This is a genomic window from Corynebacterium sp. MSK047 (genome assembly GCF_030232285.1).
GTDB classification, from domain to species: Bacteria; Actinomycetota; Actinomycetes; order Mycobacteriales; family Mycobacteriaceae; genus Corynebacterium; species Corynebacterium jeikeium_D.
In genome coordinates, this window is sequence record NZ_JASPJI010000010.1 from 1 (window position 1) to 57671 (window position 57671).

Annotated in this window: 47 protein-coding genes (1 of these 47 running past the window's edge); 17 read left to right on the forward strand and 30 right to left on the reverse strand. The window is 59.4% G+C overall.

Features of this window, described 5'->3' with window-relative positions; all coding sequences use genetic code 11:
- Nucleotides 1-142 precede the first annotated feature (142 nt).
- Nucleotides 143-1384 carry a SatS C-terminal domain-containing protein gene (locus QP981_RS05345; RefSeq protein ID WP_016422149.1) on the forward strand — a complete coding sequence of 414 codons (1242 nt, stop codon included), beginning with the start codon at nt 143-145 and terminating at the stop codon, nt 1382-1384.
- A 29-nt stretch (nt 1385-1413) separates the two neighbouring features.
- Here QP981_RS05345 and QP981_RS05350 read toward each other — a convergent pair whose 3' ends face one another.
- Entirely contained in the window at nt 1414-2643 is a 1230-nt protein-coding gene (locus tag QP981_RS05350; RefSeq protein ID WP_016422148.1) for an adenosine deaminase, read from the reverse strand.
- 156 nt (nt 2644-2799) lie between these two features.
- Here QP981_RS05350 and QP981_RS05355 point away from each other — a divergent pair, with 156 nt between their 5' ends.
- Entirely contained in the window at nt 2800-4050 is a 1251-nt protein-coding gene (locus QP981_RS05355) for a D-alanyl-D-alanine carboxypeptidase family protein (protein WP_180950687.1), read from the forward strand.
- Here QP981_RS05355 and QP981_RS05360 read toward each other — a convergent pair whose 3' ends face one another.
- From QP981_RS05360 to QP981_RS05370, 3 genes are all read right to left on the reverse strand, one after another.
- Nucleotides 4051-5076, reverse strand: a complete 1026-nt coding sequence (locus QP981_RS05360; RefSeq protein WP_016422146.1) for a YhjD/YihY/BrkB family envelope integrity protein — start codon at nt 5074-5076, stop codon at nt 4051-4053.
- A gap of 62 nt (nt 5077-5138) precedes the next feature.
- Nucleotides 5139-6194: a tryptophan--tRNA ligase gene (trpS, locus tag QP981_RS05365; protein WP_049171954.1), complete on the reverse strand. Its 1056-nt coding sequence runs from the start codon at nt 6192-6194 to the stop codon at nt 5139-5141.
- A 95-nt stretch (nt 6195-6289) separates the two neighbouring features.
- Nucleotides 6290-6721 (reverse strand): hypothetical protein, encoded by a 432-nt coding sequence (locus QP981_RS05370; protein WP_016422144.1) that lies wholly within the window; start codon nt 6719-6721, stop codon nt 6290-6292.
- Between the two features lie 190 nt (nt 6722-6911).
- Between QP981_RS05370 and QP981_RS05375 the strand changes: the two genes are divergently transcribed.
- Entirely contained in the window at nt 6912-9599 is a 2688-nt protein-coding gene (locus QP981_RS05375) for a DUF6541 family protein (RefSeq protein WP_049171952.1), read from the forward strand.
- 28 nt (nt 9600-9627) lie between these two features.
- Here QP981_RS05375 and QP981_RS05380 read toward each other — a convergent pair whose 3' ends face one another.
- Nucleotides 9628-10584, reverse strand: coding sequence for an exodeoxyribonuclease III (locus QP981_RS05380; RefSeq protein ID WP_070642907.1), 957 nt, complete (start codon nt 10582-10584; stop codon nt 9628-9630).
- Between the two features lie 43 nt (nt 10585-10627).
- The gene (locus tag QP981_RS05385) at nt 10628-11938 is read right to left on the reverse strand and encodes an MFS transporter (protein WP_284857618.1); all 1311 of its coding nucleotides are present in this window, start codon (nt 11936-11938) and stop codon (nt 10628-10630) included.
- A gap of 394 nt (nt 11939-12332) precedes the next feature.
- Between QP981_RS05385 and QP981_RS05390 the strand changes: the two genes are divergently transcribed.
- From QP981_RS05390 to metX, 4 genes are all read left to right on the forward strand, one after another.
- Nucleotides 12333-13322 (forward strand): molecular chaperone DnaJ, encoded by a 990-nt coding sequence (locus QP981_RS05390; RefSeq protein ID WP_070429822.1) that lies wholly within the window; start codon nt 12333-12335, stop codon nt 13320-13322.
- A gap of 265 nt (nt 13323-13587) precedes the next feature.
- The gene (locus QP981_RS05395) at nt 13588-15810 is read left to right on the forward strand and encodes an NADP-dependent isocitrate dehydrogenase (RefSeq protein WP_284857617.1); all 2223 of its coding nucleotides are present in this window, start codon (nt 13588-13590) and stop codon (nt 15808-15810) included.
- Nucleotides 15811-16218: 408 nt separating this feature from the next.
- Nucleotides 16219-17541, forward strand: coding sequence for an O-acetylhomoserine/O-acetylserine sulfhydrylase (locus tag QP981_RS05400; RefSeq protein ID WP_048731554.1), 1323 nt, complete (start codon nt 16219-16221; stop codon nt 17539-17541).
- Nucleotides 17542-17586: 45 nt separating this feature from the next.
- The gene (gene metX / locus QP981_RS05405) at nt 17587-18723 is read left to right on the forward strand and encodes a homoserine O-acetyltransferase MetX (RefSeq protein WP_070604443.1); all 1137 of its coding nucleotides are present in this window, start codon (nt 17587-17589) and stop codon (nt 18721-18723) included.
- A gap of 6 nt (nt 18724-18729) precedes the next feature.
- On the opposite strand, the gene QP981_RS05410 is transcribed toward metX, so the two are convergent.
- The 5 genes from QP981_RS05410 to QP981_RS05430 form a co-directional block, all read right to left on the reverse strand.
- Nucleotides 18730-19098, reverse strand: a complete 369-nt coding sequence (locus tag QP981_RS05410; protein WP_005510063.1) for a DUF3017 domain-containing protein — start codon at nt 19096-19098, stop codon at nt 18730-18732.
- 20 nt (nt 19099-19118) lie between these two features.
- Nucleotides 19119-19976: a bifunctional methylenetetrahydrofolate dehydrogenase/methenyltetrahydrofolate cyclohydrolase gene (locus QP981_RS05415; RefSeq protein ID WP_005510041.1), complete on the reverse strand. Its 858-nt coding sequence runs from the start codon at nt 19974-19976 to the stop codon at nt 19119-19121.
- 68 nt (nt 19977-20044) lie between these two features.
- Nucleotides 20045-20584: a tRNA (cytidine(34)-2'-O)-methyltransferase gene (locus QP981_RS05420; RefSeq protein WP_284857616.1), complete on the reverse strand. Its 540-nt coding sequence runs from the start codon at nt 20582-20584 to the stop codon at nt 20045-20047.
- Nucleotides 20585-20615: 31 nt separating this feature from the next.
- Nucleotides 20616-22580, reverse strand: a complete 1965-nt coding sequence (locus tag QP981_RS05425) for an alpha/beta hydrolase family protein (RefSeq protein ID WP_070549722.1) — start codon at nt 22578-22580, stop codon at nt 20616-20618.
- Between the two features lie 18 nt (nt 22581-22598).
- Nucleotides 22599-25838, reverse strand: coding sequence for an error-prone DNA polymerase (locus tag QP981_RS05430; protein WP_284857615.1), 3240 nt, complete (start codon nt 25836-25838; stop codon nt 22599-22601).
- Between the two features lie 247 nt (nt 25839-26085).
- Here QP981_RS05430 and QP981_RS05435 point away from each other — a divergent pair, with 247 nt between their 5' ends.
- The 3 genes from QP981_RS05435 (at nt 26086) to QP981_RS05445 (ending at nt 28764) form a co-directional block, all read left to right on the forward strand.
- A complete protein-coding gene (locus QP981_RS05435; RefSeq protein ID WP_284857614.1) occupies nt 26086-26952 on the forward strand; it encodes a MetQ/NlpA family ABC transporter substrate-binding protein in 867 nt (288 codons plus the stop codon).
- Nucleotides 26953-27016: 64 nt separating this feature from the next.
- On the forward strand, nt 27017-28066 hold the full coding sequence (locus QP981_RS05440) for a methionine ABC transporter ATP-binding protein (protein WP_049190340.1): 1050 nt from the start codon (nt 27017-27019) through the stop codon (nt 28064-28066).
- A gap of 65 nt (nt 28067-28131) precedes the next feature.
- Nucleotides 28132-28764 carry a methionine ABC transporter permease gene (locus QP981_RS05445; RefSeq protein ID WP_224433327.1) on the forward strand — a complete coding sequence of 211 codons (633 nt, stop codon included), beginning with the start codon at nt 28132-28134 and terminating at the stop codon, nt 28762-28764.
- Nucleotides 28765-28788: 24 nt separating this feature from the next.
- Here QP981_RS05445 and QP981_RS05450 read toward each other — a convergent pair whose 3' ends face one another.
- Nucleotides 28789-29700, reverse strand: coding sequence for a sucrase ferredoxin (locus QP981_RS05450; RefSeq protein ID WP_187401330.1), 912 nt, complete (start codon nt 29698-29700; stop codon nt 28789-28791).
- Nucleotides 29701-29864: 164 nt separating this feature from the next.
- On the opposite strand from QP981_RS05450, the gene QP981_RS05455 reads away from it, so the two are divergent.
- On the forward strand, nt 29865-30545 hold the full coding sequence (locus QP981_RS05455) for an AMIN-like domain-containing (lipo)protein (protein ID WP_070642893.1): 681 nt from the start codon (nt 29865-29867) through the stop codon (nt 30543-30545).
- A gap of 23 nt (nt 30546-30568) precedes the next feature.
- Here the strand turns inward: QP981_RS05455 and QP981_RS05460 are convergent, their stop codons facing one another.
- The 3 genes from QP981_RS05460 to QP981_RS05470 form a co-directional block, all read right to left on the reverse strand.
- Nucleotides 30569-32233, reverse strand: a complete 1665-nt coding sequence (locus QP981_RS05460) for a Y-family DNA polymerase (protein ID WP_048731534.1) — start codon at nt 32231-32233, stop codon at nt 30569-30571.
- On the reverse strand, nt 32233-32961 hold the full coding sequence (gene imuA', locus QP981_RS05465; RefSeq protein ID WP_224433302.1) for a DnaE2-dependent mutagenesis accessory factor ImuA': 729 nt from the start codon (nt 32959-32961) through the stop codon (nt 32233-32235). Before imuA' ends, QP981_RS05460 begins: the two co-directional genes overlap by 1 nt.
- 165 nt (nt 32962-33126) lie before the next feature.
- Nucleotides 33127-33432: an antibiotic biosynthesis monooxygenase family protein gene (locus QP981_RS05470; protein WP_038629377.1), complete on the reverse strand. Its 306-nt coding sequence runs from the start codon at nt 33430-33432 to the stop codon at nt 33127-33129.
- Nucleotides 33433-33497: 65 nt separating this feature from the next.
- Between QP981_RS05470 and QP981_RS05475 the strand changes: the two genes are divergently transcribed.
- Nucleotides 33498-34259 carry a hypothetical protein gene (locus QP981_RS05475; RefSeq protein WP_016422123.1) on the forward strand — a complete coding sequence of 254 codons (762 nt, stop codon included), beginning with the start codon at nt 33498-33500 and terminating at the stop codon, nt 34257-34259.
- Nucleotides 34260-34263: 4 nt separating this feature from the next.
- On the opposite strand, the gene guaA is transcribed toward QP981_RS05475, so the two are convergent.
- The 4 genes from guaA to guaB all read right to left on the reverse strand — a co-directional run bounded on the left by guaA (nt 34264) and on the right by guaB (nt 40448).
- Nucleotides 34264-35838 (reverse strand): glutamine-hydrolyzing GMP synthase, encoded by a 1575-nt coding sequence (guaA, locus tag QP981_RS05480; protein ID WP_070642892.1) that lies wholly within the window; start codon nt 35836-35838, stop codon nt 34264-34266.
- A 13-nt stretch (nt 35839-35851) separates the two neighbouring features.
- Complete coding sequence (locus QP981_RS05485; protein WP_284857613.1) at nt 35852-37600, reverse strand: FAD-dependent oxidoreductase; 1749 nt, start codon at nt 37598-37600, stop codon at nt 35852-35854.
- A 119-nt stretch (nt 37601-37719) separates the two neighbouring features.
- Nucleotides 37720-38868 (reverse strand): GuaB3 family IMP dehydrogenase-related protein, encoded by a 1149-nt coding sequence (locus QP981_RS05490; protein ID WP_048731529.1) that lies wholly within the window; start codon nt 38866-38868, stop codon nt 37720-37722.
- A 50-nt stretch (nt 38869-38918) separates the two neighbouring features.
- The gene (guaB, locus tag QP981_RS05495) at nt 38919-40448 is read right to left on the reverse strand and encodes an IMP dehydrogenase (RefSeq protein ID WP_016422119.1); all 1530 of its coding nucleotides are present in this window, start codon (nt 40446-40448) and stop codon (nt 38919-38921) included.
- 263 nt (nt 40449-40711) lie between these two features.
- Here guaB and QP981_RS05500 point away from each other — a divergent pair, with 263 nt between their 5' ends.
- Nucleotides 40712-41080, forward strand: coding sequence for a DUF5319 domain-containing protein (locus QP981_RS05500; RefSeq protein WP_038629374.1), 369 nt, complete (start codon nt 40712-40714; stop codon nt 41078-41080).
- A 137-nt stretch (nt 41081-41217) separates the two neighbouring features.
- Nucleotides 41218-41541 (forward strand): WhiB family transcriptional regulator, encoded by a 324-nt coding sequence (locus tag QP981_RS05505; protein WP_016422117.1) that lies wholly within the window; start codon nt 41218-41220, stop codon nt 41539-41541.
- A 119-nt stretch (nt 41542-41660) separates the two neighbouring features.
- On the opposite strand, the gene groL is transcribed toward QP981_RS05505, so the two are convergent.
- The 10 genes from groL to QP981_RS05555 form a co-directional block, all read right to left on the reverse strand.
- Entirely contained in the window at nt 41661-43265 is a 1605-nt protein-coding gene (groL, locus tag QP981_RS05510; RefSeq protein ID WP_070566161.1) for a chaperonin GroEL, read from the reverse strand.
- 19 nt (nt 43266-43284) lie between these two features.
- Nucleotides 43285-43584, reverse strand: coding sequence for a co-chaperone GroES (groES, locus tag QP981_RS05515; protein ID WP_005510054.1), 300 nt, complete (start codon nt 43582-43584; stop codon nt 43285-43287).
- Nucleotides 43585-43740: 156 nt separating this feature from the next.
- Nucleotides 43741-44385 (reverse strand): hypothetical protein, encoded by a 645-nt coding sequence (locus QP981_RS05520; RefSeq protein ID WP_284857612.1) that lies wholly within the window; start codon nt 44383-44385, stop codon nt 43741-43743.
- A gap of 103 nt (nt 44386-44488) precedes the next feature.
- Nucleotides 44489-45568, reverse strand: a complete 1080-nt coding sequence (tsaD, locus tag QP981_RS05525; protein ID WP_070438201.1) for a tRNA (adenosine(37)-N6)-threonylcarbamoyltransferase complex transferase subunit TsaD — start codon at nt 45566-45568, stop codon at nt 44489-44491.
- A gap of 58 nt (nt 45569-45626) precedes the next feature.
- Nucleotides 45627-46055, reverse strand: coding sequence for a hypothetical protein (locus tag QP981_RS05530; RefSeq protein WP_042388422.1), 429 nt, complete (start codon nt 46053-46055; stop codon nt 45627-45629).
- 55 nt (nt 46056-46110) lie between these two features.
- Nucleotides 46111-47847 (reverse strand): pyruvate dehydrogenase, encoded by a 1737-nt coding sequence (locus tag QP981_RS05535; protein ID WP_069359418.1) that lies wholly within the window; start codon nt 47845-47847, stop codon nt 46111-46113.
- 38 nt (nt 47848-47885) lie between these two features.
- Nucleotides 47886-48365, reverse strand: coding sequence for a ribosomal protein S18-alanine N-acetyltransferase (gene rimI / locus QP981_RS05540; RefSeq protein ID WP_016422111.1), 480 nt, complete (start codon nt 48363-48365; stop codon nt 47886-47888).
- Complete coding sequence (tsaB, locus tag QP981_RS05545) at nt 48362-49012, reverse strand: tRNA (adenosine(37)-N6)-threonylcarbamoyltransferase complex dimerization subunit type 1 TsaB (RefSeq protein ID WP_284857611.1); 651 nt, start codon at nt 49010-49012, stop codon at nt 48362-48364. Before tsaB ends, rimI begins: the two co-directional genes overlap by 4 nt.
- A 30-nt stretch (nt 49013-49042) precedes the next feature.
- Nucleotides 49043-50656: an alanine racemase gene (alr, locus tag QP981_RS05550; protein WP_284857610.1), complete on the reverse strand. Its 1614-nt coding sequence runs from the start codon at nt 50654-50656 to the stop codon at nt 49043-49045.
- Nucleotides 50653-52323 (reverse strand): NAD(P)H-hydrate dehydratase, encoded by a 1671-nt coding sequence (locus tag QP981_RS05555; RefSeq protein WP_284857609.1) that lies wholly within the window; start codon nt 52321-52323, stop codon nt 50653-50655. Before QP981_RS05555 ends, alr begins: the two co-directional genes overlap by 4 nt.
- Before the next feature lie 24 nt (nt 52324-52347).
- Here QP981_RS05555 and QP981_RS05560 point away from each other — a divergent pair, with 24 nt between their 5' ends.
- Nucleotides 52348-53424 carry an esterase/lipase family protein gene (locus tag QP981_RS05560; RefSeq protein WP_284857608.1) on the forward strand — a complete coding sequence of 359 codons (1077 nt, stop codon included), beginning with the start codon at nt 52348-52350 and terminating at the stop codon, nt 53422-53424.
- A 219-nt stretch (nt 53425-53643) separates the two neighbouring features.
- A complete protein-coding gene (locus QP981_RS05565; protein WP_101687750.1) occupies nt 53644-54996 on the forward strand; it encodes an HNH endonuclease signature motif containing protein in 1353 nt (450 codons plus the stop codon).
- Here the strand turns inward: QP981_RS05565 and glmS are convergent.
- The gene (gene glmS, locus QP981_RS05570) at nt 54979-56853 is read right to left on the reverse strand and encodes a glutamine--fructose-6-phosphate transaminase (isomerizing) (RefSeq protein ID WP_049190374.1); all 1875 of its coding nucleotides are present in this window, start codon (nt 56851-56853) and stop codon (nt 54979-54981) included. The two genes, QP981_RS05565 and glmS, sit on opposite strands and share 18 nt — an antisense overlap.
- Before the next feature lie 111 nt (nt 56854-56964).
- Here glmS and QP981_RS05575 point away from each other — a divergent pair, with 111 nt between their 5' ends.
- Nucleotides 56965-57671, forward strand: partial view of a dienelactone hydrolase family protein gene (locus QP981_RS05575; protein ID WP_049169967.1) — the 5' portion only. Its footprint extends 145 nt past the window's final position; the window shows 707 of its 852 coding nt (coding positions 1-707); it begins with the start codon at nt 56965-56967; its stop codon lies off the right edge, out of view.

The window sequence follows — 57671 nt, forward strand, 5'->3', positions numbered from 1 at the left end:
TTCACATCTTTCGGAGTCCAACGACCAGCCACAACAACCTCCAAGTCGAGGTGGCGCATTCACCCACTGACAACTCCCTGCAGGTATGACAATTTTTGAGTTTTAATAATCACCAACAAGCAGAAGGGCTGCGACGAAAACTATGGCCAGGAAAGGCATCGTTCCTATCGAACTCGAGCTGACCTCGGGCACCTTTTACACGTTGTGGGCTCCAAGCTGGCGTGAGGGTGGCTCCGAGTGGCAGGCTCTGCTCGGCCGCGGTGATGACATCTATTTGTTCTCATCGGCGGCAAAGCTCCTGGCTTTCCTACAGTCGGATGCCCCTCACGACTTCACGCAGCACCCCAGCTGGCGAAACTTCAACCAGCAGCTACCGGGAGCGGCCATCGCGGCGCCACGCCACCGCTATGACCTGATTGGGCTGCCAGAGATTCTGGCCGGCCGGGCCGACTACGACCATGTTTCGCGCGCAGATCGCATTCTTGCCATCACTCGCTCGATTGGTGCAATCGCGGATCTCACTCCGATCAACCAGATGTTCGCCTCTCACTCTGTCCTGGCTGCCACACAAAATGGTGCTGATCACTTCCAGGGCAGTGGCGCCGCTCAGTGGTCGGCTATCGGCAATGTCATCTTGACCAACTGGGACAATTGCATTGACGCTATCGACGCCATCGGCGCAAATACTCCGAGCATCGATGAAGAGTCTGAAACCGCTGCTGCAGCCGCATTAAAGGAAGCGGAGGCCGCGGAGCGTGAGCGTCGTGAAGCAGCGGAGAAGAAGCGCGAAGAGGAAAAGAAGTCCGCAGAGGAGACCGCCGGCGATCCGTACGACCAGACGGTGTGGGCCAACGCTGGCATCGACCCGATCAAGATCTCCATCGCTGGCCGAACGCTCTACACCTTGCGTTGTTACATGGGGCGTCGCCCGCTATTCCTGGGCAGCGCCGGTGAGATTCACACGTTCTCACAACCCCGCACGATGGTGCGTTGGCTGCTGGAGCACAAGCATCACGACATGTCGGCGCTGACGACGTGGGATGAGATCATCACCGCCGCCAACGCAGGTGAGCTAGAGGCCGTGGTGCACGAGGACAATGAGTACTCGTTTACCGGTCTGGCCGAGGACATTGAAAAGGGCCCGAACGCCGTGGACACCGCCCAGCTCGCCCGCGCGTACGAGCTACTCGCAGACGCCGCTGACTGGGCTGGCGATGATGCCGTGAACGAAGTGCTGGCGGGCAACCAGCAGCTGCAGTGGCTGCTGAACTTCCTGCTGGACACCGGAGAAATGTCCGAGCCAGTTCCGCCTTACGACGATGAGGCCGAGGGCTGGAGGCAGCTGGAGAAGGATTTGGCCGCTCGGTTCACGACCAAAATCTAGCTCCTCCCAGCAAAGCTGGCCGGCGCTGGCTAGTCCAGCGTCAGGTTCAGCTCATCTTCGGCACCGAAACCCGCACCGTTGACATCAGTTTCGATGTCCTCGTCGCTGTTGTCGATAAGCTGCAGGTAAGCGGGGTAAATAATGGTGTCCATGATGTGCTCGCGGGTCGGCAGATCCACGAATGCATTGTTTAGCGCATTCGAGGTCAGTTCGAACAGCTCGCTGTAGCCGTAACCGAAGTTCTCCACCAACTCCATGCACTCCCGGGTCATGGAAGTCGCACCAATCAGACGGTTATCCGTGTTGACCGTGCAGGCGAAACTCATATCGTCGAGAAGCGAGAACGGGTGATCCGCAACGCTGTCACAAACACCAGTCTGAACGTTGGACGTCGGGCAGATTTCCAGCGGAATCTGGCGGTCACGAATAGCGGAGGCAACCTCCTGGCATTCGATGCCCTCGAGGGAAGCACCGAAGTCCTCGTAGATGCGCACGCCGTGACCCAGGCGGCGAGCACCTTGCACGACAGCATCCTGCAACGAATCGACACCGGCGTCTTCACCTGCGTGAATGGTGACCGGAATGAGGTTTTCCCGCAGCATGGTGAATGCTTCGGCATGGTTAGCCGGCGGGAAGCCATTCTCCGGCCCAGCGATGTCAAAACCGACAACGTACCCGTCGGAGTTCTTCCCGTAGTTGTCGATCACCAGCTGTGCGACTTCCTTGGAATTGTCATTCTGGCGCATCGCACAGACCAGCAGACGTGCGGTGATGTGCTTTCCCTCAGCGGCGGCATGGGCTTCACCCTGCGCCAGGCCTTCGACCAGTGCGTCGATGACAGCCTGCATATCCAGGCCCTTTTCCAAATGGTTTTCCGGAGCCAGGCGCAGCTCAGCGTAGACGACGTTGTCGGCGGCCAGATCCTCGACGGCCTCACGCGCCACGCGCGTCAGCGACTCAGCGGTCTGCATGACGGCGCAGGTGTGCGCGAAGGCGGTTAGGTAGCTCGGCAACGAGCCAGAGTTGCCGGTGTCAATGAACCACTTCTCCAGTTCATCCACGTCGGTGGTGGGCAACTGATCGGTGTAACCGCAGTCCGCGGCCAGGTCGATAACGGTCTGCGGGCGCAGGCCGCCGTCGAGGTGATCGTGAAGCAGTACCTTGGGCAGGCTGGCGACAACCTTGCGCATCTCATCGAGATTCGATGCCGAAGACTGTGTGTCCAGAGACTGAGCATCACTGTGCAAAGAATTAGTCATAATGGCCAGACTATCGGTACTGTGCCCTCCGCTTCTACTTCACTGCCGGTGAATCGTAATTCTGCTTTGTACAAAGGCTTCCGCTCCCCCGTTTTCCCCCATCCACACACGACGAATACGTCATTTCGGGTGACGTTTTACTACCCTTATTTCATCATGTTTCCCTCTCGCCGCTTCTCATCTGCCGTTACGCTGCTAGCTACCAGCGCTCTGCTTCTGCCGAGCACCGCCCCTGCAGCCATGGCGCAGAGCACCTCGCTTACCGACGACGCCCCGATTGTCGGTCCCGCACCTGATATCCGTGACACGGAGGGCTGCCCCTACAAGACCCTTCCACCAGCACCAGTGGATTCCTCTGAGGTTCCGGCTCCCGGCGAAACATCTCCCGCTCCACTTCCGGTTCCTCAAAAGCTGGCTGGAGGTAGCAAGATGTCCGCCTGCGGCATTGTCAGCGGTGAGGGGTTTGACGTTCCGAAGGACCTCTCCGCCTCTGCATGGACGGTGTTCGATTTGAAATCCGGCGATGTCCTTGCGGCGAAGGACCCGCACGGCCGCTACCGTCCGGCATCGATTATTAAGGTGCTGCTGGCGATGGAGGCAATCGAGAATTTGAAGCTCGACACCCCAGTCAAGGCGACCTTCGAGGACGCGAACATGGAGGGCTCTCGTGTCGGCATCGTCGAGGACGTGAACTACTCGGTAGAAACGCTCCTGACTGGTCTGTTGCTTAACTCCGGCAACGACACCGGCCACGCCTTGGCTCGCGAACTTGGTGGCATGGATAAGACCACAGAGAAGGTCAATGCCCTGGCAAAGAAGTTGGGTGCGACGGATACGCGAGTGGTCAACCCGACTGGTCTCGATGCTCCGGGACAGATGACGTCGGCATACGACATGTCACTGTTCTTCCAGCACGCATTCAACAATGAGATTTATCGCAAGCTCTCGGCCACCCGCCTGGCCACCATCCCCGGAGACAAGGCTCTCGAGGTCGATGACTTCGAAATCGCCAACGACAATCAGCTGATTGCCCAGGACTACCCCGGCGCCCTTGGAGGCAAGACCGGTTTTACCGACGATGCCCGTCATACCTTCGCTGGGGTGGCTGAGCGCGATGGCCGTCGTCTCGGCGTCATCGTTCTCGACGTCACTGTGGAGGATTCACCGCGCCCCTGGGAGCAGGCGGCATCGCTTCTCGACGCCGGCTTCGCGGCACCGCAGGACAGCTCTGTCGGTGTCCTCGAAGCGGAAGCGACTGAGGATAAGTTGGTAGAAAAATTGCCCGATATCCTGGACAACGAGTCAACAGGAACCGGGCTAAAAATTACTGTCAGCGCTGCCATCGTAGGTGTCATCGCATTGATTGCGATGGTCACCTACCGCTTCGGCAGACGCGATCGCGGCTAATTATTTCGAACCGAGCAGGCGGTTCAATCCGGACGGGTTGGCCGCTTCCGCACGGACGTTAATGACAGCAGGAGCAGGTGCATCCAGCTCCTCGTCGGCAAGCGCTTCTTCGGTCGTCGCGGTCCAGGCAGTGGCATACATAGTTATGCGCCAGATGAGGTAGAAAACGACCATCAAACCGATGACCGGACCGAAAACTGCACCGGCCGGGTTCGACAGGGCGTTGGAGAAGAAAACGCTACCGAGCTGCTTGACAACCTCAAGGCCAATCGCACCGATAATCGCACCCTTTGCCGCAGAGCGGAACGGGGCGCCCCCGCGCGGCAGGAAAGCGAGCATCCAGAAGAACAGCAGCCAGTTGGCAACGAGACCAATGGCGATGGCAATCAATCCCGCAATAATTGTGATTCCCGGGACATGAGCCAGACCAATCTTGTCCAGCAGGGACTGGGTCAGTCCGGAAGAGCCGGCTGCGGTGACAGCGAAGGTCAGCAGGATCATAACCAGCATGCCCAGCAGACGCAGCAGGTCGCGAACCTTTCCCACCACGAAGTTGCTAGCGCCCAGCGGGCGCTTCCACAGCTGTGTCACTGCGTTGGAGAGGTTGCCCATCCAACCAAGACCCGACCACAGGGTGGCAATGAAACCGACGGTGAAGACGCCACCTGCCTGATCGATCGCACCTTCGATAATTGCGTTGATGGTGTCGCCCATCGACCCATCGATGGAGTCGGTGATAGCGGACTGGATTTGCTCAAGCAGCTGCTCATTGCCACGCAACACAAGCGCGAGGATGGCAAATGCCGTCATGATTAGGGGGAAAATCGACAGCACGGAGAAGTACGTGACAGCGGCGGCAAAAAAGTTACCGCCCTGCTCGGAGTAGCGCTCCTGCATCCGCATAACGTGATCGAACCACGCCCACTTTTCGCGGAGGCGGTCGATTGCGCTCGGTTCATCGGCGTGTACACGCTCGATGCCATAGCGGTCCGTTCTCTTCGGATCTTTTTGAGTAGAGGTTGCCATGTCCCCTACCTTAACGTGCCAGCTTTCGGTACGGAGACTGAAGCGCAGAGTCTACAGCTGAATTACCGGTTGGCGGCCTTCAGGAACCCGACTCGCTCGTACACATCTGCAAGTGTCTTGGCGGCAACTTCACGAGCGCGGTCAGCGCCTTCGGCCAGAATCCGCTCCAACTCACCGCGATCAGCCATGAGCTCCTCATAGCGTGCACGCAGTGGCGTGGTGAATGCCTCCAGCGCATCTGCGGTATCGGCCTTCAGCTGGCCGTAGCCAGCGCCTTCGTAGCCGGCAACGAGCTCGTCGACAGGCTTGTCGGTCAACGCCGACTGAATGACCAGCAGGTTGGAAACACCCGGCTTGTTCTCACGGTCGAAGCGAATCTCTCCGTCATTGTCGGTAACGGCTGAGCGAATGCGCTTGGCGGAGACCTTTGGGTCGTCCAAGAGGTTAATAATGCCCTTCGGATTTGCACCCGACTTGCTCATCTTCGATGTCGGATCCTGCAAGTCGTAAATCTTCGCGGAGCCTTCCATGATGTGTGGATCCGGCACCACGAAGGTCTTCTTGTAGCGGGAGTTGAAACGCTGCGCCAGGTTACGCGTCAGTTCGAGGTGCTGGCGCTGATCCTCCCCCACCGGCACCAGCTGTGGGCGGTAGAGCAAGATGTCGGCAGCCATCAGCATGGGGTACGCGAACAAACCAGCGGAGGTATGTTCCGCGCCCTGACGAGAGGACTTGTCCTTGAACTGCGTCATACGGCTGGCTTCACCAAAGCCAGTCAAGCAGGTCAACACCCATCCGAGCTCCGCGTGCTCGGGCACATGCGACTGCACGAAGAGCACCGACTTCTCCGGATCAATACCGAGTGCAATCAGCTGTGCGGCACCTGCGATAGTGCGCTGACGCAGCTCCTTCGGATTCTGCTCGACAGTGATGGCGTGCAGGTCTGGAATGAAGTAGTAAGCGTCGAAGTCATCCTGCAGATTAATCCAGTTCTTCAATGCACCCAGGTAGTTGCCCAGGTGGTAGGAATCTGCGGTCGGCTGAATGCCGGACAGAACGCGCTGCTTACGAGCACTCGGTGCAGGATTAGTTGCCTCAGGACCCTTGCTTTCACTCATAGCCAATAAGTCTAGCGCGAGGCCCGCAGTTGAGAGTCGACGACGTACCCGTTTCGACAACACCACGGGCTTTGCAGGAAACCGACTGCCAAAAGCTAGCCCCGACGCCCCTCGTCCCCCTGCTCCACAAGCATTCGATCGGATAGCAATTTGACGGTGCGCGCCGCAGCGGCTGGCGATTCCTCGGGGTACAGTGCGCGCACCAACGTGATCGCTGGGCGAATGCCGTGCTCAGAGAGAACACGGCGAACACGCTCACGCTCCCCCTGGGTCAACTCGAGCGGGGCTACGGGTGGCCTGCGGGTGTAGGACACGACCATCACGGCTCCCAGCAGAACAATGAGTCCTAGGGAAATCCACAGTGGCCACGCGTAGGCAAAAGACAGCACGATAAACGCAACAATGACACCGGAAGTCACGACCACTGGGACATTGACAGCAGTGCCAGGGTCGTTCTGCAGACTCCGTGCGATGGCTTCCAAATCGGCCATCTGGTGCCGCTTGTTATCGCTCTCGCCGTTTTTCACTGGGGATGTCCTCTCCTTTCCTGGTCCGCACCGAGCTCGCTTCAAGTCCCGCGCAGATTCGCGCTTGGGTTTTACAGCGGCTGAAGTCCCATCAGTCCTTCTTCAAATCTTAGGCGCTCGCGTCCCAAGTGCCGAACTAACCCACAGGTATTATTGGACTAATTCAATTCTCTTATCCGTCAGGAGTCCCATGCTCGCTGCCATTGCGGTTGCCGTCTTCATCCTGCTGGTCCCAGGCGCAGTTCTCGGTTGGGCCAGTGGGCTACGTCCCACGCTCGCGTTGGCATCTGCCGGCCCATTAATGCTGGGTGTGACCGGTTTTTCCGCATGGTTGTCTCACGCGCTCGGGCTGGATTACACCTGGCTCTTCGTGGCCGGCATGTGGGCATGGTTCTGTGCTATTGGCTATCTGGTGCGCAGATTCGTCCCCCGAGCAACGCCCGAAGACGGCTTCGATTCCGGCGTTGTCACCGCGATGATTGTCGTCGGAGTTACGGTAGTCGGCTCGATGCGCGCCATGCTCGTGCTTAACGACGTCCCTGGCGGCCCCGGCGCTATCCGCGAAGCCTGGGACATGCTCTGGCATACCAACTTCCTCCGGTTCATTGACGAGCATGCAATAGCCTCGCCCACCGCGGCCGGTGACCTGATGAATCAGGAGACCGGGGCCGAAATGTTCTACCCCACCGGCTGGCATGCCATGGCGGGGCTGCTGCCCGGCTCGGTCTTCCTCGATTCCAACGTGTTTGCGTTCTTGGCCCCGGCGCTGCTTCTTCCCGCAGCAACTGCGGTGCTAGCCCGCACCGCAGTTGGTCCTAAGTGGGCGGCCTATGCCGGTCCCGCAGCTGCCGTCGCGACGCTGATGCTTCCGGAGATTTGGGTGGCTCTTTGGCGCACATCCTCCATGCCGTATCTGCTCGCGGTGGCTGCTTTGCCGATTGCTGCGGCTTTGACCATGCGGGGCTATATTGTCCCCGCTGCGCTTGCCCTGGTCGGCACGTTTATCACCCACCCGGCCGGCGCAATTGCTGCCGTGCTCTTTGTTGGCTTGTGGTTGATTACCCAACCGAGTGTCAGTGGCCTAGTTCGCACGCTAATTATCGGAGCGCTCGCCCTGGTGATGACTCTCCCGGCGGCTTTGTCCGCGAGTGGGCAAGGCGAATCCGTTGCGGGCTTTACCGGCCAAATTGAGATTTCCCGCTCCGAATCACTGTGGCGAACTCTGATTGGGTTTTCCCGCTATGCTGACGAGCCCATCTTTTCCCGGACTGTTCTGGTTCTTGTGCTCATCGGCCTGGTGGTGGCGCTTGTCTCTCGCCTGCCAGACAGCCCATGGGCTCCGTGGCCGGCACTGGTTTTCGGGCTGCTCTTTGTGGTGTCCGATAGTGCGCAGTCCCGTTGGTCTGAGCCGTTCGGCACCTATCTGAAGTTTATTGGCACTTTCTTCTACGACATGCCGTACCGCATGCAGGCGGTTATGGGAATTCTGCGCGCAGTGCTGGTCGGCTACGCAGTCGCGGCTGCCGTTGTCGGGATTGTGGCTGCGGCGCAGTGGATCGTCGCAAAGCGAGATCAGCCGACCAAGTCGTGGAATCCTGCGCTGGCGATGGGGCTCGTAGCGGCACTGGCGATTGTGCCTGCGACCTGGGCGAGTGGGCCTGCTCAGCGCGAGGCAATTCGCCAGAGTTTCGGAAGCACGTTTGTGACCGCTGCGGACATGGAAGCTATTGATTGGCTGTCCGCACAGCCGCATGCGTTTGAGGGGCATATTCTCAATGACCGTCGTGACGGTTCTGCGTGGATGTATGCCATCGCCGGACTGCCGACCCTGTTCCGCCATTTCTCCTTCTCCGACAAAACTGCCGAGGCGAGCAACAAGCTGCCGATAAACGTTGACCTGCTGGGCTCACATCCAGAGTTCGATGCCATGGCGAAGAAATTGGGAGTGCACTACATCATTAGTTCCCCGCCGGGTGTGAACACGGATGGCACGGAGGCGCTGTCGATGCGTTCCTGGGCATGGCACGCGCCGGGGCTCACGCCTGTGTATCACGACAGTTCGGTGATGATTTTCGCGGTCAACAAGATGTTTTCACCTGAAGAGTTGCACGCTGTTGTCAACAGTTCCCCACACCGCCCGGCGCGCCCCAATCCGCTGTGGATGCCTCCGCGCCAGCCGATCGTCCCCTCCCCTGACGAGGCTGTCGATCCGCTCGCCGGCGCGCGCATCACCGTCGACTCTCGCCGCGAGGCCATCGAGGCTATCAACGCCGACCTGCCTCGCGCGCTGCGTTTGAGTGGGGATACTTCCGCTCACATCGACAGCATCGTGCAACGCGCCAGCGACAAGCTCCGTCAGCGCGGCGCAATCGTTGGCGCGCATTCGCTTGCCGACGACACGGCGAGCGCAGCCACCGTAATCGTCGGTCGCTCATCAGAGGGCCAAACTCTTTCTGGGGATAACATCGGCGATCGTGGCTTTTCGGTATCCGCTGTGGTGAAGTCTCTCGAACCTGAGGACGATGCTCCTGCCGATTGGCAGTTGGCGGCGGGTGTGCGCGACGGAATGGTGTACCGAGGTTTCAATCCGCACAGCAGTTACAGCACAAACGGGGTGCCAACCGAGTTTCGCACCGGCCTGGCGCCGGCAGTGGCGGTGAACCAGAGTTCGCGGCCACATGCGCCGACAATTGCGCTATCGCTGGGAGCGGTGGGCGCTGAAAAACTCACCCGCGATTTGGCCGACCCCGCTATGCAGGACAAATGGGCCGACGCCATCGTTGACGGCATCGCCTCGATGTTGCGGCAGAACCGGCATCTCGTAACTGCTCCCGAGCCTGAGATAATCCCAGAGTTCGCTGACGTCGGAGCACACTAGTCCGCTCGGGGTTAGGCGTATGCCGGGTTTAGGCGTACTCCACGATCACCGGCGCGTGGTCCGTCCAGCGAAGGTCGTAGGCGGCAGGCTTATCCACTACCGAGCTGACAGCACGCTTGAGCATTGGTTCGGTTACCGCCTGGTAGTCGATGCGCCAGCCGGCATCGGTATCGAACGCCTTACCGCGGTAGGTCCACCAGGACCAGGGGCCGTCGGCCTCTGGGTGCAGACGGCGAGTGACATCAAACCACACCGGATCTGCATTGAGCTCCGGGGCCTCCCACACAGAACCATCGGAGAAGGCACCGGATTCCAGCTCCTTTTCGCTGGCCTGAACCTGCGAATCCTGGGGAACCTCATCGGGCCAGCAGCCGAAGACCGAGTCCATCCAGGCACGCTCCTGCGGTAGGAAACCGCTCTTGCGGCGGTTGGTCTTCCAGTTCTTCAAATCCTGTTCGCGGTGGCAGATGTTCCAATCGCCGCCGATGACTGCGTGGTGACCATCGCGCCCCTTGGCCCCCAGTTCCGCCAGGTAATCGGAGAAGGCATCGAGGAAGCGATACTTCTCATCCTGCTTCTCGCTCAGGGCAGCACCAGAGGGCAGGTAGAGGCTGGCAATCTGGACATCCACATCCAGGCCGGTGTCCGCTGCCGGGGCAACACCACTGATAAACCGACCGGATTCTTCGAACTCCTCGGAGCCGATGCCCACCTGGACGTCGTTAAGCGGAAAGCGCGAGAGAATGCCCACGCCGGCGCGCCCCTTGGCACCCAGGTTTTCAGCGCCGACCCAATGCCATCCGGCATCGAAAGCGGGCGCGAGGGCCTTGCGTGCCTGGTCGTCGGTGGCGCGGACTTCCTGCAGCAAAACGACATCGGAACTGGTGTGCTTCAGCCACTCCAGCAATCCCAGATTGGTTTCGCTGCGCTCCTTGACGGCGGCGCGGATGCCGTTGACATTGATTGTCGCGATTGTAAGGCTCATGCCCTCATACGTTACCTATGCGTGCACTACGCCTTGAAGACCCCTAGCGCAGTTCGATGCGCTCAGCCTTCTTCGCCTGTGAGCGGCGGTAAAGAACAATGGTCGGCAGAGCGATGAAGATAGCCAACATCGCCAACGTCGCGCCGCCCAAAGCCGGTGCGCGGTAGCCATAACCGGAAGCGATGACCCAACCACCGAGCGCCGCCCCGAATGCGTTGGCCATGTTCAATGCGGCCTGGTTGAGTGCTGCCGCCAGCGTCTGTGCGCGACCGGCGACATCCATCAGACGGGTCTGCAGATTAGGCACCAATACCGATCCCAGCAGACCGATAAGGAGGAAGTTGATCGTGCCCAGCACAGCATTCTGTGAGGTGAAGTAAAAGGCGCTGAGCATGATTACCATCAGCACCAGCGCAACCATGATGCCCCACTCCCCGATGCGGTCGGAAAGCCAGCCGCCGATGTAAGTACCGACAACCATGCCGATGCCGTAGGCCATCAGCACAATCCAGATGTGGTTTTCGCTCATGCCCGCTTCGCGAGTCATAGTCCAGGTGATGTAGGTGTAAACCGCGAACATGCCGCCGAAACCAACGGTGCCGATTGCGACGGTCAGCAGCACCTGCGGTGTCACCAGAGCCGAGAGCTCATCCATCGGACGTGTCTTCGGCATGCGGTTCATATGCGGCACGGCGAACCACAGCGAAACAAATGCAATCAGCCCGATGACCGCGACAAACGCGAAGGCGCTGCGCCAACCGTAGATCTGTCCCAGCACCTGCGCGGCCGGCACACCAATCACAGTCGCCACCGACAACCCCACGCCCGACAGAGCCACCATCTTGCCGCGCTGTCCCGGCTTAGCCAGGGAGGCCGCCACCAGCGCCGCCACCGAGAAATACGCGCCGTGCGGCAGACCGGCAATGAAGCGCGAGACCATGACCGCTTCGAAAGAGCCCAGTGTGCCTGCCCAAACCGTGGCACCATTGCCGATGGTAAATGCCGCCATCAGCAGCAGGAGCATGCGCCTGCGCGGAATCGAGCCGGTCAGCACGGTAATTAGGGGTGCGCCCACGACAACACCGAGTGCGTACATCGAAATCATGCGCCCTGCGGCATCCTCATCACGTCCGAAGGCATCAGCGATGTAAGGCAGCAGGCCCATGGCCACAAACTCGGTAACGCCGATGCCGAATGCACCGACCGACAGAGCCACAATCACCAAGATTCGGCGTAGATCAGAGATGTCGTCCTGCACCGGAACAGGACGGCGATGCGAGCTAAACGCTCCCGCACGACGCGCACGCGGTTTGTGGTCGTCGTTGTGGGTTGTTACTTCGCTTGACGACGTCATTGCGACCGTCTCCTTTTCTCTTCTTACGCCAGTTGGTGGACTCTCAGTTCCCCTCGACTTTCGACCCAAGACGGGTTCGCAAAACCGTGAGGGGAGCCGCAAGGGAAAAATGAGACTCTACTCCGCAACACAAAAATTTCGCTATTTAATCCGCCTGTTCCCCGGGTATTTGTGCGCGGAATAACATCTACGGCCATTAGTGGAAGTCGCTCACTCAAGTTCTTCTAAACCATTTTGCAATCGGCATTGTTTGCCGAGGACTACCATTCCCTCCGAGCGCCACGGACTTCCTACCATCGAGCGCTCCGGGTCTTCGATGCTGCCGTACTAGCTACCGGGTAAATTGTTTTAAAAGATATTTCGAACTGCAATACCGATAGGATCTTGATTCACTATGGGCGACCGCTACAACCTCTATGAGTCTCTGAAGCTGGATAGCGCAGCCAGCACCGAAGAGCTCCATGCAAATCTTTCTAATCAACTCTCCGAACTGCGAGATGCTGGAGTCTCGGAGTACTCCGGCGAGTTCCAGGAGAAGCTCACTGCGCTGCAAGTGCTTGGCGATGAGGGACGTCGTCGCGAATACGACGCTTTGCTGGCCGATGAGAACGCCACCATCACCATTGCGACGCTGCGCGGGCTGGCAAATCGCCCGGTACCCACTGCGCAGGAATCCTCGTTCCAGACGCAAACCCAGCAAGCACAGTGGTCCGCCCCAACTCAAACCAGTCCTGCGACAGTAACCACCACGGTGACCACGGATGTACCACCGCTGCCTGCAAACGCCACACTGCAGAACATGTGGCAGCGCATGCCACTCATCCCCCGAATCACTACCGGCTTGGTCAGTTTTTCAACTCTGATTGGCATCATCGCAGTTCTGTACGCAATCACGCTCGGCATCCAGGGCGCCAACGATCTCGGCAGCCTAGAGTCATCGTTGGGTGATTCTTGGGATGACATCGGCTACATTATGGGCGCTGCAGCCGCCCTCGTTCTTGTTCCAGTCCTCCTACTGATGGGAATGATGCTTGTCACCTTGACCGCATACTGGATTCACTCCATCCTCCGCGGTGAAGACTCGACGGCACCAATCTTTTTCTGCGTCACCGTGGCACCACTGGCGTTGGCTATGACCATCATCCCCCTCCTGTTCTTGAGCTCCTGGGTGGATGTAGTCCTCTTCCTCGCAGGTGCCATGCTGATCGCGGCTTGTGTTCTTATGTTCCTCAAGGACATGCGCGCATGGTTCCGCGGCCAGAAACTGGTCAGGACTACCCAGTCGGCGCCGGGGCAGGGCTATGCTCCGCAGTACCCCCAGTCTCAGAACACTCAGGGCTACCAGTTCGGCCAGAACAATCCTCCGAACAATACACAGAACTAAATAGGCTGCCCTGAACAACCGCGCCGGCGTGCACGACACCCCAGCGCGGTTTTTCGTATTTGAAGGGTTTGAGCGCGGGGGCCGTCGTAAAGCGAAAAATGGAATGAAAAGCGGCGAATAAGCGACAAATAATTGCACATTTCGTGACTTGCCTCACATAATTGCGTTATTCATATCACTATCACTGTTTTTGCGCTATGCCCCGACACAACCCAAGATTCAAAACTGGGTTATCGTGGAACAAAACAGATAGGAGACATGAATTATGGCGACAATTATTTGGACCCGTACTGACGAAGCCCCCCTGCTGGCGAGCTACTCGCTGAAGCCAATCGTGGAGGCATTTGCAAGCCAGGCTGGTGTCAATGTTGAAACCCGCGACATCTCCCTCGCAGGCCGCATTCTGGCTCAGTTCCCGGAGCGTCTTTCGGACGAACAGAAGGTAGAGGATGCGCTGGCAGCCCTGGGCAAGCTGGTCAAGGAGCCGGACGCCAACATCATCAAGCTGCCGAATATCTCTGCATCCGTCCCGCAGATTAAGCGCGCTGTCGCAGAGCTGCAGGAAAAGGGCTATGACATTCCGAAGTACAAGTCGCAGCCGGAAGGCGAGGAAGAGACCGCCGACCGCACCAAGTTCGACAAGGTCAAGGGCTCTGCCGTTAACCCGGTACTGCGTGAGGGCAACTCCGACCGCCGCGCTCCGGAGCCGGTGAAGAACTACGCCCGCAAGCACCCGCACCGCATGGGCTCTTGGTCCGCAGACTCCAAGACCAACGTCGCCACCATGGCCTCCAACGACTTCCGCCACAATGAGAAGTCGGTTGTCATGCCGGCCGACGACAAGCTGACTTACCAGCTCGAGGCTAACGACGGCCAGATCATCACCCTGAAGAAGGACATGCCGGTCCTCAAGGGCGAGATTATTGACGGCACGGGCATGAACGTCCACATCCTGGACAACTTCCTGCGCGCTCAGATTCGCCGCGCACAGCGCGAGAACATCCTGTTCTCCGTGCACCTGAAGGCCACCATGATGAAGGTCTCCGACCCGCTGATCTTCGGCGAGGTTGTCAAGGCCTTCCTGCCATCTGTTTTCCCGAAGTTCGAGTCCAAGCTGGCTGCCGCCAACCTGACTCCGGACAACGGCCTGGGCGCCATGCTCGATGGTCTACACAAGCTTGACGACGCTACTGCGGCGGCCGTCAAGTCCGCTATCGAGAAGGACCTGAAGGAAGGTCCGGCCCTTTACATGGTCAACTCCGATAAGGGCATCACCAACCTCCACGTTCCGTCTGACGTCATCGTTGACGCTTCCATGCCGGCCCTGATCCGCAACGGCGGCAAGGGCTGGGGCCCGGACGGTGAGGAGCGCGACACCCTCGCAGTCATCCCGGACTCTTCCTACGCAGGCGTCTACCAGGCTGTTATCGAGGACTGCCGCGCCAATGGCGCTTTCGACCCGGCCACCATGGGCTCTGTCCCGAACGTCGGCCTGATGGCTCAGAAGGCTGAGGAGTACGGCTCCCACGACAAGACTTTCCAGATTCCGGTTGACGGTGTCCTGCAGGTCATCAACTCCGCTGGCGAGGTTCTGATTGAGCACCACGTCGCCGAGGGTGACATCTGGCGCTCCTGCCAGACCAAGGACGCCCCAATCCGCGACTGGGTGAAGCTGGCCGTCAACCGCGCTCGTATCACTGGCGACCCTGCAGTGTTCTGGCTGGACCCGCAGCGTGCGCACGACAACAACCTGATCAGCAAGGTCAACGAGTACCTGGCAGACCACGACACCGAGGGTCTGGATATCCGCATCATGGATCCGGTGTCCGCTACCAAGTTCTCCCTCGAGCGCATCCGCCGCGGCGAGAACACCATTTCCGTAACCGGTAACGTTCTGCGTGACTACCTCACCGACCTGTTCCCGATCATGGAGCTGGGCACCTCCGCCAAGATGCTGTCGGTCGTGCCGCTGATGGCCGGGGGCGGCCTGTTCGAGACCGGTGCAGGCGGTTCCGCACCGAAGCACGTCCAGCAGGTTCAGGAAGAAAACCACCTGCGCTGGGACTCCCTGGGTGAGTTCCTGGCACTGGCCGAGTCCCTGCGCTACGCCGCTGAGCATGACGACGACCCACGTCCACGCGTCCTGGCTGAGGCCCTGGATAAGGCAACCGCTACCCTGCTCGACGAGGGCAAGTCGCCGTCCCGCAAGGCTGGCGAGATCGACAACCGCGGCTCCCACTTCTACCTTGCTCTCTACTGGGCACAGGAGCTGGCCAAGCAGGACGAGAACTCCGAGCTGAAGGAAGTTTTCGCACCGGTCGCTAAGGCTCTCACGGAGAAGGAAGAGTCCATCGCCAAGACCCTGATTGATGCTCAGGGTTCCCCAGCTGATCTGGGTGGCTACTTCCTGCCGGACGATGAGAAGACCTCCGCAGTTATGCGTCCGTCCGCTGAGTTCAACGAGATCATCGACGGTCTGAAGAAGTAGGACTAGCTGCTTGCTCCTGGCTGGCCTGGTTGGCCTGGTTGGCCCAGGCTGGCCTAGGCCGACCTAGGATGACCGCCGGTTTCGGGCGATAGCCCCTCGCTCATGTTGCATTTGATGCACATGGCGCGAGGGGCTTTTTCTATGCCCTGACTTCCTTAACGGCCTTGACAGCTTCCGGCTTGGCTCGCCCGACACTCGGCACCGCAGCGCCCGATCCCCCCCCACAACTGGCCACGCCCCAGAGCCAATCAAACCAATCCGTACTAAGCGGACTATAGCACTCTCGACACAGATATACACACCCTCTTACCTTGGGTTTTTCCAAAACTTTGCAATAGACAGCTTGGTTCACTATTGTTTGTAAGCAACGTTTTGAACAATCTCAAAAACCGCAAGGAAGTATCTGAAATGACCACCAAGTACGACAACAGCAACGCCGCCAACTGGGGCCTGTCCACTCGCGCTATTCACGCCGGTTTCGCTCCGGACGCACAGACCTCCGCGCGCAACCTGCCGATTTACAACACCTCCTCCTACGTCTTCGATTCCGCTGAGCACGCTGCCAACCGCTTCAACCTCTCGGATGCAGGCCCGATTTACTCCCGCCTGACCAACCCGACTGTGGATGCCGTCGAGCAGCGCATCGCCAGCCTCGAGGGCGGCGTCGCTGCCGTACTGTTCTCCTCCGGCCAGGCAGCTGAGACCGCTGCTGTCCTCACCCTGGCTCGTGCAGGCGACCACTTCGTCGTTTCGCCACGCCTTTACGGCGGTACTGAGACCCTGTTCAAGGTCACCCTGCCGCGCCTTGGCATCGACTGCACTTTCGTCGAGAACCCGGATGACCCGGAGTCCTGGCAGGCAGCAGTTCAGGACAACACCGTCGGTTTCTACGGTGAGTCCATCGCCAACCCGCAGATCGACGTCCTCGATATCCCTGCCATCGCCGAGGTTGCACACCGCAACAACGTTCCGCTGATCGTCGACAACACGGTTCCGACCCCGGCCCTGCTGCGCCCACTCGAGCACGGTGCTGACGTCGTGGTTTCCTCCACCACCAAGTTCCTCACCGGTAACGGCTCCTCCCTCGGCGGTGTCATCGTCGACGGCGGCAAGTTCGACTGGACTCAGACCCGCAACGGCCGCTCCATCTTCCCGAACTTCACCGAGGCCGACGAGGCTTACCACGGCCTGAAGTTCGCTGACCTGGGCGCCCCGGCCTTCGCTCTGCGCGCTCGCGCTGGCATTCTCCGCGACACCGGTGCTGCTCCAGCTCCGTTCAATGCGTGGGTTCTGGCTCAGGGTCTCGACACCCTGGCTCTGCGCATCGAGCGCCACAATGAAAACGCCAAGGCAGTCGCTGAGTTCCTCGAGAACCACCCGCTGGTCGCCAAGGTCAACTACGCTGGCCTGCCGAGCTCCCCGTGGTACGAGACCCTGAACAAGCTGGGCCTTTCCGGCGCCAGCGGCGTGCTCTCCTTCGACCTGAAGGATGCCGACACCGCCAAGGCTTGGAAGTTCATTGACGCTCTGAAGCTGCACTCCAACGTCGCCAACATCGGTGATGTCCGCTCGCTGGTTGTCCACCCGGCCACCACCACTCACTCCCAGTCCGATGAGGAGGGTCTGACTCGCGCCGGTATTTCCCAGGCCACCGTTCGCCTCTCTGTCGGTATCGAGAACATCGATGACATCATCGCCGATCTCGAGGGCGGCTTCGCAGCACTCGCGTAGACCGTTTGTACACGGACACAGAACGGACTAAGTAGTCTATAAGGCATGAGCTTTTCCCCATCTACCCCGGCCGCCCTCCCACCCGAGGGCGAGCCGGGGCGTGTCTTTATCGGCGATGTCACAACCGAGGCTGGCGCGGTCATCCCCGACGTCACCGTCGAGTTCGAACGCTGGGGCCGGCTTAACGACGACTGCTCGAATGTCATCCTCCTCGAGCACGCTCTAACCGGCGACGCCCACGCTTCCGGCCCCTCGGATGAGTACCACCCGACTGCGGGTTGGTGGAACGGGATGATTGGCTCTGCCCGCGCACTGGATACCGACGAGTACTGCATTATCTGCACCAACGTCATCGGTGGCTGTCGCGGTACAACCGGCCCTTCCAGTCCACATCCGGACGACGGCAAGCCCTGGGGCTCTCGCTTTCCCGCTATCTCCGTGCGCGACACGGTGACGGTGGAGCACCTTGCGCTGCAGGAACTGGGAATTTCCCGCCTCCAAGCTGTCATTGGCGGCTCCTTGGGTGGGGCCCGCGCGCTTGAGTGGTCACTGATGCACCCTGATTTCGTCGGCAAGGCATTGGTGATGTGTGTCGGCGCACGTGCGTCTGCTTGGCAGATTGGTATTCAGTCTGCGCAGATTCAATTCATTGAGTCCGATCCCGATTGGCATGGCGGCGACTACTACGACCGCGGTGTGACTCCGGCCCGAGGTCTGGGTTTTGCACGCAGGGTCGCGCATTTGACGTACCGTGGCGAGCTGGAGATGGATGATCGCTTTGGCGCGGCAGCGCAGCCCGGTGAGGATCCGCTGGGCGCGATGCGCACGGAAGATCGCTTCCAGGTAGAAAGCTACTTGGATCACCAAGCGGAGAAGCTTGCCCAGCGTTTCGATGCAGGCTCGTATGTTGTGCTCACCGATACCTTGAATCGGCACAATATTGGCCGTGGTCGCGGTGGCCTCAACGAGGCGCTGCACTCGTCAACCGTGCCGACCATGGTTGCCGGTGTGGACACGGACATTCTCTACCCCTTCCACCAGCAGGAGCACCTCGCCCGCAATCTGGGCAACTGCTTGGGGCTAGAAAAGATTGAATCCGCCGTGGGTCACGACGGATTCTTGACGGAGTTCGAGCGAGTGGATTCGATTGTGCGTAGTTTCCTCGCTCGCGATGTCAGCTAATGTCAGCTAGCTTCCCAACGCATCCACGCTGACTGCGAGGAATACGATTCCCATCCCGATTATGGAGCAAAACCATAGGTCAAAGGCCCGGGATCGCACAGAGAACACACCTAAAATGCTGTCCGGCAGGTACTGCCTAGCCACGCCGAGCAGCATCATTGTGCTTCCCAGCATAAATGTGGCGCGTCGCCACCGCTCCAGCCCCAGAAACACAACGAAGGCGGACATGCCGAAAAAGAGCGCACCGTAAATCGTATACTGCACCCACATTGGCCACGATGCCCCCGGCGGCGGGGTCTTCGGGCTGTGCGGGTTCAGCATTGGATCCGGCAGATCTTCCCGCCGGGCACGCTGCGCAATTTCCCTTTTCGACACGAGTTGTTCCTCCTGGCTGATTAGGCCAGGCCAGCGAGCTTTTCAGCGCGCTCGACGACATTGCGTACAAGGAAAGCGCGAGTCAGTGGGCCGACACCACCTGGGTTCGGGGATACGTAACCGGCAATGTCCCAGACGTCATCGGCAACGTCACCGGCCAGCTTGCCGTCGACACGCGAAACTCCCACGTCGAGCACAGCAGCTCCAGGCTTGACCATGTCTGCAGTAAGCATATGAGCGACACCAGCAGCGGCGATGATGACATCAGCCTGACGGGTTTCAGCGGCCAAGTCCTTGGTGCCGGTGTGACATAGCGTCACGGTGGAGTTCTCGCTACGGCGAGTGAGCATCAGGCCGATTGGGCGACCAACGGTGACACCGCGGCCGATAACAACAACCTTGGCACCGTTGAGCTCAACGCCGAAGCGTCGCAGCAGGTGGATACAGCCGTTTGGGGTACACGGCAGCGGTGCTGGCTCGTTGAGGACCAGCTTGCCCAGGTTTACCGGGTGGAGGCCATCGGCGTCCTTCTCCGGATCGATGAGGCCCAGAATACGGTTTTCATCCAGGTGCTTCGGCAGTGGCAACTGAACAATGTAGCCTGTGCACTCCGGGCTTTCATTCAGCTCGGTGATTACTGCCTCGAGCTCTTCCTGCGTGGTGTCAGCCGGAAGGTCACGGCGGATAGAGGCGATACCAATCTGCTCACAGTCGCGATGCTTCATCTTGACGTAAGAGTGGCTGCCCGGATCATCACCAACCAACACGGTGGCCAGCCCCGGGGTGTAGCCGGCTTCCTTCAAACGCTCAACGCGCTTTTCCAGGTCTTCAAAGATTTCGTCTCGGTAGAGTTTGCCATCAAGCTTTGTCGCTGCCATGGCATTTATCTTAGGCACAGGAGCGAATAATGCCCAGAAACGCCCTGTAACCGCCCTCGCCTTTGACCCTATTTACCGCCCATAAAGCCCTGCTGACGCCAGACTTCATAAGCAGCCACTGCTGCGGCGTTGGAAAGATTCATGCTGCGACGAGCTGGCAGCATCGGAATTCGGATTAATTGTGTAATTCGCGAATCATCGAGCACTGACTTTTCCAACCCGGTTGGCTCTGGGCCAAAGAGCAGTACATCGGTGTTCGTGTACTCAATGTCTGTGTGCCAAGTGTCAGCGTGTGCGGTAAAGGCAAAGATGCGGCACCCTTGGCTGGCAAAGGTCTCCAACGCTTGATCGATGGAATCGTGAATACGCACATCGGCCAGGTCATGGTAATCCAGCCCGGCGCGACGCAGATTCTTGTCATCGAAGTTGAACCCCAGTGGCTTGGCCAGATGCAACATAGCTCCAGAGCCCGCACACATGCGGATAGCGTTTCCGGTGTTCGGCGGGATGACAGGCCGGTCAAAAAGCACGTGGCAGGTGTGGCTCTTAATCCAGTCTGTGGAGTTGGTTGGCTCGGCGTTCGTCGGCTCGGTCGTGGCGCTATTCATTTCTTCTGTCAGTTCTTTTCCGCTGCTTCTATTACTGATCGTTGTTAGTTTCTACTGCCGTTGACGCGCTGGGTGCCGCATCACACACGCCGTGCTCGGCGAAAAACGCGATGATGGTCTCACCGATGAGCGCTCGGCTCCTCGGCTTCGAGAACTTATGGCCCTCTCCCTCAACCACCAGAAAATCAGTGGGCACACCATAGGCGTCCATGGCGTTGCGCATCTGACCGGACTCTCGCGGAGGCACGTTGGTATCCCACTCGCCGTGGATGAATAGGGTTGGAGCCTTCATTTCCTCCGCACGGTGCAGTGGCGAGATATCGCGCAGAAGCTCAGCATCCTGGTACGGGTAGCCGTATCGAGGGAACGCGGCCTGCGCCAACCAGGGTTCTGTGGATTGGTAGTAGGTTTCAAAACTTGTCATTCCGCAGGCATCCACGATGGCAGCAAACTGATCCGGGTACCACGCCGAGGCCAACAGCGACATGAAGCCACCGTAGGATCGCCCACCCAGGGCAATGCGTTCTGGGTCCGCCAACCCGGCATCAACGAGGAAGGCACGCGCCGCTGCGATATCCGCAATAGCGGCAAAGCGTCCATAGCGGTCGCCCGCGTGCTCGAATGACCTACCGGACCCCGAGGAACCGCGCACATTAGGTGTGAACACCACGAATCCCGCCTCCACAATGCTGGCTAGAACATCGTGGTGAATGGGTTTTGCCTGCAGTTCTGGGCCGCCGTGGATGTGGATGAAAGCCGGCGGTAGTGCGTTTCCGGAAACGTCATTAGAACTATTGCGCACCGACTCTGGAAGGTAGAGCCAGCCAGAGAGTTCCAGCCCATCGCGGGAGACAAAGTAGACCAGTTCTGGGGCCGGCATGGTCTCCAGGTTCTTCTCTTCCAGAGCCAAAATCCGTTCGGTGCGTTCCATATCCAATGGCTCAATGACACCACCGATATTGCGCAGAATCTCCACCGTTGGCGCAAGGCCTGGCCCTTCTACTGTCAGGGAGATCAGCTCACCGTCCCCGGAGATTGACAGCTCGCGCGCAACCATGCCCGGCAATTCCACATTGCGGCGCACCATCACCCGCATGTCGTCAGTCTGCGGGTGAAGGCCAAGGGTTAGCACCTCGAGCGTGCTGACCCCACCGCTATTCCACAGCACAGCCGCGGTGGAGGAATCCTCACTAATGACGAATTCTTCGACGTCTTGATCCGGATTGCCAATGAACTCCTCGACATCAACTTCGATGCCAATCTTCATATCCAAAATCTCCGCTGCGGTCGATTCCGCTGTACGCGGCTCCGTGGTGCTGATACCGCTGTCGGGAGTAATACCCAGGCGCAGGATGCGACGCTGTTCCGCGCCATGATCTGAGAGCACGAATGCGGTCAGCTTCTCCTGCCCCGGATGCGCCAATAAGACACCGACATCCGTGGTAGAGCCAGGATCGGATGGCAACAGCGGCTGCCACTGCTGCCCCGGCCCGACCAGCAGTAGCTCACGGTGGCCTCGCGGTCCCACCCGCACGAGGCCAAACCCACCTTCAGCCGCTACCAGCTGGCTGTCAGTGCGTTTATCAATGACCTCATACTTTGAGTCCGTCGGGTTGACCAAACGCGCATAGTTAATACCCTGGGCATCGACCGCGTTCATCGCTAGGAGATCGTTATCCCATTCCACCAGTGTGGCGCGCATATCCGCATCCATACGCAGGGGGCGGGCACCGTCGACCTCCGGATCGGTGGATACCAGCCAGGTCTGCAAACGCTCCGTACCGTACGGAGAGACCTCGCAGGCAATCCACTTTCCATCCGGAGAGTGCAGCACCCTGGTAACCGGGCCTTCCACCGGCAGTTTCACGGGGCGCTCCGCCCCTAGCCCCTCCGGAGTAATCTCCTGCTGTACCGCACGCGGGTAGCCGCTATCGCGGACAATAAAGGCGATTGCACTCCCATCCGGTGCTAACGAGGATTCATAGGTCTGGCGCATGACAATCCATTCTAGTAGTCAGCGAAAATCTCTACTTCGACCTGCCACCACTGGCTGCCCCAGAGCCTCGGACATATCCACCAGACGATCGGCCACGATTGTCACCGCACCAGAGGCTGTCTGCGCGATACCGCGCACCACCATCGCCCGCGAATTCACCGCTACCGGCCGAAATCGATTCCACAGCCCCGGCGTACACAGCACATTCACCAGCCCAGTTTCGTCCTCCATTCCCAAAAATGTCACTCCACCAGCGGTCCCCGGACGTTGCCTATGCGTCACGACTCCCGCCACTTCTACTCGTGTTCCGTCGAGCACTGTTTTCAGTTCCGCCGCAGGCACCACTCCACGTTCCTGCAGGTCTGCCCGCAACGCGGCCACCGGGTACTGCCCCGGGGTCACTCCCGTTGCCGTCAAATCGGCAGCTGCCAGCTCAAACTCCGTCATGCCGGGCAACGCAGGTGCGTCGGCAAGCGTGAGCCCCGGCAGCATGCCCTCACTTTCCGTCGCCGCCACGCCCGCCGCCCACAGTGCTTGACGACGGTCAATCCCCAGCGACCCAAGTGCTCCTGCGCGCGCCAGTGCTTCCATGTGCCCAACACCCAGCCGAGCTCTGCGGGCGACATCTGCTGCGTTGACAAATGGCCGCGCTGCGACGATACGTTCCGCCACGTCATTGCCCACACCGGCAATGGCGCCGAGCCCCAACCGAATACGCCCATCGATGACGCTGGCTTCCACGCCTGAAACCGAGATATCCGGACCATCGCAGCCGATACCGTGCCGGCGAGCATCGGCAATCAACGACTGCGGAGAGTAAAACCCCATGGGCTGGGCACGGAGCAATGCGACACAGAACTCCGCCGGATAGTGGTACTTAAACCAAGCCGAGAAATACACCAAGGAGGCAAACGACTGCGCGTGTGATTCCGGGAAACCGTAGGCGGCAAAGGCCACTATCTTGTTCCACAGTTGTTCCCCAATATCCGCATCAATGCCACTGGTGCGCTCCAGCCCAGCCAGAAAACGGGCATGAAGCGCTTCCATTTTGGCCACTGAGCGCTTCGACCCCATAGCGCGACGCAGCGAGTCCGCTTCCGCCCCACTGAAACCCGCCGCATCGACGGCCATTTGCATCAGCTGCTCTTGAAATAGCGGGATGCCCAGTGTCTTCCCGAGGGACTTCTCCAGCACTGGATGCTCATAGGTCACTGGTTCGAGTCCATTTCGGCGGCGAATGTAGGGGTGCACGCTACCGCCTTGAATGGGGCCTGGGCGAATGAGTGCCACCTCCACCACCAGATCAAAGAACTCCCTCGGCTTCAGTCGGGGCAAGGTGGCCAGCTGCGCGCGCGATTCCACCTGAAACACGCCCACCGCGTCCGCGCGTGCCAACATCTCGTAAACCTCCGGTTCAGCGACATCTATTTCCCACAGGTTCACTCGGCGCCCATGCTGTTCATAGACCAAGTCAATGCAATGGTGGATGGCCTCCAGCATTCCGAGGCCAAGCAGGTCGAATTTCACCAGTCCCGCTGCCGCACAGTCATCCTTATCCCACTGCACTACCGAACGACCTTCCATGCGTGCCCATTCCACTGGCACGACATCCGCAATCGGCCGATCACAAATCACCATTCCGCCAGAGTGAATGCCTAAATGACGAGGCTGCCCACGAAGCTGCTCCGCCAGTTGCTGCACCGGCTCCGGCGGGCACACCTCCCGGTCTCTGACCCACGCATCGATAACGCCCGGCGAGTACCCCAACACCCGCGCCGCATCGCGCAATGCACCGCGCCGCCGGTAGGTAATGACATTGGCCACCTGCGCGGCATTGTCACGACCATACTTTTCATAGACGTACTGAATGACCTCTTCCCTACGGCCAGACTCGATATCTACATCGATATCCGGTGGCCCATCCCGTTCTGGCGACAAAAACCTCTCAAACAACAGCCCGGCACTAATGGGGTCAACATTGGTGATCCCCAGCGCAAAACACACCACCGAGTTAGCGGCCGAACCGCGGCCCTGTGCCAGAATTCCCGCCCGGCGACAGAACTCACAGATGTCATGCACGATGAGGAAGTAGCCCGGAAAACCCAGCTCTCGAATCACAGTCAGCTCATTCTCTAACTGCGCCCACGCCCGCGCTTGCACGGAGCTATCCCCAGCTCCATCGAGCGGACCATACCGCCGCCGTGCCCCTGCACGAGCAATTTCCCGCAACCATGAGTCCTCATCGTGACCAGCAGGAACCTCCCAGCGAGGCAACTCAGGCGCAATGAGATCAAGCGTAAAAGCACACTCACCCGCAATGTCCTGTGTTGCCTGCAGTACCTGCGCCCCCAGATACCGTGTTGCCGCCGATAGCTCCTCCCACGGACGCAACCAAGCTCCGCCTGCGGGCTCCAGCCGTGACTCGAACCCGTCTAGGTCCTCCCGCACAGCAAGGGCCTGCTTCGCCCCGGCCAACCGGCTTGCCGCAGGCGAGGCCGCCGTCGCAGCAGAGGAAACCACCTCTCGCAGGCCATACTTCACAGCTGCGGCCGAAATCGCCTCCGCGTCATCGGCCACCTGTGCGGTGGGGCTCAGGCGGTGCTCGAGCGCCACGTTCTCCGCACCGAAGGCCGCAATGAGCTCTTCCAAGTCGCCGACCCAGCTGACGTCGGCAAGCACCTGCCAGAAACCACCTGCGGCCTCCCCTAACTCTGGCAGCGAGGGATAGCAGACGACGGATTTCTCCCCTGCCGACATATGCGCATCACACAGCGTGTGACTCAGGCGCCGATAGCCCTCGGGCCCCCGCCCCAGCACCGTGAGGGGCCGCTGCGGAAGCCCCAGCTCCGCGCCGATGATTGTGGCAATACCAGCCTCCGCTGCAGCCTCGGCAAAACGAGCGATTCCATAGAAACCATCGCGATCTGCCAGCCCCAACACGTTTAACCCCAAACGCGCAGCCTCGGACACCAATTCTTCCGGATCCGATGCGCCATGCAGGAATGAATAACTCGAACGACAGTGCAATTCCGCCTTAATGTGCGCAGGCGTAAATGACACACTACCGCTGCCGCTAGCACCGCTTTCCGGAGCTTCAAAAGCCCCAACGATGGAATCTGACAGCTGCCCCCGCCAGCCATTGAAGCTGCCATTAGGCTGTAGTTTTCCTGAAAATTTACCCGATAGAATACGCTCAATCCGCGACCAGCTCAGTGGCCGACCGGACTGCTCCGACTGTCCGCCCGAGATGTTTTCCATGCCACGAACATTAACCCACCCTCCGGACTGTATTCAAACGTATTTTCGATTAGTATGTGTATTAAGCACCACCCCCGGGACGCATCCGTAAGTCACACCTCAGCCACGCTCGACTGCTTAGGCTGAAGTTGAATTTTCAGCACTACCTGGGCAAGTGCTAGCCTTAACCCCAGAATTAAAGACAGCTTGGTCTAGTTCTGCCTTAAAACTTCAGCTAACAAATCCCATTAAATAAGGAGACCCCTCGATGAACCTCAAGCGTTTTTCCGCCGGTGTACTTACTGTCGCGTTCGCCGCAACCGGCCTTACCGCCTGTGGCAGCTCGGATGATGCCATTCGCATCGGCACCACGGATGCCGGCAAGAAGGCCTGGACCGTTTTCGAGCAGAAGGCTTCCGAACAGGGCATCGATCTGGATGTTCAGCCCTTCTCCGACTACCAGACCCCGAACCGCGCACTCGATGAGGGCCAGCTCGACGTCAATCTCTTCCAGCACATCAAGTTCTTGGCTGAGTACAACGTCGGCGCTAAGTCGGACCTGACTCCGATTGGCTCGAGCGAAATTGTCCCGCTGGCTCTGTTCTGGAAGGACCACAAGTCGGTTGATGAGCTGAAGAAGGGCACCGAGGTCGTCATCCCGAACGACCCGTCCAACCAGGGCCGCGCTATTAACGTGCTGGTTCAGGCTGGCCTGCTGAAGCTGAAGCAGGATGACCTGCTGACCCCGTCCCCTGCTGACATCGATAAGGAAGCTTCCAAGGTCACGGTTCTGCCGGTGGATGCCGCTCAGACTCCGGCCGCCTACGGCGAGGGTAAGCCCGCCATTATCAATAACTCCTTCCTGGACCGCGCCGGCATCGACCCGAACACCGCCATCTTCCAGGATGACCCGAACTCCACGGAGGCAGAGCCGTACATCAACGTCTTTGTCACCAAGGCTGAAAATGCTGACAACCCGAAGTACGCGGAGCTCTCCAAGATCTGGCACTCCAAGGAGGTCCAGGACGCAGTCGCAGAGGACTCCAAGGGCACCTCGGTTCCGGTTGACCGTTCGGCTGAGGAGCTGCAGGACATTCTGAATCGCGTCGAAGAGCAGCAGCGCGAGCAGAACTAACGCCACTGCCACCTAAGCACCGCCCAACACCAGGGAACACAGACCAAGGGGCACTGATTCACTCGTGACCAACAAGGGAACGAAGCTCGAATTCCGCGAGCTGAACAAGCAATTCGGCGACGTCACCGCGCTCGCCGACATCAACCTAACCGTTGAACCCGGCGAAATCCTCGGCGTCATCGGTTATTCCGGCGCTGGTAAATCAACGCTCATCCGTATGATTAACGGCCTGGAAAAGCCAACCTCCGGGCAGGTTTTGCTAGATGACACCGACATCGTCGGCATCTCCGAGCGCCAGCTACGGGGTCTGCGCCGCAATATCGGCATGATTTTCCAGCACTTCAACCTCTTCCATTCGCGCAACGCGATTCGCAACGTTGAATATCCGCTGGAACTGGCCGGTATGCCGAAGGCTAAGCGCCGCGCTCGCGCCCAGGAGCTGCTGGAGTTCGTCGGTCTCGGCGACAAGGCGGAGTCCTTCCCCGAGCAGCTCTCGGGTGGGCAGAAGCAGCGTGTCGGCATCGCCCGTGCGCTCGCCACCGAACCGACGCTCTTGCTTGCCGACGAAGCCACCTCGGCACTCGACCCGGAAACTACTTCCGGCGTCCTGGATCTGCTGCGTCGCATCAATCGCGAAATGGGTGTCACTATCGTGCTGATTACCCATGATATGTCGGTTGTACGCGGTATTGCTGACCGCATGGCCATCATGGAAAATGGTCACATCGTCGAAACCGGTACGGTCCACGAGGTCTTTGCCAACCCCAAGACTGAGGTTGGCCGCCGCTTCGCCACCACCGCACTGCGCGATGTTCCAATTGGTCGTGAACGCGATTCGGTGAATCAGTCTGCCGAGAGCGCAGCAGCTCGCCTGGTCACCATCACTATCAATGACGGTGTTGACCTCGGCGCCCTGGCACAGGCCACTAGTGCCCACGGTGTCGCCGCCTCGGTGGCACACGGCGCGGTCGCCAATGTGCAGGCGAAGTCCTACGGCCGCCTTACTTTGCGGTTGACTCCGCTGACAGGTAATTCCGCCTCGGATTCCTCTGATTTCGATGCCGCCATTGCTGCTATTTCCGAACTGACACAGGTAGAGGAGCTTGCATCATGATCGGTCTCTTAAACTCTCTGCCATCGGTGAGTGGCAAGGACACCAACTGGGATAGCCTCGGCCCGATGCTGGGCGAGGCATTCGGCCAGACGCTCTACATGGTCTGTGTCGCCATGCTGATTGGCGGTGTCGCAGGTCTAGCAATCGGCGTGCTGCTCTACACCACCCGCGATGGTGGCGTACTGCGCAACAAGTTTGTCTACCAGGTCCTCAATGTCCTGATTAACTTTGTTCGACCAATCCCGTTCATCATCCTGGTTACGGCCATCGGCCCACTGACAAAGAACGTGGTCGGCACCACGATCGGCACCGAAGCCGCAGTGTTCGTCATGTCGATTGCCGCCACCTTCGCCATCGCGCGCCTGGTGGAGCAGAACTTGATGTCCATCGACCCCGGCGTGATTGAGGCCGCCCGTGCGATGGGCGCAAGTCCGTGGCGCATCATCCGGACGGTCGTCGTGCCGGAGGCACTGGGCCCGCTGGTACTGGGCTACACCTTCGCATTCATCGCCGTGGTCGACATGTCAGCTATGGCCGGCTACATCGGCGGTGGCGGACTGGGCAACTTCGCAATCACCTACGGTTACCAGGCATTCGACTGGAACGTCACCCTGGTGACAACCCTGGTCATCATCTTCATCGTCCAGTTGGCGCAGATCTTCGGCAACTGGCTCTCCAAGAAGATCATGCGCAGGTAGCCGCACACATTAACTAGCCATTAGCTAGCGGCGGGTTACCTCGACCGCAGCCCAGCCCTTCTTTGGCCCTGGAGCATCACCGCAGGAAGACACAACGCCTTCCGTGGTGATTTTCTCCAGGGCCACTTCATATTCCACGACCTTGTCGCGGTCGCTGGGGCCGTCGTAAAGCGCGACGACTGCAGTCGTGCCGTCGACGTCAACGCGTGCGACATCGTCTACGCCCCACGCATCTGCTTGACGACGCACAGCCAACTCGGCCGCCTGCCCCTGCGGGGTGTAGACACCACGGCCGCGACAGCCCTCTGCATGCACGATGCCCTGCTGAGCGTCTTCGATGACCCCCTTGGCATCCACCGCACTCAGACGTCCAAAGCTGTAATTCCATGGCAACAGCACGCTGGCCGGCGCAAAGCGGTGCCCCTTAGAGTGCGAGGTTTCCCACACAACCTCTGGGTAGAGATTGTGCATCGCAGCAGCGAGCGGGCGACCTTTAATCGCACAGCAACGATCGCGCTTACCGTGCGTACAGATGAGAAACAGTGGATGGTCCAGACGAGTGGCCCCCTCGGTGGGCTGGCCAGGGCGGATATCCAGAGTCATCAGGTCTTCAACATCGGCAACCATGCGATGTTCGAGAAAAACCTCAGAGCCATCCACTGATTCACAATGCGCGATATAGACGTTAACGCCATCACACGGCTGCTGGCCGATTCGGCCTGGCTTTCGAATCAGCTGCAACGCGCCGCCGCGTTCAGACAACCAGGCCTCTACCTGACCGGTGATCTCTGCTCCCCATACCCCGCCGTCAAAAATATCGTGCGACCAACCGAGTTGGTGCTCCAACGCAATAAAGAGCTTTCCGGTCTTCGCAGTACCGGGAAGCGGCTCAGTCATCTGAGCGGAACAGGTGGTATCAAATTTGGCCTGGCTCATACGCCTAAGCGTAATTGAGTGCCCCCTGCGATTGGGTCTTAGGTCGCAGCGTTCACCCCTGTTTTGTTACTATTGTGCAACACTTTGACAACAAATACTTCTGACCTCGACTTTTGTAGTTCAGCTTGTTGAAATTCCGTAACTGCGCACATACCGTCAGACGTATGAATACGAAATCGCTGGATGTTTCGCGCACCCGTACCCGTATCGCGGCATCCCTGTGCCTCGCATTGGGCCTGGCTCTCGGCGCTTGCTCCTCTGACTCATCCCCAGACTCGGCTGCTGCAGTGTCTATGAAGACTGACTCAACCGCTGGCACCTCCGATTTGTCAAGCAGCTCTAGCAGCTCCACTAGCTCATCTGCGGCGGCGCAAACCACCATGGATGACGATGCTGCTCCGGAGGGCGATTTCAATAGTTCCTCCTCAGAAGCTGCCCCTTCCGATGGCGCTTACTTGGGTATTGAAGATGTCCGTGTCGGTTCCCACGACGGTTACGACCGCATTGTCTTTGAACTCACGGGCGAGGGCACTCCGGGATATTTCGTCCGTTACGAGGATGTGCCGACCCAACAGGGCTCCGGCAAACCGATTTCGGTCGACGGCACAGCCAAGCTGGTAATCGACTTGCGGGGCATGGGTTACCCCTTTGATTTCCAGATGGAGGACTTCCCCTCTGACCCGGTCAAGCCGACATCGACGTCCGTTATTAAGGAAGTCGTTGGCGCCGGCACCTTCGAGGGACAGACTCAGTATGTCGTCGGGCTCAAGGGCGATAAGACCCCGTTCAAGGTTTTCTCGTTGAACAACCCGAACCGCCTGGTTATTGACTTCCAATCGAAGTAATCGGGTTGCCCCGCGCTACGCCTCTACGCGTAAGCCCCCTCGATTCTCCATGCGCCGGCATGCCCTATGAGCAACCAGGCGGCGATGGTACCGTCATTCGCCATCGCACGGATTTGTATTCTTGCCGCTCGACGAGCCTCATCGGGCACCCACCAGCGCTCATCAATCGGCCAGGGCCCAGCCCACGATGACACGCGGTACGTTGTCACTCCATGCCGCACCAGAGATGGTTCCGCCGTCATGGTCGCTCGCCCAGTTACGCCCACGGTCTGCCCATTGGCATCGAGCACTTCCACCTCAGCATTAGCAGTCGCGGGAATAGTTGCCGGATTGGGGGCAAGAACGGCTCCCGGCCACGGCTGATTATTTTCCGCGGTTTTTGTGCTTTTGGGTTTTTCTCCGAAAGCGACAAATCCCACTCTTTCTCCTGGGCCACGCCCGCCCTGCATGATTGGTTGCTGTACTGCCTCTGACCCCAGTAACCCCTGCACACGCTCGGCAGCCCGGCGCGCTTTGGCTCGCGCATCATCGCTGCCGTGCCACAGATCCTGTTTTACAGTACCGGCGGCGACCACATCCAGTGGCTCTAACTGCAGCTCTACAATTCCGCGGCTGTCATCTCCATCATTTTCCTCAGCGCCGTCAACAGTTCCAGCAACAGTGCCGCTGCCTCCTCGTGGCTGCTGCCGATTCCTGTTATTCAGCCAGCCATCGAGCTGCCACCGAACCCTGTCAGCCGTAGTCTGTTCTGCCAGTGGCTCAGTGCAGCGCCATACTCTGCGCACCTCTGAGCCGTCACTAAATTGCGCCACCACCGCTAAGCGGTAACACGAATACCCATGGTTAAAAAGTTTTTCATGCAGTTGCCCAGCTAGAAAGCGCGCGACGAATGAGGCCTCATCCACTCTTCGGAGTGGACTCTCCCAAGACTGGTAGCTCACCGCCAGTCCTGGCGGCAAAGATCGCGGCGCCACCAACCGCACTTCCCCACGGCAGGCCAAATCGTGCCATCTAGCCCCCTGCGCCCCAAACCTGTTGGCTATATCCCGCTTCGGTAACGCAGCGACATCCCCCAATGTGCGCAGGCCGAGTTCCTGCCACGACTTCGCAAGCTCTGCGGGCATCTCCAGTGCACTTTCCGCCCTCAGCTCCACCAGAGAGATTCCCTGCCGAAATCTTTTGCCTTCATCTTCCCCGGGAGCTACCAGCACTCCCCTGCGCGCTGCCAAAATAGCTGTCACAATATCGTCCGCGAGCCCCAAGCTGCAGTCCACGCCCGGTACCGCAGCGGCATCAAGCAGCTTTTCCAAGGCCACATCCTGTCCGCCGTAATAACGCATTACCCCTCGCGCTGCCACAACCGCCAAGCCTGGCCGTAGAGCTTCGACCCCAGCTGCCACCGCCTCCAACCGTTGCAGCACGGACTCGAATTCTGCAGCGTCGCGCACCGCACTTTCCTCGACAACCTCCAGCTCCGGGCACAACGCTTCCGCATGGCGACGGCTTTGCCCGCGCCGTACCCCTGCACGGCGCGCACTCGGAGAACAAGCAGCTACTCCGCTATCACCCACAATCGCAACTGGACTGAGCGGATTAGCCTGCGACGTCACAGATGCTAGATGTGCTGCCTGCACTGGCCAATCAGGAAGCCATAGCGCCACCACACGGCTCGATTCCGCCGCTACCACTAGGACCTCCTCTGCGCGGGAAACGCGACCACATTGTTCTGTTCCACCTGTTCCCCCACCCGCCAACGGCACTGCCTCCGCGGAAACCGCGTCCCCGACACACTGACTTGGTAATCCACTGCTCGAATCCGGCCATAACCAGTGCCAAGCCCGGAAACACCAGCGACAGAGCTGGAAATTTCCGCAGCAGCGCCCGGCCACTGCTGCCCGACAAAAACCAGAGCACAACCACTCGTGCGCAGTCGTGCCTGCAGCGGACGTGCCTGCGACGGCGGCGGAGTGCGCGCCAACGAAGCCACCACCAAGTCAACGCCGTCCGCCAACAGCCCAATTACTTCAAGCGGCTGCATTCCAGGATCTGGCACACAGACAATGTTCGATAGCTTCCCGCCCAACTCCACCACGGAGAGCAACCCCTGTTCAGCGAGTCCAACTAGCGCAACATGACCTGTCTTCGTAACTTCCGCGATTAGGCCTGCCAATACCGCACCGGGCTGTTCAATGACACTGACAGCCCCTTTTCGCACTGCTCCCGCCAACGTATTTTCCAACGCCTCCGGCACCGGCAGAGCCTCACCGAGCCCAAAGGTTGCACCAGTTGCAGTCCCACCAGACTGGGCTGCCATCGCCTGCCGCAATGCCGCAATAGTCTGTTCCTTAGACTGCCCCGCAGCAATATTGACCGCCGTTGTCACTTCTTGTTCCACCTCATCCCACTGCCATCCCACTGCCCCCCCCCGCCCACCACGAACACTGCTCGAATATTCTTTCCCAACAAGCGGATTAAACATTACCCTAAATAGCACGTACGTTCGATATTAATGTGCGAAGAAAAGCGCCGCACACCACCGCGCGACGCTCTAACCTCAGCCGAGTACTACATTTCGTACTACTTAGGCCTTCACATCGAGAACTACATCGAATTCGAGCAAATCAGCCGACGACGACACCGGCTTGCGCTTTTCGCCCTCATGCGAAGCCTTGAAGGCACGGCCCTCACGCCACCCCTGGTAGGCCTCCTCACTCTCCCACTCGGTAAAGACGAAGTAGCGGCTCTCTCCTGCAGTCGGACGCAGCAGTTGGAAACCAATGAAACCCGGCACATCGGTCATCTTTGAAGAGTTAGCGGAAAAGCGACGTTCGAGCTCTTCTCCCGCACCCTCAGGAACGGTAATAGCGTTAATTTTTACAATGCTCATGGTCATAACACTAGCCACACAACTCTCAACAATCTATAGTTCCATCGCTACTAAAATTAAGAAGTATGACAGATTCCAGCCGGCACCAACACTCTTCAGGCTCTTACCAAGACGGGGCCGAACGCACGACAAAATTTATCAATAGTCCCGTGCGCCTGGGGACGGCAATTGGCGTCACCACCGCAGTGATCGCACTGCTCGCATTGCTTAAAGCCCACATCATCGGCTCCATTGGCTGGTGGATTATGATAGCGCTTTTACTGGTACTCATCGGCACCACACTTTTCGTGCGCCAGGCAAAAACACCCACCAAAGAAACTCGGCCCTCCTACTTCGCAGAGCCGATGCGTGAGTCACCAAACGACATCTCGTGGAATAGCAGTATAAGCGTGCTGCTCATCTTCCCCGGAGCATGGATCATTGCCGCCGTCGCCGAACGAATTTCCTCTACACCGGTCGCCTGCATAATGACCCTAGTTCTGTCCGCCATCACCGCTACCTGCGCAATCCTGCCGCGGCAATTCGGATTCCTCCCTCTCGCCGCGCATCTTCCTGACAATTTCGCCCAGCGCTGCCCCTACCCCGCCGACTCACCAGAGGCCCGCATCCTCACAGTCCTCTTCATCGCACGTCTACGCGACGGCTACGTCTTCTTCACCGACCAGCTCCCCTATTTCGCCATGCTTGACGACGATACCGTGAGCGCAGCTCTCCACACCCTAGCCGCCGATAAGCGCATCACCATCGCCAAGAACAATTCGGCCCTGACGGAAAAGGGCCGTGCCCGCGAGTTTGCACAACTCACAGACACGGCCCTCGCCAACTAGTGGCTTACTCCCACTCAATGGTTCCCGGTGGTTTGGAGGTCACATCCAGGACCACTCGGTTGACCTCTGGCACCTCGTTGGTAATACGGGTGGAGATTTTCTCCAGCGTATCGTAGGGAACACGAGTCCAGTCAGCGGTCATCGCATCCTCAGAGGAAACCGGGCGCAGCACGATTGGGTGGCCATAAGTACGACCATCACCCTGGACACCAACCGAGCGGACGTCGGCAAGCAGGACGACCGGGCACTGCCAGACAACCTCGTCCATACCTGCGGCCGTCATTTCCTCGCGTGCAATGGCGTCGGCGCGGCGGAGGGTATCCAGACGCTCCTTATCGACAGCGCCGATGATGCGGATACCAAGACCCGGACCCGGGAACGGCTGGCGAGCGACGATTTCTTCCGGCAGCCCCAGTTCGCGACCGACCGCACGGACCTCGTCCTTAAACAGCAGGCGCAGTGGCTCAACGAGGGTGAACTCAACGTCATCCGGCAGACCGCCGACGTTGTGGTGGCTCTTAATGTTGGCGGTACCAGAACCGCCACCGGACTCAACCACATCCGGGTACAGGGTGCCCTGGACCAGGAAGTCCACGGTCTCGCCCTCCGGAGCGCCCTCCAGCGCCTGTGCGACAGCGCGCTCGAAGGAGCGGATGAACTCACGGCCGATGGTCTTACGCTTGGTCTCCGGATCGGTGATACCAGCCAGAGCATCCAGGAAGACCTTGGAATCGTCGACGGTAATCAGCTTCGCACCAGTTGCGGCAACGAAATCCTTCTCAACCTGCTCGCGCTCGCCCTGGCGCAGCAGCCCATGGTCGACGAAGACACAGGTCAGACGGTCACCAATAGCGCGTTGCACAAGCGCGGCGGCAACTGCGGAGTCAACGCCGCCAGACAGACCGCAAATTGCGCGACCGGTCTCACCGACCTGATTACGGACCTGCTCAATCAGCTCTTCCGCGATGTTAGCGGCAGTCCAGTCCGGCTCCAGGCCAGCAATCTCATACAGGAACTTCTCCAGAACCTGCTGACCATACGGCGAATGGTTGACCTCCGGGTGGTACTGCACACCGGCCATGCGCTTTTCCAAGCACTCGAAAGCCGCTACCGGAGCACCCTTGGTGGACGCCGTAACGGTGAAGCCCTCCGGTGCCTTAGACACCGCGTCACCGTGGCTCATCCACACCTCGTGTGTCTCCGGCACACCAGTGTGAGCGACACCGCCACCGTCGACGACGTTCAGCTGCGTGCGGCCGTACTCACGGTCACCGGTAGCAGCAATCGTGCCGCCGAGCACCTCAGTCATCGCCTGGAAGCCGTAGCAAATACCAAACACCGGAATGCCCAGCTCAAGCCACTCTGGGTTGAGCTTCGGGGCACCTTCGGCGTAGGCACTGGACGGGCCGCCGGACAGCACCAGCGCGGCCGGGTTCTTGGCCTTAATTTCTTCGGTCGTCGCATCATGCGAGACCACTTCGGAATAAATTTTTGCCTCGCGCACACGTCGCGCGATGAGCTGCGCATACTGCGCACCGAAGTCCACGACGAGGACGGGCTTAGTCACCTGTTCAGACACGCCCTAAAGCTTATCAAGACTTACGGACTGCAGGCATACCCAGGTTCAGTGCAGCCGGAGCATCTGCAGGCACAGCCGGGCTCACCGGAGCAATCGGATCCAGGCGCACGTAGGACTCCCCCTGCGCTGGACGCTGATCTTCCTCACCCTTATTCGGCCACAGCGACGTTGCACGCTCCGCATTCGCGGAAATCGACAGTGACGGGTTCACTCCCGGGTTGGCTGCCATCGCCGAACCGTCGTGAATCGAGAGCGTCGGGTAACCCCACACACGCAAGTACGGATCAACGACGCCGTTTTCAGGCGAATCCGAAATCGTCGCACCGCCAATGAAGTGAGCTGTCAAAGGAATATTTGCCAACTCACCGATAGTGCCACCCGCTAGCACACGACCATTCCGACCACGTGCACTGAGCTTGTCCGCCGCACGTTGCGTAGCTTCGTTACCCGACGGAATCCACGTCGGATTCGGCTCCCCCTCGCCCTGCTTACTCATCAGGAAACGCACCGGCCCAATCTTCTGCAGGTACGTCGTAATCGAGTTGTCGCGATTCTGCATCACCAGAGAAATCACGGTGCGCTGCGACCACTTACGCAGATTCACGAGCTGCGTCAGGTAGTTAGGATGCTTTACGACGGTTCCCACAGCCTGCAACCATCGCGGAGTCCGACGACCTCCTTCGGTCATAATCATCTGCAGCATTGCGATGGCATTAGAGCCCTTACCGTAGCGCACTGGCTCGATATGGGTGTCCTCGTCTGGGAAGAATGACGAAGTGATGGCTACACCGTTAGAAAAGTCATTTTCCGGATCCACCTTCGTACCCATCGCGCCCAAAATAGCCTCGGAGTTGGTGCGGGTCAGCTTGCCCAAAGATTTCGGTAGCAGCGGCAAGTGCCCATCGGCCTGCTGGCGATGCAGCAAATTCTGGGTGCCCCATGCACCGGCGGCGAGAATGACGCGCTTAGCGCTAAACTGCTGCTTGCCCTTAGCTACCCAACGGCCAGTGCGCTCAGTGTCAATAACCCAGGAGCCATCAGCCTGAGGATGCAGGCCGGTAACGGTAGTGCGGTCAAAGACCTGCGCACCGAACTTCTCCGCCAAGTAGAGGTAGTTTTTAACCAGGGTGTTCTTGGCATTGTGACGGCAACCAGTCATGCACTCACCACATTCCGTACAAGCAGTACGGTCCGGGCCAATCCCCCCGAAGTAAGGATCGGAAACTGTTTGCCCTGGCGCACCCTGTCCACCAGTCTTAGCTCCGAAGAACACACCCACCGGAGTCGAGCGGAAAGTATGGCCCACACCCATATCTTCGGCTACCTCACGCATGACGACGTCGGCAGGCGTGTCGGATGGGTTGGTGACCACCCCGAGCATGCGAGATGCATTGTCATAGTGCGGAGTGAGTTCTGACTCCCAGTCGGTAATGTGCCCCCACTGACGGTGCTGGAAGTATTCAGTGCCCGGCTTATACAGAGTGTTTGCGTAGTTAAGAGAACCACCGCCAACTCCAGCACCAGCGAGAATCATGACATCTTTCAACATGTGCACGCGCTGGACGCCAAAGAGTCCCAGCTTGGGAGCCCACAGGTACTTGTGAAGCCGCCAGCTGGTCTTGGCAAAGTCTTTATCTTCGAACCGTCGACCAGCTTCGAGAACTGCCACTCGGTAGCCCTTTTCGGTCAACCGCAAAGCAGAAACAGAACCACCAAAACCGGAACCGACGATTACAACATCGAAATCACGTTGTTTACTCATGGGAAAAGCCACCTTCTCTAAGGGCGTAACGCTAATGCGCGGAACTCATGTTCCTAACCCTAAGCGGAGGTGGCTTTTCAGTAAGGTAGTTTTGCGAAAAAACTATCCGATTACTTTAATTAAAAACCCTTTGGACGTACCGACAGCTCAACGCGGTGGAAGGACTTCAGGTTGGTAAAGCCGCACTTGGCCATTGCGCGACGCAGGCCACCGGCGAGATTGCGGTCACCGAACGGCGAAGCGGAAGGGCCAAACAGAGCCTCTTCCAGGCTGACCAATTCCTTCTCATCGTCGACGACCGGCCACACCGCACCGCGCGGGTACTTCGGATGTGCCGCAACAGACGGCCAGGCGTAGCCCTGCCCCGGAGCTTCGTGGACGGTTGCCAGCACACTGGACAGTGCCACAGCATCCGCACCGCAGGCGATTGCCTTGGCAATGTCACCGACGGTATCAATGCCGCCATCGGCAATGATGTGGACGTAGCGCCCCTCGGTCTCATCGAGGTAGTCCTTACGGGCAGCTGCAGCATCCGCAATAGCGGTAGCCATTGGCACATCGATACCGAGCGCATCCGGGGACGTCGTAAAGCCCGTACCGACAATCACACCAGCTGCGCCTGAACGCATCAGATGCAGCGCAGTCTGGTAGTCGACAACGCCACCGGCGATAACTGGAACGTCCAGGCTGCCGATGAAGTCCTTGAGGTTTAGCGGTTCACCCTGAGCCGTGACATGCTCTGCGGAAATCAGCGTGCCCTGGATAACCAACAAGTCGATGCCGGCCTTGATAGCCAGCGGAGCCAGCTCACGGGCATGCTGCGGGGAGACACGAACTGCAGTAATCGCGCCGGTTGCGCGAATCTCCTTGATGCGCTCAACCAACAGGTCAGTATCAATTGGAGCAGAGTGCAGTTCCTGCAGCTTGCGGTTCGCTGCCTCGGATTCACGCTTGGTGGCGGCATTCTTTGCCAACTCCACCAGCTCGGCGATCTTGTCCTGCGCATCGGCGTGACGGGCCCAGATACCCTCGGCGTTGAGAACCGCCAAACCGCCCAGGCGAGCAAACTCAGCGACGGATTCCGGGCTGGCGATGGCATCTGTCGGATGCATCATCATCGGGAGTTCGAAATCGTAGGCGTCAATTCGCCAGGAGGTATCGACGTCCTTGGACGACCGGGTACGCCGAGTGGGAACGAGTGCAATATCGTCCAACTCGTAGGTCCGGCGTGCCTCGCGGCCAATACCGATTTCAACGATGTCGCGCATGAGCTTTCCTCACATGCCCTTTCCGTGGAATTTAACTCGACTAAGCCAGTTTAGCGCTGGTAGTAGTTCGGCGCTTCGACAGTCATCTGGATATCGTGCGGGTGCGACTCGCGCAGGCCTGCAGCGGTGATCTGGACGAACTGTGCGTCGTGCAGCTGCTCGACGGTAGCGGAACCGGTGTAGCCCATAGCTGCACGCAGACCACCGACCAGCTGGTGAACGATGGAGTCGATACTGCCGCGGAACGGAACACGACCCTCAATGCCTTCCGGAACCAGCTTCTCTTCGCTCTTGACATCAGCCTGGAAGTAGCGGTCCTTGGAGTAGGAGCGCTTCTCACCGGTCAGGCCGCGGCCCTGCATGGCACCCAGCGAGCCCATGCCACGGTACATCTTGTACTGCTTGCCGTTGACGAAGGTGACCTCACCCGGAGCCTCAGCGGTACCGGCCAGCATCGAACCGAGCATGACGGAGGATGCCCCGGCTGCCAGAGCCTTGGCGATGTCGCCGGAGAACTGCATACCGCCATCGGCGATAATCGGAACGCCAGCCTTCTTAGCTGCGACAGAGGCTTCCATGATGGCGGTGATCTGCGGGGCGCCCACACCTGCGACAACGCGAGTGGTGCAAATCGAGCCTGGGCCGATACCGACCTTGATGGCATCTGCACCCGCGTCAATCATGGCCTGTGCAGCGCCACGGGTAGCCAGGTTGCCGCCGATAATCTGGATGTTCTCGCCGAATTCCTTCTTAACGCGGGAGACCATCTCAAGTACACCTGAGTTGTGGGCGTGAGCGGTATCAACAACGAGCACGTCTACGCCTGCGTCAGCCAATGCGTGCGCGCGCTTCCAGGAGTCCTCGCCGGTACCGATGCCAGCACCGACCAGCAGACGGCCGGAACCATCCTTGGAAGCATTCGGGTACTGATCCTTCTTGACGAAGTCCTTGACGGTAATCAGACCAGTCAGGCGGCCTTCGCCATCGACGATCGGCAGCTTCTCCACCTTGTGAGCGCGCAGCAGGTTCAGCGCCGCATCGCCAGACACACCCTGCTCAGCCACGACCAGCGGCATCGGGGTCATGATTTCGGAAACCTTGCGGTTCAGGTCTGCCTCAAAACGCATGTCGCGGTTGGTGCAGATACCGACCAGCTTGCCGTCCTTGTCGACGACCGGCAGGCCCGAGATGCGGTAACGAGCGCACTTGGCATCTACTTCGGCGATGGTGTCATCCGGGGAACAGGTCACCGGGTCGGACACCATGCCAGCCTCAGAGCGCTTCACAATCTCGACCTGCTGCGCCTGCTCCTCAATGGACAGGTTGCGGTGCAGGATACCCATACCGCCCTGGCGGGCCATAGCAACAGCCATGCGGGCCTCGGTGACGGTGTCCATAGCAGCGGACACAACCGGAATGTTCAGACGCAGCTCACGAGTGAGCTGCGTCGAAGTATCAACGCCGGAGGGGATAACGTCCGAAGCATCCGGCAGCAGCAGGACGTCATCGAATGTAAGGCCGACTAGTGGAATCTTGTTGGGATTGTCTCCGCCGAGGCTAATTCCCGTGGGGTTGGTCATGGACTCCTCCTGCTCCACCCTTGCCGACATCCGGCCAGGGGCGCTATCGCTTCGTGGTTGCCAAACGTTATATACAGGGTAGTCCTTCAGTGATGAAACGCGACAATTAGGCGGAGCGACAGGTGCCCGACAAGGGTTAGCCGAAAGCTAGCTGAGGGTTATTCCAAGGTGAACTAAACCCCAACTAAGTGCATCGCCAATCGACAGGATTGCCGTACAGAGCTGTTACGGTAGTGGTTGTGAACCACAACTTTTTCTCATCCATGCCGCGGGATCCGTTCGAAGGAGATCCCAATGACCCGGCAAGCTTTCTCGAGCCGGATGAGCCGTTTGCTCCACTGACAGACCAGGAACGTCGAGAGGTTCTTGAAGATCTGGCCGCAGTTCGCCTATTCCGCACCGCTTTGAGCCCAGAGGGATTACTGGGCGTCTGCATGTTGTGTGAGGACTGCGGTGACGAGCACTTTTATAACTGGGAGGTTTTGGAAAACCACTACCTGATGCTCCTGTCTGGACAGGCATCTCCGGTTCACGAGCCACAATTCGATCCAGACCCCTCCCGTTACGCCCCATGGGACTACTGCGCAGGCTTTGTCGACGGTCTGCGTTCTCGACGACCTGGCCGTTTCTAAAAATTTGGTAAGAGTTTGACGGAATTGTTTGCGTAGTATCCCGGCTGGCCTCCTTAGGTTTACCAACCGTTCATTGTTGGCCTCCACACTTGAGCTCACTGCTTCAAGAAAGCTCAATGAAGGAGACATCAATTCCGATGACGTACATCGACCACTTGCCCGGGCCCAATGCGGATTTGTGGGATTGGCAGCTGCACGGCTCTTGCCGCGGGCAGGACTCCGCGACCTTCTTCCACCCGGAAGGCGAGCGCGGACGCGCACGCAGCCTGCGTGAAGCCCGTGCGAAGGCTATCTGCCGTTCTTGCCCTGTTCTTATGCAGTGCCGTAGTCACGCACTCAAGGTTGGTGAGCCATACGGTGTCTGGGGCGGTCTCAGCGAATCTGAACGAAATGAAATCCTTCGAGCTAAGCCGGCCGCACGTGAACGCGAACTTGAACGCGTTCTAGTTACTGCCATGTAGTCCCTCTCCTCTCTCGGACTCCAGCCAGTTCACATAAAAACCAAAATGCTCCCCACCCTCAGATTGAAAGGTGGGGAGCATTTTACGTGCCAAAGGCCAGGGCACTAGCTCACTGGCAGTTAGTGAGCGTGGTCGTGCTGTGGCTCTTCTTCCGGCTTGTCCACAACAGAAGCCTCGGTGGTCAGCAGCATGCGAGCCACGGAGGTTGCGTTGACGACTGCGGAGTGAGTGACCTTGACCGGGTCAATGACGCCGGACTCAATCAGGTTCTCGTAAGTGTCAGTAGCAGCGTTGTAGCCGTTGCCGTTCTCCAGCTCACCAATGTGGTAGACAACGACAGCACCGTCCTTACCAGCATTCTCAGCAATCCAGAAAGCCGGACGGGTCAGAGCCTTGGCAACTGCACGGACACCGACTGCCTCGTCGCCCTCGAACTCGTCAGCGAATGCCTCGAGTTCACGGGAGATCTGCACCAGTACGGAACCGCCACCGGCGATGACGCCTTCCTGAGCTGCCGCACGAGCAGCGTTAATGGCATCCTCGACACGCAGCTTGCGCTCGTTGACCTCGGTCTCGGTAGCAGCGCCGACCTTAATGACAGCCACGCCGCCAGAGAGCTTCGCCAGACGCTCTTCCAGCTTCTCGCGATCCCAGTCAGAGTCAGTGCGCTCAATCTCGGCACGGATCTGGTTACGACGCTCTTCCACAGCCTCAGCGGTGCCAGCACCGTCCACCAGAACGGTCTCGTCCTTGGTAATGGTGATACGGCGTGCGTTACCCAGCACCTCAAGTCCAACGTCCTTCAGCTGCATGCCAGTGTCAGCCGTAACGACGGTTGCACCGGTGACAACTGCCAGGTCATCCATGAACGCCTTACGACGGTCACCGAAGTACGGTGCCTTCACTGCGGCAACCTTCAAGGTCTTGCGCATAGCGTTGATGACCAGTGCGGACAGCGCCTCGCCCTCGATATCCTCAGCCATAATCAGAGTCGGCTTGCCGGACTCGGCAATCTTCTCCAGAATCGGCAGGAACTCCGGCAGGGAGGAAATCTTCTCACGGACCAGCAGCACCTGTGCACCGTCAAGAATTGCCTGCTGAGCCTCGACGTCGGTAATGAAGTACGGCGAGAGGAAGCCCTTGTTGAAGGACACGCCCTCGGTCACGGACAGCTCGGTGGCAATCGACTGCGACTCCTCCACAGAGACGACGCCGTCCTTGCCAACCTTGTCCATGGCACCTGCAACCAGGTCACCAATTTCAGTGTCGCGCGAGGAAACGGTTGCCACCTGTGCGATGGCACCAGAGCTGCTGACCGGGGTGGCGCGCTGCTTCAGCAGCTCAACTGCCTTGTCGGATGCAGCGTGAATACCGCGGTTCAGCGAAATCGGGTTTGCGCCGGCTGCAACGTTGCGAAGACCCTCGTGGACCAGCGCCTGTGCCAGCAGCGTTGCGGTAGTAGTACCGTCACCGGCAACGTCATTGGTCTTGACCGCTACGGACTTAACCAACTGCGCGCCGAGGTTCTCAAACGGATCCTCAACGTCGATGTCGCGGGCGATGGTCACACCATCATTGGTGACCAGCGGACCGCCGAAGGCCTTGTCCAGGACAACGTTGCGACCCTTCGGGCCAAGCGTGACCTTGACTGCGTCGGCAAGCGTGTCCACACCGCGCTTGAGGCCTTCGCGAGCCTCTTCGTTAAAAGCAATAAGCTTCGCCATGTGTGGGTACGTCCTCCCTTTAGTTCTCGATAACAGCCAGGATGTCACGCTGCGACAGCAGCAGGTACTCTTCGCCCTGGTACTTCAGCTCAGTGCCGCCGTACTTGGAGAAGATGACGATGTCACCCTCCTTGACGTCCATAGGAATGCGGTCATCGTCATCGGCCCAACGACCCGGACCAACTGCGATAACGGTAGCCTCCTGCGGCTTCTCCTTAGCGGAGTCCGGGATAACCAGGCCAGATGCCGTGGTGGTTTCTGCTTCGTTGATCTGGACGAGGACGCGGTCCTCCAGCGGCTTGATGTTGACGTTCGCCACGATGAATTCCTCCATACATGCGGTGATGTGATGTTCTTGTGCCGGTTGGTCTGCCGTGCACAGCCGTCGTCGCGGGTGAACAACTGTGTGTCAAACAACCTTCGTTAGCACTCTACCCCTGCAAGTGCTAACACTCAACAATAGTGAGCGCTAATGCTAATTGGTCAGCTTGTCGGGGTTACACGCCATACGACCGAACACAGTAACCGTCATTCCGTGTTCCTTGATGTACTCATCGCTAAAGCACGGGCCACCAGAACCGGTTGTGTAGTTACTGTCTGGCTCCTTCCTTTGCCAGGCACCTTCGTCCCATTGGTAGACCGCCAGTCCACCACTGTTTGCGCGCCCACCCAGCGCCCACCATCCGTCACAGGCGACGATCGTAAAGTTTTCCTCCGTAGTCGGGAACGCCGACGCCTCGCAATCCCCACTAATCGGATAATCGGGCGTAGCCTTACTCATGGTTTCCCTCGTCTTGGTTTTCTCCGGCGACTTCACCTTCACGGTCTCCGTCGCAGTCGCAGTAACAGTGAGCTTCGGCGCTACTTCATCCTTTGCACCTGCACCAAACCATTGCTCACCCCGACCACTCGCAACTAGGTAAAGCACCGCTGCCACAGCGACGATCACCACAAGCAACAGCGCGACGACTGCCCATAACACTCCCCGACCACGACCGCGCTGATGTTCAACTTGCGGTGCTTGCGTTGTTTGCAGTTCACCCTGCGGTGCAAACAGCTCAGTCTGATTATGCGAACTATCGGATGGCTGAAGTTCCCACTCACTGTAGTCTTTACTCATTTTTGGGCAAGCGCTTTCCTGTAATTGTCCTGCGATCCATGGCAGAGAAACAAGTCAAAGTCAGTTAACGAAATTTAACATGGATCCGAGGGGCAATCACTGCTTATTGCATTACAGGATCTTCCACTGGCATCGATGGGTCGGTCGGGCAGGCGTAGCCAGAGGGCTTGACCCCCGCGGCAATGAGGTAGGCGGCAGCTGCGCCAATCATGACACCGTTGTCGGTGCACAACTTAATCGGTGGCACGTGCAGCGTAATTCCCGCCGAGGTAGCTCGCGCCGCTGCGAGTTCACGCAACCTCGAGTTCGCAGCCACACCACCACCGAGCAGCAGCGTAGTGGCCCCCACATCCTGAGCTGCGCGAACGGCCTTCTTGGTCAATACATCGCAGACCGCCTCCTGGAAGGAAGCACAGACGTCCTCTACGGAGTATTCACGACCCTCCTTCTCTGCCGCCTCGACATAGCGGGCCACGGCGGTTTTCAAGCCGGAGAAGGAGAAGTCATGGCGCGCATCCTGCTGGCGCATCATGGCGCGAGGAAACGCGATGGCCTTGCGATTTCCCTGCTTAGCCAACTTATCGATAATCGGGCCGCCCGGGTAACCCAACCCAAGCAACCTCGAAACCTTGTCGTATGCCTCTCCGGCTGCGTCGTCAAGCGTCGATCCGAGCTCCTCCATCGGACGACCAACCCCCTGTACGCGCAGCAGCTGCGTGTGCCCGCCGGAAACTAGCAGCGCCACTGCGTTGGATAGATCTGCGCCATCGAGAGCTCCGACAGCAACGTGGCCACCAAGGTGATTAATGCCGTAGAAAGGCACACCCCAGGCGGCGGCATAAGCCTTCGCGCCTGCCGAACCGACCAGCAGCGCACCGGCGAGACCGGGCCCCACGGTAGCGGCGACGGCATCTGGGATAAAAGTATCGATACCGAGCTTGGCAGCTGCTTGCGCGCGCGCCTCGGAGACTACTGGCTGCAAGGCTTCCAAATGAGCGCGGGAAGCAATCTCCGGGACCACACCACCGAAGCGGGCGTGCTGCTCCATGGAGGATGCGACGACGTCGGCAAGCACTTCCACCTCGGGAATGGCGGGGGTGCTGGTGTCGGTGTCGTCGTAGCGCACACGCATCACTGCAGCGCCAGTCTCATCGCAGGAACTCTCGATTGCCAGCAGGGTCAACTCGGTCATAGCAGTCATGGTACTAGCGCACCACCGGGTCGCTTACCAGCGACCGAGTTTAAATTTCGAGGCGACCGAGGTTCCGCACAGCGGCACGCCAGAGAGCGTATTCCTCTGGGTAGTCATCGCGGTAGTGGCGCACGGCGCGCATACCGTGCTTAATACGCTCGATTTCCTCGTCGCCGATATCCTTGCCCTCGGCGTCGACAAATACGACCGTTCCGCAAATTGCGGTGGTGGGGTCGGTAAAGAAAGCCGAGTTACCCGTAGCAGCCTCATTGCGGCCGAGGGACGCGACCGGATTCGGTTCAGCGCCCTCAGCCTTGGCCGTCGGGTTGTAGAGAGCGGCGTAATCGGCGCCGTCTTCTTGGAATGCCACCGAAACACGGTCGGAGGAAACTCCGCCGAGGAATGTAGCAGCGGCCTCCAACTCAAATTCGACGATGCGATGCGTCAGGTCAGGGTTCACCAGAAAACCTTTAATCATGGAAACAGAGGTACCGCACCGCACCCGCTCCCGCATCTCGAGAGCGCTACCCCCACTATGGCCGCGGGATGTTGCGGAGGTTCGACCGTGCCATGTTGATCATCTGACCAACGCCGCCGCCGAAGACGGTGCGAGTAGCGGCCTTGGAGAATCCCATCAGCATGTCCCAGGTGATGTTTGCCGGGATGGACAGGGCATTCGGGTCGGTGACCATATCCACCAGCACCGGGCCGTCGTATGCCAGCGCCTCTTGAATCAGGCGAGGCGCATCGGCCGGATCTTCAATTCGGATGGCCTTGATACCCAACGACTCTGCGACTCCGGCGTAGTCCACTGCGTCGTGGTCGGTCTCGTGCTCCGGCAGCCCCTGAACCAGCATTTCCAGCTTGACCATGCCGAGCGAGGAGTTATTGAACACAAACATCTTGATGGGCAGCTGCTCCTGCTTCACGGTGATGAGCTCACCGAGCAGCATTGACAGGCCACCGTCACCGTTGAAGGTAATGACCTGACGGTCCCGGTCAGCAGCCTGCACACCAATGGCCTGCGAAAGTGCATTGGCCATGGTGCCGTGACGGAAAGAACCAATCTGCTCTCGCTTGCCATTCGGCGTGACGTAGCGTGCAGCCCAGACATTGCCCATGCCGGTATCCACGGTGAAGACGGCATCGTCATCGGCGTACTTATCAATCAGGTCGGCCACATACTCCGGGTGAATCGGTCGCATGTTCTCAACGTCGTGGGTGTATGCCTCGATGACGTGGCTGAGCAGGCGCTCGTGGTTCCGCAGCTGCTTGTCCAGGAAGGAACGGTCAGTCTTTTCATCCAGGTGCGGCAGGATGGTTTCAATCGTGGCAGCCACATCGCCGACGACTGGGTACTTCACCGTGGTACGACGACCGATGGCACGACCATCGATATCGACCTGGGCGACGTTCTTGGTCGGCAGGAAGTCGTTGTACGGGAAGTCAGTACCGAGCAGAATCAACAGATCAGCATCGTTGGAGGCATCGTGGCAGGCGCCGTAGCCCAGCAGGCCGGACATGCCGACGTCATAGGGGTTGTCGTACTGGATGTACATCTTGCCACCCAGCGCATGTCCCACCGGCGACTTAATCTTCTCCGCAAGCTTGAGCACCTGTTCGCGGGCGTCCTTCACACCTGCGCCACAGAAAAGCGTGACGGTTTTAGCCTCGTTGATTGCGTCGGCAAGCGCGGCGGCCTGGCCGGCGTCAGGGAATACGACTGGGCGACCGCTGCTGATTGTGGAGGTGACGAACTCATCATTTTCCACTTCATGCGTTGTAATGTCGCCCGGCAGAACCAGCACGGAAACACCGTGGCCAGTCATGGTCGACTGGATAGCGTGATGCAAAACGACGCCACCCTGCTCAGCGGAGTTGACCATCTCGCAGTAACCGGAGCACTCGTTGAAGATGAACTCCGGATGGGTCTCCTGGAAGAAGTTCGAGCCAATCTGGCGGGAAGGAATGTGCGATGCCAGCGCCAGCACCTTTGCGCCGTTGCGGTGGGAGTCATACAGGCCCTGAATGAGGTGGGTATTACCCGGGCCACAGGAGGCCGCACACACTGCTAATTCGCCGGTGACCAGGGACTCCGCGCCGGCGGCGAAGGCGGCAGCCTCTTCGTTGCGAACGTGCACCCACTCAATGGAGGACTCGCGCACAGCGTCGACAATGGGGTTCAAACTATCTCCAACGAGTCCGAAGATTCGCTTGACACCCTGCTTCTCTAGGGTTTCTACGAGCTGTTTTGCAAAGGTTTTAGCCATGTGCCTGGTTTAACGCAGATTAGTCAATACGTCAACATCTAGCTGGCCAACTCAGGCCGACACATCGTGTACGCATCCGCCCCAGAGCCCGGATAATAGTTCTTTCGCAGCCCCATATTTTCGAAGCCATAGCGCCGATACATGGCGATTGCGGGTTCGTTATCTGTGCGAACTTCCAAAAACACCGGGCCCGAATCCTCCGCCACAGCTGCCATCAGCGCGTCCATCAGCTGCGTCCCAAAGCCCCGGCGCTGCCACTTCTTCCCCACCCCGATGGTGTGAATCTCGTACTCGGCGGCACCCGCAGGCCCCAGCTTGGTAATCCCCGCATACCCGCACAGTTCTTCGTCCTCGTCCACATCTGCAATCAGCCCGACGTAGAAATTGTTCGGCGCGGCCAGCTCGGCCATAAAGGCCGATTCCGACCAGGGATCGTCGCCGGCAAATAGCTCCGCCTCAATCGCCGCACACGCCTTGGCCGCAGGAGGCCCGAGACGCACTAGCTTGACGACGCTCATCTCATAGCCTTCGGGACAACGGCATCCGGACGGCGCAAGTACAGCGGCACCAGTGGGCCCGGCGCGGAGTCAAAGTCGACCGCTTCAACCATGGCTGTCGGAGTGGGAAAGACTTGTTCGGCAGCAACCTCAAGCCCGGTAACTTGCTCGATGTGGCTGAGGCTGCCGCGGGCGTGGCTCGGCGCGAAGTCGGCGACTTCTGCTGCAAGTTCTTCCTTGAGCAGCTCCATGACGTCGGCTGGCTTGGCCACTGCCGGGCCGAAAACCCGCTGGCCATCGCGGTAGGCGGCGAAGTACACCTCGCGGCGGCGGGCATCGGTGACGACCAGTTCATCGCCAACCCCACCCGCAAGCGAATCCAGGCTGCAGATGCCGCAGCAGGGAATTCCCAGAGCGTCGGCGAAGGAGGCTGCGGTAGCCATACCAACGCGCAAGCCCGTAAACGGCCCCGGCCCACAGCCGACAACCACGGCATCTAGCTCGGTTGCCGCCACCCCACTGTCAGTGAGGCACTGCTGAATCAGCGGCACCAGCACCTCGTTGTGCGCACGGGCATCCAGGTGCAGCTTTTCGGCCACGGTTTCACCATCGCGGACAATTCCCGCGGTGACCTGTGGAGTCGATGTGTCAACGGCCAAAATGTTCATACTCAGTAACCTACTTGAACCGACTTGAAGCTACTTGCTCCACGTCCAGGTGACGACGCGGGCATCGTCGTCACGCGAACGATCGATACTCACCTGTAGATAGCGCTCGGAGAGCACCTCGGCGAGCCCCATTCCCCACTCGGCGACCACGACGCTGTCCTCAAGGTCGGTGTCCAAATCGAGCGAGTCCAGCGCATCGAAGGCATCACCATCGGAGCCGGGGCCCTCTTCGCCAAAGAGTCGATAGGCGTCGACGTGGATGAGGGTGACGCCGTCGGTTGCCAGCGGACGGTGCTCGCGGGCGATTGTGAACGTCGGCGACGTCACGCGACCGCGCACATTCATGCCGCGGGCGATGCCCTGCGTGAGGGTCGTTTTGCCCGCGCCGAGTGGGCCATCGAGAATCACCAGATCCCCAGCTGCCAACTCCCGGCCAATTTCCTCGCCGAGGTCACGCATGTCCTCTGCGGTTGGCGCGATGCGGCTGCGCACCCACTTTCGCTCGCTGCGTCCCTTTGGCGCAGTGAGGATTTCGTAGTTAATGGTGCCGGATGCCTTCGCGAGGTCATCGAGACCGGGCTCCCCCAGTGCGGGATCACCGACGATAACCGCAGTGTCGCCGGCCTCGACATCGGTGTCGGGCCCCAGGTCGACGACGAATTGATCCATACACACCCGTCCTACCTGCGGGTAGCGTGTGCCATTGATGCTGACCTCGAAATGCCCGGAGGCCGAGCGCATCATACCGTCGGCGTAGCCGCAGGGCACGATGCCGATGGTGGTGTCGCGGTCAGCTGTCCACGTCTGGCCGTAGGACACCGACTGCCCCTCCGGTAGCTTTTTGACCAATATGACCGACGCTTCCCACCGCATCGCCGGACGCAATCCATGGGTGGCACCCACAATTGGCTCCCCACCATAAATCGCCAGACCCGGGCGCACCATGTCGAAGGCCAGGTCCGGACGCGACAACGATGCCGGCGAATTCGCCGCATGGTTGATCAGCTCGTCCAGCTCCGCCTCACGCAGTGCCGCAATCGCAGCACGGAAATTCTGTGCCTGCTTATCGACGCTCTCGTGGCCCGGCTCATCCGCGCACGCAAAGTGCGTGAAAGCACCGGTGACGTTCAGAGCACCGGTCTTGTGCAGCTCAACCAGCTGATCGACCGCATGCTCAAAGTCCCCATTGGCCATAGAGAATCCCGAGCGCCCCAGGCCCGTATCGACCATCACCGTCACACGTGGTGTCACCGACAGCGCCCGCCCGGCATTGGCCACGACCAGCGCATGAGCCGTCGACGGCAGGCCGAGGTCAATATCTGCAGCCACAGCACGCTGCACCAACGAGGTGGCCGCTGCGTCCCAGATCCAGGCGAGGATGGGGATGGTGTGGCCGTCGTCAAGCGTGGCGCGGAGTTCCTCGCGGAGGGAGAGCGCCTCGTCGATTGTTGCGACACCGAGCTGCGTTGCCCCGCCGGCCAGCGCGGCACGCGCGGTCTGCAGCGCACCCTGCGAGTAGCCGTCCGCCTTGACGACGGCCATGAATTCCGACACCCCTGCGATGGCCTTGACGGTCTTCACATTGTGGGTGATTGCGTCGAGATTAACGGTATGGGTCAGGATGGCTGGTGCCGAGGAAGTCATAGCCGTATTTTGCCACTGCTGCCTTCGTTGGTGAACCATGCGGTGGCATCTCGGATGGATTCGGCGATGTCCTGGGCGCTGCAGGGTGCTGGTCCGAACTCTGTCTGCGCGGCCAAAAATGCGGCGCGCGCATGAATAATTGCTGGTAGATAGAGGGCTTCGCCACGCGCTACCCAGGCGCCGAGGAGCCCGGACAGTACATCGCCAGAGCCCGGCGTGGCTGCCCAGGAGCTACCCGCGTCAATCACGACTGTGCGCTGCGTTGTCGGATTGACCATCACAGTTCGGCGTCCCTTGAGCAACACTTCGGAGGAGAACTGCTCGGCAAGTTCACGCGCATCTGCGATGGGGTTAGTGACCTCGTGCCCGGTCAGGCGCTCGAATTCACCGGCGTGCGGCGTGAGAACAGTGCGCAGGTTGCGCTCCTGGCCGCGCTCACGAACGAGCTGTCGGATGTCCTCATGCTTCGACAGCAGTGTCAGTGCGTCAGCGTCGATGACCACTGGTTTGTCAGTGGTCAGAATGTCTCGCAGTTCCTCGGCGGCTTTCTCATCAGTGCCCCGACCGGGACCGACGACCCAGGCATCGACGCGTACCTCTTTGCGATCCACCGAGTCCTGCTGCGCAATGACCGTCGGCAAGGCTGCGGTGATGCGGTTGCGTGCGGCCGCGTCGCCGACATAGATGACCGCGGGACTGGTCGCATGCACGGCAGCGGTGGCGCACAGCTGACCTGCGCCCGGATACGCTTCGCTTCCGGCAGCGATTCCTGTAACTCCAGTGGAGTACTTGTGGTCAGCTGCACCGGGTTCGAGCGGGGTCATCGCGCCAAGTGGTGCCGGAAAGCTCCTTCCTAGGGCTTCGTAAAACTCCACGGTCGGAGTCTGGTGGTGGACGGTATTGTAGGTACCGTTTTCATAGAGCGTCTGCCCCAGTCCTGGAAGTTCGAGGGAGAAGGAGTCGAGGGAAATTTCATGTAATTCGACGGTGCCACAGGATTCGGACAGCGAGTGCGCGTAGCGCAGACCGCCGAAAGTCACCGTTGTCGTGGCCTCCACGTGAGATGGCAAGTACGGGTTCTGTCTCTCCTCCAAATCAGGGTCTGGATTGATGGTCTGGGCAGGCGGGTCAAAAGTACGCCCAGTATCGGCTTCTACGCCGCTCGGCACATCAACCGCGAGAATGGGAACTTTGCCCAACCGCGCTTCGCGCACCAACCACGCGGCCTCTTCACGCAGCGCGCCGTGACCTCCGAGCCCCACGATGCCGTCGATGATCAGTGCGTAGTCTTCACTAATCGACCACAGAATCTTCGATAAATCCGTCTCCCGGTCACACCCCAACGGCAGCACCCGCCCACCTGCGAGTTCAAAAGCTTTCAGCGCCCGTTCATGCGGCTTCGAGCCCAGCAAAACCGCATCCACGCCATGCCCATCCGAGGACAAGTTTCGGCCAGCATAGAGTGCATCGCCACCATTGCCTCCCGATCCAACCAACAGCAGCACGCGACCGCGACCAGGCTCCGGAGATGCCTCTGAGAGCATCCGCTCCGCCACCTCCGACACAGCGGCGGCTGCGTGGCGCATGAGTTCGTCGTCACGCGTTTGTGCGTCCAGATAGGGCTGTTCCGCGGCGCGAATTTCGGCAGCTGTGTAGCAGTACGTCATAAACCCAGCCTACGATTAGCCCCTATGGATGACTACTCCCCGAGCACGCGAGTTTTCGGCCCTCTACTGCGCGCCTTTCCCCAGGCATACCTGCGCTCGTTGCGTCATCCCGAATGGATCCCCCACGGCGTGCAGGACGTTCGTGAAATCCTCGACCGCAAAGTCACCCCTGACCTGGACAGATACAACGGTCGCACACCAATTGTCCTGGTTCACGGCACCTGGATGAACTCGTTCAACTCCTTCGCCATGTTGGGGCCGTTCCTCGCCCGGAATCGCCCCGTATTCTCACTCGATTACGGCTCCGACCCTGCCGCGCTGGTCAGCCGTCTCCGTAGCGTCAAAGCCACCACCGATTTAAGCGATGCGCTCGCCGAAGTCACCAACCTTCTCGACCGCTTCCGTGCCCAACTCTCCCTACCCCGCCTCGACCTCATCGGCCATTCCCAGGGCGGTCTGCACTGTCGCAGTTACGCCAACGCGAGCATCGATTCGCTTTACGACGACGCACTCAACCATGGCCTCAACGAAGAAGAAGCCGAGCAGTACGCCTCCGACAACAGCCCCGTGCGGGCAGTGATCTCGCTTGCGGGAAACCATCGCGGCACTACTGCGTGGGGCATGCGCCGAAGGCTCAGTGCCCTTGAGCGATGCGGCCTACCGATGCACAAGCTCGTCGACCGCCTTGTCGGCCGTGCCTGCATTCAACAGCTGCTGGACTCTGACTACATCGCGACTCTGAACCGCGCAGCGCGTGGCATTACCCGACGTGGTCCGCACTACCTGAATATCGGCACCCCTTTTGACACCGTGGTTCGCCCGTGGACCGGCGCCTTTTTGCCCGAACAAGAGGGTCACCACATTACGAACGTCAACAATGCCACTGGCGGTGGCGACTGGTCTGATCACCTCGCACTGCTCTACTCCCCCAATACGCTCGAACGCATTCACGAGTTCTTGGAGGAACTGGATGGCGCTGAAGCTGGTGATGTCCCGCATCATCCGCGACAGCGAGTCCTGCCTATGTACGGCGCTCTGCCGACAGGTCTCGGGCGGCGGAGTCTCGGGCGGTGGGGTCTCGGACGGAGGGACCGGATCTAATTCAGCACAGAATTTTAGAACGTATTTCCAGAATTCTATTGACAGTTTTTCAAACAGGTGTACGATTTGGGTTGTAGGGAAAATTTGTAAGCGAAAGTTCTTTGTCTGGTGCACAGAAGTCGGCGGGACTGGTTGAAACAGCCTCCACCACGCTTCTCTCCACCACAGAACACAATCTTCAATTCTCCGGCGGACACGTAGTAATCAGGGGGATAACCAATGTCATCGCCGCCCACAGAACTTCCAGCACCAGGTCAAAAGCCCTCATGGGCCAACCAGCAATCCGACGACCCGATTAGCATCGCGGCCCGTGCCATCAACGCCGCAGACCTTCAACTCATCGATATCTGCGCTCCCGGTGACGAGGTCGATGTCAATCACCATCTTGCCCGCATAAGCATTCGAACCGGCCTTAGCCGCGGCAAGTGTTCTACGCTGTGCGAAATTGCGCTGATGTTCGAACGCCTACCAAAAGTCCGGGCTCTCATCGAATCCACCTTCTGTTTCTCGTTAGCCCATCTCCGCGCCATCGCCAATGGCGTTGCCGGGCTGTCACCAGATCAGTTCGACACGGTAGAGCCCCATCTTTTGGAAATGCTCACTCCGACGCGACCTCGACAAGCAATGGTTGGTGTCTACACGCTGTCTCGTCTAATCGGCGACTTGGTTTCTGAGTACAACGACTGCGCCCGCAACGACGGCACCCAACGGGTTCCAGAAGGCGAAGCGGTCGCACTCGCCGACACGGGCGATGGCAAGCACAAAAAGGTCACAGCAATCCTTGAAAACGACCGCGCGACCGAGCTCATGGCAAGAATCCAGGGGATTCGCAACACCGCAATCAATCGCGGTGAACAGTGCACGCAGGCGGAAGCGCTACTACAGCTGGCACAGAATTCGACCAATGCCGAGATTGTCATCAATGTCTACCGCGAGGTCGGCGGTGGGCCAGCATGGATTGATGGCGTCGGCTGGTTGAGCGAGGTAGCCACCGAAGAATGGATTGCTCGCGCAACTCACATCCGTATCTCCGCCGATAGCAAGGTGGATGGTTACCGCCCCACCGAGAGCCAGGTGGCTCGCGTCCGTGGGCGTGACGGTACCTGCCGCTTCCCCGGCTGCGACGTCCCGGCAGCCAAGTGCGACCTGGACCATATTCAGCCGTATAACTACGACAATCCCGAGCAGGGCGGGCCGACTGACACGGAGAATCTGCACTGTCTCTGCCGCCGACACCACAACCTAAAAACGCACGAGGGCTGGAACATCGACAGGTACCCCGACGGAACAGAAGTGTGGACTTCCCGTGATGGAGACACCGCGACTAGCATTCCGGTTGGGCCGCTAAAGAACGTCGGCAAGCAAACTTTTCATCAGCGCGTGACACGGAAGATGAAGACGATTCAGAAACGCAACCTCGATTGGATGTTGTCATTTTGCGACGTACCTGACGAGGTCTGGGAGCTAACAGAGGAGGAAGAAAAACGCATCGAGTCCCTCACGGATGAAGAACTCGATGCGGAGATTGAGCAGTACCGACGAAAGCAGGACGAACTACTCGACGGTGACTGACTTAGCCAGGTTGCGCGGCTTATCGATGTCCTCGTTACCGCACTGGCGAGCGATCTCAGCTGCCAGGAACTGCATCGGAATCGTAGACAACAGCGGCTGGAGCAGCGTGGACGTCTCCGGGATTTCAATCAGGTAGTTCGCAAAAGGAACCACCGACTGATCCCCTTCTTCGGCAATCACGATGGTCTTGGCACCTCGGGCTCGAATCTCCTGGATGTTGGAGACAATCTTGGAGTGCAGCACGGCGCGCCCCTTCGGCGATGGCACTACGACGACGACCGGAAGATCATCCTCGATGAGTGCAATTGGGCCATGCTTGAGCTCGCCTGCCGGGAACCCCTCTGCGTGAATGTAGGCAAGCTCCTTGAGCTTCAGCGCACCCTCAAGTGCGACTGGGAAACCAACGTGTCGGCCGAGGAAGAGCATCGTCGGAATAGCACCGATTTCCTTGGCCATGTCGATGAACTCATCGCCCTTAGCGACGACCTTGTCAATCAGTGCCGGGATGGTCTCCAGCTCTTCAAACTCGCGAGTGACCTCATCCGGGTACTTAGTGCCGCGTGCCTGGGCAAGAGCCAATCCGACCAGGTAGTTTGCGGCTACCTGCGCCAGGAACGACTTGGTTGCAGCAACACCAATCTCCGGGCCGGCGTGCGTGTAGAGCACGGCGTCAGACTCACGCGGAATCTGTGCACCGTTGGTATTACAGACAGCCAGCACGCGGGCGCCCTGGCTCTTTGCGTGTCGCACGGCCTCAAGGGTGTCAGCAGTCTCGCCCGACTGCGAAATAGCGACCACCAGCGTCTGGCGGTCCAGCACCGGATCGCGGTAGCGGAACTCGGAAGCGACCTCAATCTCGACCGGGATACGAACCCAGTGCTCAATGGCGTACTTGGCCAACAAACCAGAGTGGTATGCGGTACCACAGGCGACGACGAAGACCTTCTCGATGTCACGCAGATCTTGGTCACTCAGGCGAGACTCGTCGAGAACGATGCGGCCGTCAACGAGGTGACCGGCCAACGTATCGCGGACGGCGGCAGCCTGCTCGTGGATTTCCTTCATCATGAAGGAGTCATAGCCACCCTTTTCGGCTGCGGCGAGATCCCAGTCGATGGTGAATGGTCGACCCTGCTGCTCATTGCCGGCGAAATCCAGGATGCGGTAATCATCTGCGGTGATGATGACGACGTTGTCCTGGCCCAGCTCCACGGCCTCGCGGGTGTGCGCGATGAAAGCCGCAACATCGGAGCCGAGGAACATTTCGTTTTCGCCCACACCGACAATCAGCGGAGTGGAGCGACGAGCAGCGATGATGCGATCCGGGTGGTCTGCATGAGTAAACAGCAGCGTAAAAGCACCCTCGAGGCGGTTGAGCACGGACAGCGCAGAGGCCTCGAAATCACCAGCGGTAGATCCGCCGTCGGAACCGTCCAGGGCACGGGCGAGCATGTGCGCGGCGACCTCGGAGTCGGTTTCGGACTTCAGCTCAATGCCGGCATCCTCCAGCTCCTGACGTAGCGGAGCAAAGTTCTCGATAATGCCGTTGTGGACGATAGCCACCTTGCCGTCATAGGACTGGTGTGGGTGGGCATTCTCATCAATTGGGCGACCGTGGGTAGCCCAGCGGGTGTGCCCAATTCCGGTGGTTCCAGTGATTTTGTCGCGCCCATCCGCATCAAGGGCAGCCTCGAGGTTGGCGAGTTTACCGGCCTTCTTCTCTACAGTGATATGCCCCTGATCGTCGACAATGGCAACACCCGCGGAGTCATAGCCACGGTATTCCATGCGTCGTAGCGCATCGACAGCAATATCCAGGGCGGGCTGATGGCCCACATATCCAACGATTCCACACATGCCCTACAGAATAACCCGCGAAGCGGAAAATCGTCATAACGAAATAGACATTCTCGCTCATCCTGGCACTTTTTCAGCAAAGGTATGCACCTTATAGTTAAGCTATTCACTGTGGCTGACAACTTGAAGACTCTGACATCTAATCTTTCCAAGCGTGGACCGCACCGCGTCATGGTCGGTGATCTCGCTTTTACTGGCCTGCCGGGAAAGGTCTACACGCCTGCCGAGGGCAATGGCATCCCCGGTATCGCCTTCGCACACGATTGGCGCACACCGATTGAGGAGTACCACGCCACGCTGCGTCACCTAGCTTCGTGGGGCATCGCGGTCGCTGCTCCGGACACCGAAAATGGCATCGTGGCAGATCACCGTGGTCTCGCCAACGATTTGGAGACAGCGCTCCAGATTCTCGCTGGTGTCCGCCTCGGTGAGGGCAAGGTCGTCGTCCACCCGAAGAAGCTTGGCGTTGCCGGTCACGGCATGGGCGCGGGCGTAGCCGTCCTCGCCGCTGCTGGTCACGACCTCATCTCCGGCGTTGGCTGCGTCTTCCCCGCAACTACCGCGCCTTCCTCCAGCGCCGCTGCAACTAATGTCTCGGCCCCGGGCCTCGTCCTGGCTCCTGGCGAGGATCAGTGGCTCGATCGCGGTAACCCAGCTCGCCTGGCTGTTCAGTGGAAGGGCGATGTCGTTTACCGCGAAGTAGACAAGGCTGACCAGGGCAGCTTCTCGGAAACAACTCTTCTCCGTCGTCTAGCGGGCTTCTCTTCCTCCAAGGTGAAGTACCAGGAGGTCGCGCGCGCCGCACTCACAGGCTTCCT

What these genes read in the sequence shown, in the direction of transcription:
- QP981_RS05430 (WP_284857615.1), bottom strand. Translation starts at nt 25,838, where the DNA reads ATGGAAAACATCTCGGGCGGACAGTCGGAGCAGTCCGGTCGGCCACTG.
- QP981_RS05390 (WP_070429822.1), top strand. Translation starts at nt 12,333, where the DNA reads ATGGGCGACCGCTACAACCTCTATGAGTCTCTGAAGCTGGATAGCGCA.
- QP981_RS05395 (WP_284857617.1), top strand. Translation starts at nt 13,588, where the DNA reads ATGGCGACAATTATTTGGACCCGTACTGACGAAGCCCCCCTGCTGGCG.
- QP981_RS05560 (WP_284857608.1), top strand. Translation starts at nt 52,348, where the DNA reads ATGGATGACTACTCCCCGAGCACGCGAGTTTTCGGCCCTCTACTGCGC.
- QP981_RS05520 (WP_284857612.1), bottom strand. Translation starts at nt 44,385, where the DNA reads ATGAGTAAAGACTACAGTGAGTGGGAACTTCAGCCATCCGATAGTTCG.
- groL (WP_070566161.1), bottom strand. Translation starts at nt 43,265, where the DNA reads ATGGCGAAGCTTATTGCTTTTAACGAAGAGGCTCGCGAAGGCCTCAAG.
- trpS (WP_049171954.1), bottom strand. Translation starts at nt 6,194, where the DNA reads ATGAGTGAAAGCAAGGGTCCTGAGGCAACTAATCCTGCACCGAGTGCT.
- QP981_RS05420 (WP_284857616.1), bottom strand. Translation starts at nt 20,584, where the DNA reads ATGAATAGCGCCACGACCGAGCCGACGAACGCCGAGCCAACCAACTCC.
- QP981_RS05425 (WP_070549722.1), bottom strand. Translation starts at nt 22,580, where the DNA reads ATGCGCCAGACCTATGAATCCTCGTTAGCACCGGATGGGAGTGCAATC.
- QP981_RS05565 (WP_101687750.1), top strand. Translation starts at nt 53,644, where the DNA reads ATGTCATCGCCGCCCACAGAACTTCCAGCACCAGGTCAAAAGCCCTCA.
- rimI (WP_016422111.1), bottom strand. Translation starts at nt 48,365, where the DNA reads ATGAGCGTCGTCAAGCTAGTGCGTCTCGGGCCTCCTGCGGCCAAGGCG.
- QP981_RS05490 (WP_048731529.1), bottom strand. Translation starts at nt 38,868, where the DNA reads ATGCGCGACATCGTTGAAATCGGTATTGGCCGCGAGGCACGCCGGACC.
- QP981_RS05400 (WP_048731554.1), top strand. Translation starts at nt 16,219, where the DNA reads ATGACCACCAAGTACGACAACAGCAACGCCGCCAACTGGGGCCTGTCC.
- QP981_RS05435 (WP_284857614.1), top strand. Translation starts at nt 26,086, where the DNA reads ATGAACCTCAAGCGTTTTTCCGCCGGTGTACTTACTGTCGCGTTCGCC.
- QP981_RS05375 (WP_049171952.1), top strand. Translation starts at nt 6,912, where the DNA reads ATGCTCGCTGCCATTGCGGTTGCCGTCTTCATCCTGCTGGTCCCAGGC.
- QP981_RS05415 (WP_005510041.1), bottom strand. Translation starts at nt 19,976, where the DNA reads ATGGCAGCGACAAAGCTTGATGGCAAACTCTACCGAGACGAAATCTTT.
- QP981_RS05455 (WP_070642893.1), top strand. Translation starts at nt 29,865, where the DNA reads ATGAATACGAAATCGCTGGATGTTTCGCGCACCCGTACCCGTATCGCG.
- QP981_RS05530 (WP_042388422.1), bottom strand. Translation starts at nt 46,055, where the DNA reads ATGATTAAAGGTTTTCTGGTGAACCCTGACCTGACGCATCGCATCGTC.
- tsaB (WP_284857611.1), bottom strand. Translation starts at nt 49,012, where the DNA reads ATGAACATTTTGGCCGTTGACACATCGACTCCACAGGTCACCGCGGGA.
- alr (WP_284857610.1), bottom strand. Translation starts at nt 50,656, where the DNA reads ATGACTTCCTCGGCACCAGCCATCCTGACCCATACCGTTAATCTCGAC.
- QP981_RS05505 (WP_016422117.1), top strand. Translation starts at nt 41,218, where the DNA reads ATGACGTACATCGACCACTTGCCCGGGCCCAATGCGGATTTGTGGGAT.
- QP981_RS05380 (WP_070642907.1), bottom strand. Translation starts at nt 10,584, where the DNA reads ATGAGCCTTACAATCGCGACAATCAATGTCAACGGCATCCGCGCCGCC.
- QP981_RS05345 (WP_016422149.1), top strand. Translation starts at nt 143, where the DNA reads ATGGCCAGGAAAGGCATCGTTCCTATCGAACTCGAGCTGACCTCGGGC.
- QP981_RS05535 (WP_069359418.1), bottom strand. Translation starts at nt 47,847, where the DNA reads ATGGCTAAAACCTTTGCAAAACAGCTCGTAGAAACCCTAGAGAAGCAG.
- QP981_RS05355 (WP_180950687.1), top strand. Translation starts at nt 2,800, where the DNA reads ATGTTTCCCTCTCGCCGCTTCTCATCTGCCGTTACGCTGCTAGCTACC.
- QP981_RS05500 (WP_038629374.1), top strand. Translation starts at nt 40,712, where the DNA reads ATGCCGCGGGATCCGTTCGAAGGAGATCCCAATGACCCGGCAAGCTTT.
- QP981_RS05360 (WP_016422146.1), bottom strand. Translation starts at nt 5,076, where the DNA reads ATGGCAACCTCTACTCAAAAAGATCCGAAGAGAACGGACCGCTATGGC.
- QP981_RS05555 (WP_284857609.1), bottom strand. Translation starts at nt 52,323, where the DNA reads ATGACGTACTGCTACACAGCTGCCGAAATTCGCGCCGCGGAACAGCCC.
- QP981_RS05485 (WP_284857613.1), bottom strand. Translation starts at nt 37,600, where the DNA reads ATGAGTAAACAACGTGATTTCGATGTTGTAATCGTCGGTTCCGGTTTT.
- guaB (WP_016422119.1), bottom strand. Translation starts at nt 40,448, where the DNA reads ATGACCAACCCCACGGGAATTAGCCTCGGCGGAGACAATCCCAACAAG.
- QP981_RS05470 (WP_038629377.1), bottom strand. Translation starts at nt 33,432, where the DNA reads ATGAGCATTGTAAAAATTAACGCTATTACCGTTCCTGAGGGTGCGGGA.
- QP981_RS05445 (WP_224433327.1), top strand. Translation starts at nt 28,132, where the DNA reads ATGCTGGGCGAGGCATTCGGCCAGACGCTCTACATGGTCTGTGTCGCC.
- QP981_RS05350 (WP_016422148.1), bottom strand. Translation starts at nt 2,643, where the DNA reads ATGACTAATTCTTTGCACAGTGATGCTCAGTCTCTGGACACACAGTCT.
- glmS (WP_049190374.1), bottom strand. Translation starts at nt 56,853, where the DNA reads ATGTGTGGAATCGTTGGATATGTGGGCCATCAGCCCGCCCTGGATATT.
- QP981_RS05385 (WP_284857618.1), bottom strand. Translation starts at nt 11,938, where the DNA reads ATGACGTCGTCAAGCGAAGTAACAACCCACAACGACGACCACAAACCG.
- QP981_RS05475 (WP_016422123.1), top strand. Translation starts at nt 33,498, where the DNA reads ATGACAGATTCCAGCCGGCACCAACACTCTTCAGGCTCTTACCAAGAC.
- metX (WP_070604443.1), top strand. Translation starts at nt 17,587, where the DNA reads ATGAGCTTTTCCCCATCTACCCCGGCCGCCCTCCCACCCGAGGGCGAG.
- QP981_RS05450 (WP_187401330.1), bottom strand. Translation starts at nt 29,700, where the DNA reads ATGAGCCAGGCCAAATTTGATACCACCTGTTCCGCTCAGATGACTGAG.